Consider the following 57,671-nt stretch of genomic DNA (forward strand, 5'->3'; position numbering starts at 1 on the left):
GCCGCGAGGAGGTCGAGCGGGGGCAGGTGCTGGCCAAGCCGGGCAGCGTGACCCCGCACACCAAGTTCGAGGCCTCGGTGTACGTGCTGAAGCGGGAGGAGGGGGGCCGGCACACCGGGTTCTTCACCAACTACCGGCCGCAGTTCTACTTCCGCACCACCGACGTGACCGGGGTGGTCGAGCTGCCCAAGGGGGTGGAGATGGTGATGCCCGGCGACAACGTCACCTTCACCGTCGAGCTCATCAAGCCCATCGCCATGGAGGAGGGCCTGCGCTTCGCCATCCGCGAGGGCGGCCGCACCGTCGGCGCCGGCGTCGTCGCCAAGATCCTGGAGTAAACCCAGTGCTTGCGGGCGGGCCCAGCCAGTGGCGCGAAGTGTGGCGCTGGCTGGGCAAGCGCCCTGAGGAGAGGTCTTGCGGGCGCTCTTAGCCGCCCGCGGGCCAAAGAAGGTGAGAAAAGATGGCTAGCGATGTGAGGATCAAGCTCTTGCTCGAGTGCACCGAGTGCAAGCGCCGCAACTACGCGACCGAGAAGAACCGGCGCAACACCACGGGCAAGCTCGAGCTCAAGAAGTTCTGCCCCTGGTGCAACAAGCACCTGCCGCACAAAGAAGTCAAGGTCTGAGGGTTCGGGAGGTTCTCGTGGCAGAACGCACCGGTAACACCCCTCGCCGTCCTCTCCTGACGCGGATCGTCAACTACTTCCGTGAGGCCCGCGCGGAGCTGGCCCGGGTCACCTGGCCTACCCGCGAGGAGATCATCCAGTCGACCCAGGCCATCCTGCTCTTCGCGTTCTTCGCCATGGTCATCCTGGGCCTCTACGACCTGGTTTTCCGCTTCCTGACGGGGCTGATCAACCGATGAGCATCGAATGGTACGCGGTCCACACCTACGTGGGCTACGAGGACAAAGTCAAGCAGAACCTCGAGAAGCGGGTCAAGGCCCTGAACATGCAGGACAAGATCTTTCAGGTGCTGATCCCGGCGGAAGAGGTGGTGGAGCACCGCGAGGGCGGCAAGAAGGAGGTCGTTCGCCGCAAGCTCTACCCGGGCTATGTCTACGTACAGGTCGATCTCGGCGACGAGGCGGGGGAGGTCAACGAGGCCTACGAGGTGGTGCGCGGCACCCCCGGGGTCACCGGCTTCGTGGGCACCGCCACCCACCCGGTGCCGCTGAGCCCCGACGAGGTGCAGCACCTGCTCGAGGTCAGCGGGCTCGCCGGGAAGAAGGAAACCCCCAAGCCCCAGGTCTCCTTCAAGGAGGGCGAGGTGGTGCGCGTCATCAGCGGCCCCTTCGCCGACTTCACCGGCGTCGTCAGCGAGATCAACTCCGAGCGCAACAAGGTCAAGGTGTTGGTCTCGATCTTCGGGCGCGAGACCCCCGTGGAACTCGACTTCGCCCAGGTGGTCCGCTCCTGAGCGAGCGGTGCAGGTTTGGAGTCCAGCGTCGAGGGTGTTTCTTTAAGCCTCGGCCCTAGACAGCGCCCCCAGGGCGCCGGCGATAACACCTCGAAGTTCGAGGGAGCCAAAGGAGAAACAAATGAAGAAGGTACAAGCAATGGTCAAGCTCCAGCTTCCGGCTGGAAAAGCAACCCCCGCGCCGCCCGTGGGCCCCGCCCTGGGCCAGCACGGGGCCAACATCATGGAGTTCGTGAAGGCCTTCAACGCGGCCTCGGCCAACATGGGTGACGCCATCGTGCCGGTGGAGATCACCATCTACTCCGACCGCTCCTTCACCTTCATTACCAAGACCCCGCCCGCCTCCTACCTCATCCGCAAGGCCGCGGGGATCGAGAAGGGCAGCCAGAAGCCCGGCCGCGACAAGGCCGGCAAGATCACCTGGGAGCAGTGCCTGGCCATCGCCAAGCAGAAGCTGCCCGACATGAACGCCACCGACCTCGAGGCCGCCGCCCACCAGATCGCCGGTTCGGCCCGCAGCATGGGGCTGGAAGTCGTGGGGGTGCCCAATGCCTAAGCACGGTAAGCGCTACCGCGCGCTCCTCGAGAAGGTGGACTTCAACAAGATCTACACCATCGAGGAAGCCGCCGCCCTGATCCCCCAGATCAAGTCGGCCCGTTTCGATGAGACCGTCGAGGTGCACGTCAAGCTGGGCATCGACGCCAAGAAGTCCGACCAGAACGTGCGTTCGACTGTGGCGCTGCCCCATGGCACCGGCCGCACCGTGCGGGTGCTGGCCATCGCCAAGGGCGAAAAGATCACGGAGGCCCGCGAAGCCGGCGCCGACATCGCCGCGGGCGAGGAGATCATCCAGGAGATCCTCGACGGCCGCTCCGACTTCGACGCCGTGGTCGCCACCCCCGACGTGATGGGCGCGGTGGGCTCCAAGCTCGGCCGCGTGCTCGGCCCCAAGGGCCTGCTGCCCAACCCCAAGGCCGGCACCGTGGGCTTCAACATCGGCGACATGGTCAAGGCCATCAAGGCCGGCCGCATCGAGTTCCGCAACGACAAGACCGGCGTGGTCCACGGCCCGGTGGGCAAGGCCAGCTTCAGCCCCAGCCAGATCGCCGAGAACGTGCGGGCTTTCCTCAAGGCCGTCGAGGGCGTGAAGCCCGAAGGCGCCAAGGGCACCTACCTCCGCACCGTCTACATCACCACCACCATGGGGCCCAGCATCCGGGTCAACCCCAACAGCTAGGTTTCTCCAGGGTGACTTTGTCAGAAGTCACCCCGACCGAAGGGAGAATGAGGGCTCCGGCGTGAGTTTGTCAGAACGGCAGGGTGACAAACTCACGCCGGAGCTACTTAAAGCGGTTCCCGCGATAAAGCCCTCACGCCGAAGCTCCCCTTTACGGGGAGCTTTTTTGATGGGGGAGTTGTTGATAGCCGGACGCCACGTCGAACACGGCGAGTCAAGGTAATTTCCGGGTGATGAAGGGGGCGAGCCACCGGCTCGCCCCCACGAGCAGTCTTCAGCTTTCGCCTTCAGGGTTGGCTATCGGCTATTGGCTATCGGCATACCCCTAGCGCTCCAGACCGCACTGCGCCGGCCTGGGCAGCCCCTCGCGCCAGCCGCACCACTCGAGGTTGTGCGCGTTGCCCCGGAACTGCAGGGTGTCGATGGAGGTCAGCTCGAAGCGGAAGCGGCCCTGGGCCCCGGTGATGCTGGAATTCCAGGTCCCCTCGGCGACCATGCGGCCCGCCTCGTAGCGCACCGCGCCCGAAAGACTGCCCTCGCAGAAGCTGCCGCTGATGCGGTTCTCGACGTGCCTTAGCTGCATGGAGCAGTTGTCGCGCGCGGCGAAGTGGGTGGTCCACTCGCCCTGGTAGCCGCAGCCGTCGGGCAGGGGGCTGCCCTTGCGGGCGCCGCACCAGCGGCCGAGCTCGCCCGCCACGCCGTTGAAGCCCCGGCCGTCGGGGGTGAGGGTCCACTCGAAGCTGCGGCGGCTGGTGCCGGCGGTGTAGGTGCCGCGCAGGACGCCGGCCTCGAGCACGCCCTCGATGGTCCCCTTAGCCCCGTTTGCCACGTTGCGGTAGCTGCCCCGCACCCGCTCGCCCTCGCGCTCGAGCTCGATGCTGCCGAAGATGTTGTCGTACCAGGCCTCGCGGACGGGCGCGGGCCGCACCGTGACCTGGAGGCTCTGCTGGGCCTGGCCGCCCTCGCCCGCGGCCTGAAGCGTGTAGGTGGTGCTGGCCCTGGCGGTGACCACCCGGCTGCCCTGGGCCGGCAGGGGGTCGGGGCCGAGGGCCGGGATGCGCACGGTCCGGGCGTTGAGCACCTTCCAGCTCAGGGTGAGCTTCTGGCCCTGGGCGAGCTCGAGGGCCGAGGCCTGGAAGCGCTCGATCACCGGGGCGGGCTTGGCCCCCGCGGCGGGCGGGGCGGCGGCCTGCGGGGCGGCGGGGTTGCCGGCAGAGGGTGGCGGCGGGGCCGGGGGTGCGGCCACGGCGGGTTCGACCACCTCGACCCGCACCTTACGCACGGCCTCCTCGCCCGCGGCGTTGCGCGCCCGCAGGGTGAACTCGGTGGTCTGCTCGGGGGCGGCGAGCTGCTGCGAGCCGCTGGGGCCTACCGTGCCCACGCCGTCGAGCTCGACGGAGGCGGCGTTGGCGGTGCGCCAGAAGAAGGTGAGGGTCGCGCCGTCGCCCCGGGTCACGCGCAGGGGCTTGATGCTGAAGCCCTCGATGCGCGGGGCGGGAACCCGCACCGTGACCCTGAGGTTGCGCTCGACCCGCTGCTCGCGGTTGACGGCGACCAGCCGGTAGGTGAGGGTGGCGTCGGGCTTGTCCTGGTAGCTGCCGCTGGCCTTCACGGTGCCGAGGGGCTCGAGCGTGACGCTCTGGGCCCCGCGCACCTTCCATCGCAGCAGCACCGGCTGGCCCTGGTACAGCTCGCGCGGGGTGGCCTCGAAGGCCTCGATCACCGGCGGGTCGGCCGGGCGTTCGCGCACGGCCACGGCGAGGCGCTCCTGGCTGTTGCGCCAGCGCCCGTAGGCCACCAGCGTGAGGTCGGCGGGGGCCTGGAAGCCCTTCTCGAGGGCGTAGCGCTCGCCCTGAGGGTCGAGGCTGATCCCCAGCGGGCGCAGCTCGAGCCGTTTGGCGCCGCTGACCCGGTAGTGCAGCGTGACCGGCTGTCCAGCGTAGGGCTGGGCGGGCTCGAGGGCGAAGCGGGTGATGCTCGGGGGCCGCGTCCACCACCACCCCAGCAGGCCGAGCAGCACGAGCAGCGCCGGCACGGTCCACGCCGGCAGCATGCCCCGGTGGTTGAACTGGGCACCCTCGCTGAGCGGCTTGGCCTCGGCGCCCTCGGGCAACTCCAGCGCCTCGGTGCGCACCTGGAAGCTGTAGGGGCGCACGGCGCCGAAGAGCCGCAGCGGAGCCCGCACCCGCAGCGGGACCTCGACGCTCTGGCCGGGCTCGAGCCGGAACTGCGGGGCCAGCTCGGGCCGTTCGGGGCGCGGGGCCGCGGGCGGTTTACGGGCGTTGGGGTCGTGGCCGCTGAACTCCTCGAGCTGCTGCTTGTACCACTGCGCCCGCCGCAGGACGGGGCCCAGCGTGCGCTCCCACAGGCTGCGCAGGGCGTTTTCCAGCGGGCGCGTCGCCATGCGGAACCAGCGCAGCAGCAGGTTGCGTTGCCGCTCGTTGAGCTCGAGGGCCGGCGCGTCGCGGTCGTCGAAGCGGTAACCGAGCTGGTGCTGCTCGTCGCCGGCCAGGAGGCCGTAGCGGGCGGGCGCGTTGCCGGTGTTGACCAGCCGGACCCGGTACACAGCGGTGCGGCGGGCGGTGGCGACGGGGGGCTCGAGGCTCAGCCGGTGCTCGGCGAAGGGCAAGATCCTCCAACAGGCCGGGGCCGACCCCGCCTCGCGCGGGTTTTCTCGGGAGCGGGCCAGCACCTTGAGGCGGTACTCGCCCGCCCGGGCCTCGGGGCCGCGCGGCACCTGCACGGCGAGGGGCACGGTGGCCTGCTGCCCGGGGTTGAGCTGGACCTCGGGCCGTTCCAGCAGCCAGGCCTCGGGGACCCCCTCCACCTCCGGCCGGAAGTGGTCGACCAGGGTGCCCAGGTTGATCAGCTTGACCCGCAGGCGGGCCGGCTCGCCGGGGAGGAGGGTGAGCTCCTCGGCCTCGAGGCTCACCCCGATGCGCTGGCCGCCCGCCGACGTCGGGGGGTCGAGCCGCAGCCAGAAGGGGGCCAGGTACACCAGGCTGCGCCAGGGCCAGGGGCTGGGCGCCTGGGGCAGCAGTTGCCGGGGCGGGCCGCCGCCGTAGAGCCAGGTGCCGTTGGTGGAGCCTAAGTCGGTGACGTCGACGCGCTCGCCGTCCCAGTCCACCCGCAGGTGGTGGCGGGAAACCCGCTCGGACTCGAGCACCACGTCGTTGCCCTCCAACCGCCCGATCCGCAGGCCGCCGCGGCCGAGCTCGATCACGCGCAGGACCTGGCCCTGGGCGTCGCACAGGCTCAGGCGGGGGCTCGAGCTCGGGCCTTCGGGAGGGGTGACGCTGGGCGGGGTGACCTCGGCCGCCTCCGGGCTCAGGCGCAGGGTGGGGCGGGGCTGGGAGGGGACGCTGCGGTCGAGCAGCCCCTGCAGGGCGTCGCGCAGCTCGCCCATGTCGGTGAAGCGGTCGATGGGCTTCTTGGCCAAGGCCCGCAGGATGACGCGCTCGAGGGCCTCGGGCATCTGCGGCACGATCTGGCGGGGCGGGACCGGCTGGGCGTAGATGTGGCGGATGGCCGCGTCCCGCACGTCCTTGGCCTCGAAGGGCAGCAGCCCGGTGGCGACCTCGTAGAGCACCACCCCCAGCGCGTAGATGTCGCTGTGGACGGTGGGGGGTAGCCCCTGGAAGCGTTCGGGGGCCAGGTGGGTAGGGACGCCCTTGAAGTGCTCGAGGTCCTCCAGACCCCCGGGGCTCTCCAGCAACGCCATCCCGAAGTTGCCGACCTTGAGGGTGTAGTGCTCGAGCAGGCCCGTGCGCCACAGCAGCAGGTTGGCGGGCCGCACGTCGGCGTGGACGATCCCCCGCTTGTGGGCCTCCTCCAGCGCCGCCGCCGCGTCGCGCACGAGCTCGAGGCCCTGCTGCAGGGGAAGGCGCTCCCCCGCCTTGGCGTAGCGGTGCAGCAGCGTCTGCAGGCTGCCCTCCGGCGGGCGCTCGCTGGCGATGAACACGAAGTCCCCGCCCTCCCCGCAGTCGTAGGTCTCGACGACGTTGGGGTGCTTGAGCCCCAGCAGGGCCTGCCCGAGCTCCCGCAGGCGTTGTGCCTGCCGCGCCGTGCGCGGCATCAGCCGCACCAGCGCGGGGCGGCCGAGCTCGGTGTCCAGGGCCGCGAACGCTTTGCCCAGGTGGTCCTCGCCCAGCAAGTTTTGGAGCATGTACTTGCCGACGCGCTCCCCGACCCGACGGTCTGTTGTATTGCTTCCACTCTCCACGACCGAGCTCCTAGATTTCAGACCAACTCTAACACGTACCCGGCATGGGCGGGCTTATGGGTTTCGATCAGTTCGGTCAGCAACTCGGGGTCGAGCTCCCTGCCCGGGGGCACCTCGAGCCGAACCCGGAAGACGAAGGGTTGCTCCGGGAGCTCCTCGATGGATGGGCTGATCCCCGTGCACGTCTCGATCCAGCGGCTGAGCCCGTAGCGGGTGCCCCGCCACCGCAACAGGTCCATCCCCTCCGCCACCAGCCTGCGCCGCCGCTCCTCGGGCCAGCGTTCATCCAGCTCCAGCCCCAGCCAGCTCCCCAGCCAGTTCACCATCGAAGCCGGGGCGGTGCGGGGGTCGAAGTACATGGGCAGGTGGTCCAGGCGCCACTCGAGCGGCTCCCAGATCCCCTCGAAGATCTGCAGGAAGCGCCCCAGGAAGTCCCCGTCGTGAAAAATGACGGGGAGGTACTGCAGGTAGCGGGACGGGGCCACCGACGGCAGCGGCACGGGATAGGTCGGCCGGGCCGGGGCCGGGGGGCGCTCCTCCACCGCCACCTCGACTTCGGGGACGGGGGCCAGGCTCACGGGCTGTGCTTCGGGCTCGACCGCGGGGGCGGCGGCGGGGGAGTAGGTCAGCACGAAGGGGCCGATCTGCACCGGGATGCCGGGGATCAGCGGGAACTCCTGGTGCGCCACCAGCCGCACGCCCCCCACGTAGGTCCCGTTGGTCGAGCCGAGGTCGATGATCACCGGCCCCTGCGCCGTCAGCCGGAGCTCGGCGTGATGTCGGCTGACGGGAGGGATGGGAAGCACCAGCCCGTTGTCGGGCACCCGGCCGATGGTGAGGGAGTCGGCGGTGAGGTCCACCGTCTGGACGGTGGCCCCTTGAAGCTGGACGATGATTTGGCCTCTGGAGGTATCCATCTTCGCTCGAGCCGCAGTTTACCAACTCTAGAAAAAGTTAGCATTTTATCTTTCGTAATCGGTTCGCAAATACTAAGGCTCGGGCTCCTGCCTCACGTAGGTCTTGCCATCCCACCGGTAGACGGTCGCCAGGTCGCAAACCAGGTCGTGCACCCCTTGGCTCCTCGAGGCCAGCACGCCGATCCGCTTGCAGGCGCGATTGTCGTCGAAGGAGAGGCCGCTGGAGAACTGCACCCTCCAGGAAATGCGCCCCCACCTTGCCCAGAAGCTTCCGATAATCTGGTCGTCCGTGCCGTCGCCGTCGAGGTCGTACCGCAAACTTCGCTCCTCGGCGGCGGTGAGGTCCGAAAGCTCCTCGGACTTCATCTCGGCGAGGGCAAGAAGAGGTTTGAGCTCGCTTTTCTCCACCAGCACGGCGTTGCCGTCCTCGAGGACGTACCGCTCACGCACGTCGATAGGGTCATCGGTGTTGAACCCTTCGTTACGTACCTCGACCACGACGCTCCACCGGCCACGGTGCCGCTCGATCTTAGGTTCCTTGTAGGCATAGCCGAAAGGCTTGCTACGGCTGAAGCGTCCGTTCCCCCGGTGCGATACGAAGAAGTATTCATCCAGGCAGCAGTTCCCGCCGCACCCCCCGTTCATACGAATTAGCACGTCGCTGTACCCGTCCTCGTCGAAGTCCTTGGGGTAGAGGTCGTAGAAGCAGATTTCCTCCTTCTCGTCAATAACGACGTAAGCCCGATCCCCCGACCGTGCGACCAGCCGGTAGAACGGCGGGCCGGGCGTCTCGGTGTTGGGGTCTACCCGCTCATAGACCAGATCGTCCTTGGGCTTCGTTGGGTTGGGGGTTGTGTCCGGGGGGACTCCGAGGGAGCGCTCTGAAGCCTCGGGCAGTGGGGGAACAAGATTTCCTGACGAGGTATAGCTGACCCGATAGAGCCCGAGACCCGCCAGTCCTAACCCGATGACAGCAGCTACAGCCCAAACCCGCTTTGTAAGCCGCGACTTGCGAGCTTTATCTGGTTTGTCTTTACCCATAAAGGTCAAGCACCCTTCCTATTTGACATTTAAGGTCGCACAACCCTTACCTAACGAAGAGGTATTCATGGGCAGCGTGCCTCGAACACGCCATCTTTCCATAAGAGCTGGCACCTTACGGAAGTTCTTCCTACTCGAGTAGGTTCTACTTTAATGGTGTACCCCTTAGGGGAAGGTAGATCGGGCGGGCCGCCATTGGTCTGTTCCCTTTATTCCCTTTTGCCCTGCTCCTCGCCGTGTCCTTGTTGCGCCGGGCGCTCTTCTTTTCCGAAATGGGGTCAATAATTCACCTTCTCGTATAGCTCTAGGTATGGAACAACCTCGAGCGCCCCCCGATCCGGGGCGAGCATCTCGTCAGGTATCTCCTGAACCCGGCGGTAGGGGTACTTGGAACTGGGCACGATGGCGCAATACAGGACGTACGGCTTGGGCTTGCTCGAGCCCGCGGGGGTGATGCTCCCCTTAGCCATCACGTGGAGATCGGTTTTGCGGCTCAAGTAACCAAAGCACCCTGAGTTGAAGTCATCACCCATGTTGGGCGCATTTCGGTACTGTTTTCCAATCATCAGTGCTACGAGGTCAATTGCGAGTTGAACATCATAAAATCCTAACCCGTTATCTAGAAATCTTTCCTTGAACTGGATTTGAAAGCCGATGATTCTTCCATTCTTATCCCAGAGGATGCCAATAATGGTCTCTTGCCCATCACGCCTACGTGAGTACGGATCGATGGGATAAACTACGGTGTAGTCCGCCGTTGTCCCACCTATCAGGTCCAGTTTTCCACGGGAGACAAGCTTGCATGAGAATTTCTTGCAAAAGCTCGTGCCTTCAATAGTCGCCTTTGTGCCGTAGATCGGGCCTTCGGCGCTGACCGACAAACCCAGGCTTAGGAAAAGTATCAAGCCGAGCAATCCCAACCTTCGCATTAGCGATCACTACCCCTTACGCAACCAGCCGAGAACCTGCTCTTTACCCGAGGTGATCCGCCGCCGTCCAGGCGCCTCCTCGAGCGGGGATCTCTCCGTCTCATTCTTGAGCCGTAAGGGTGTCGCGGGGGCACGCCTCACCGGGCGGGGAACTTCTTGAGCTGTACCCGCTCGGTCCCGATGGGCTTGAAGGTGTTCAGGGGTGGGTGATCCGTTTTATCGACACAGGGCGCGGTGTAGCTCTTGAGGACCACGGCGTTTTTCTCGAAGGTTAGCACCTTCGAGACCACGCGGGCCGTCCGGATTTTCGGGTAGCTAGGGCACTCTGAGACGAGCACCTCGGGCAGCTCCGCGTACTTCACTTCAACCAACAAACCGAATAGCTTGCCCGAACCGCGGCTGTAGTTGACGATGTCCGCGTCCAGCCAGAACACCCCGCCCTCCTGGGTCAGCCTCACGCGCTCGTGCACCCGTAATATCTCGTCCCGGCCGTCCGCGTTGAGGTCCCCCACGTTGGCGATGTAGTGGCCTGCGGTCGTATAGTGAATGGCGCTAACCCCGACGGTCGCACCTGGCGGCGAGTCAACGAGATCAAAGTTACTGATCAAGATGGCTTTACTATAAGTCGCCTGATAGGGCGATACCTCATCACCGAAGGAGGGCTTGTCCTGGTTGTACAGCAGGATCTTCTCCTTGACCTTGGGCTGGGTGAAGGACCCTTCGATGTAACCGAGCAGCCATTCTGATGCCCTGGGGTAGTAGCCATCCCTCCTGAGTATCTCCTCGGCCGCGCGCTGCTCCTTGGAGCCGGACGGGGGCGGTATGAAGGGCCAGCTCCTGAAGTCGACCTGTGAGAGAATAAAGGGCTTGGTCATGCCCAAAAGGCCTGTTAAGCTGATGACCCAGAGAGCTAAAATTAGGGCTTTTCTCACTGACTGGCCTCTCCCTCGCGTTCAAGATCCTCTGGCGAGAAACGAACAAAACCATCCGGCGGGCCGCCCTTGGCCTTGTCCTCCAGTGCTTCGATGGTCTGTAACCCTCTCGCGTCCTTTTTACCACTCTTGTTCCAATCAATGACATTATTACTGGCTACTTTTCCGCCACCGATGTAGATTCCGACGTGCCCTCCTTCTTTTTGTTGACCGTTGCTCTCGGTGTAGAATGACCCTTTAAGCCAGAAGATAATGTCTCCAGGTTGAAGCTTAGAGGCGTCAAACTCATGCCAGTATGGCGAGGTTCTGAAAGCAAGGCCCGCGTCCTTAGCAGTTTCTCTGCGGTATGGCCTATATAGCTTAGCGTAGTCCGTCTTTTCCAGCACCTCCCTGACCCATTTTAGGCAGTGATACCCATGCTTCTCGGTGTCATCGCCGCTCAGGCTCTCTAGCGCCGCTTGGAGGATTTCGTGGTTGCCTACAGGCAGGAAGTATTGAAGTACGTGGTTGTTGTTGTGAATCTTCCTCACCGCTTCCGACTTCGAGATCGCTCCATCCTTATTGAGGTCCAAGCCCTGGTTTTCGGCATACTTGTCAGGATTTGCCACCTTTGTATATAGCGCCTCATCGTTGGGAGCGAAGGGGGCGATGATGCTTTTGTAGATTTGCGCGAGGTCAGCCCCTGGCGGAAGTTTGTGGGATTTGAAGTGCAAGACCACGTAGCGAATCTGCTCCTGAACCGACATGCGCATCAAATTGTCTCGGCTGAGCTTGCTTACCTGCCAGCCATACTTCTGGATGTCTGCCTTAATTTCCTTGCCTAGAGTGCGAGTAGATGCCCAGGTAGTCAGCCATTCGCGCATTCGCTGGATACTATCAGATGTGAATTGGATCAGCCCTACTGCACTGCCGCCGCCTAGATTGGGTTGGCTGGGTGAGAAGGAGTTCTTGCTTTCGAACGCTATACAGGCGGCCAGATCGTTGGGATTGACCCCTAGCTCACCGGCCGCCCATAGGATGGCCTCGGCCACCTCGGGGGTGAAGGTTTTGGGGATGCCTCTAGCCCCGATGTTTGCTTTCCATGCATCTACTATCCAACTCGAGGTCACTGAAGCCCGAGGCTGGGGGATACGGTTGGGTGCCCACACAGCCGTAAGTCGGTAGATGGTGTCCTTTCCCTCCTCATCCTTGCCCAGCCACTCCCCCTCGAGGGTCTTGGGCTTGCCCCCTGGGCTGAAGCTGAGACGCCCATTGCGGAATTGCCGGGTCTGTCCCTGGAACTTCCCCGTGTCGTATTTCGCGGTGAACTCCACCGTGCCGTCGGCCTCGAGCGTGCCGAAGAAGTGCCCATTCCCGCTGGGGGTGCTGAAGTTGCCCAGCAAGGTGCCGTCGGCCTTTTTGAACACTTCGCTGAAGTGGATGGTGACGTTGGCGTTCCCCGCGCTCAGCTTGCCCTCGAAACTGTGGCGCTCGCTCCAAGCCTTGCCGGCGGAGGCTTGTGGGGGTTGTGGGGCCTGTTGGCCTGGTTGTGGTTGGGGCGGTGGGGAAGGCTGGGGTTGGCGCGGTTGCGGGGCGGGTGGGGCGGTTTCTTCCTTCGGTTGCTGGGGCTGGGCTTGGGGTTGGGCCTGTGGGGCGGTCGTAGCCGTTCCTGCCGTTTCCTCTCCCTCTTGCCCCTGAGCCCAGCTTGGCAGGCTCCGGAAAGGCTCCATGGGGGTGAGGGGCTCGAGCCGCAGCCCCTCCAGCACCACGTCGTCGGTTTCCCCGTTCTCCTCGCTGTCCCGTTCGCCCCGCACCCGGCGGAACTCGCCGACGGAGAGGGTGTTGTCGGGGTTGTAGCGCCCGTGGAACTTGGCGGAGTTGGCGGTGCCCTCGAGGTGGAAACTGCCGTCTTGGAGCAACTTGCCCCTGAGCGGCCACTGCCGGGCCGTGCCCTGGCTTTGGGAGGTGCGTACCCAGTACAGGCCCCACAGCGTGCCGTCGGCCAGGCGGTAGAGGGTGAGGAAGAGTTCGAAGCCGCGGAGGGAGGCTTTGTAGGTGCGGGTCCAGGGTTCGCCGCCTTTCCTGGCCTGCTGGTGCCGGTTCTGCCAGTACGCCACCTCCCGCTCGGCTCGCCCCGGGTCTGGGGGACGGGCGGGGAGGGGGGCGGGTTCCGGGGCAGCATCGGGAATGGCGGTGGGTTCAGGCTTGATCTGGGCAAAAGGGAGAGAGTGCGCAGGTTCTTCCTCGAGCCACGACCGTGAAGACATGGAACCAGTATAATCACATGCCTGGATGTTTGCCAGGAAATAAGGGTTGGGTTTTATGTAAGGTGGGTGCTGCGTGAACGGGCTACAAGACCAGGGAATTCGACCACTGTCCGGCGGCATAGGGCTAAGGCTACTGGTAGCGCTCATCAAGGCTGAGGCCAGCCGGCCTTTCGGGGAACGCGACCTCGAGTCCCGGCTCCCCCCCTTGAGCCAAACGCTGGCGGAAGACACCGCCCTGGCCCGCCTTTGCGAGGCGCTGGGCCTGGGGGCTTTCGAGCGGAACGTCCTTCTGCTGTGCGCGGGGGCCGAGCTGGAGCCCGACTTCCTGCCGGCGTGTGCCCAGGCTTGTGGGCTGGCGGAGTCGCGCTACCCGAGTTTCGGCCTGGCCTTCGCGCTATTCGGGGATGGCATTGTCCACGCACAGGCGATGACGCCCTCGGCGCCCCTGCGGCACTGGGGGCTCATCGAGATCCATCTTCATAGCCCACCCGGGCGCACGTCTATTTCGAGTTTGGTATCGTGGTAATCGGATTCGCCTTGAGCGATGGCCCTTGGAGTGAAGTCAACAGCAAAAGACCAACCCGGCAAATCGCTGACGGCATAGTGCCGTGCGTACTACCATAGTCTTCCTGCCGGCCGAAGATGACTCTAAAGTTTCTGGGTACGGATTGCTCCAGAGCCGCGCGAAACTCGGCGAATGCTCGTACTTATCGCTTTTGAAACTGATGAACTGAAAGCAAAATGTTGCACCCCCTTGCTTGAAGTCTTCTTTGATGAACTCATCCAGAACACTGGGGCATTTAGTCTCTCTAAGTCTGACTTTTGTTTATAGGGTAGTGAGAACTTGATCGTAAAGTTCTCTAGGAATTTTTCCTACCATCAGGATACCTACCTTCTCTGCCCTGAAAAGACCAGCAAGGCTGATTATTAGAACCCCCAACCATAGCAAGCCCCTCATTGAGAACCCCTAAACCTAACCCTTAGGATTGCTTATGGATCGTAGCCCAGCGAAAAACTCACGACATCCCCCTCAAGGGTAATGCCCAACCTACTATAGGATTCTTGCTCGAGTACCCGAGGGCCAAAATCAATAAGCAGATACCATCCAGGATGGTTTACTAGGCGATAACTGCGTCCTATATAGCCGTAGTTTTCACGCCACCCGGTTTTGGGCGAAAACTCCCTGCGTAGCACGCGGTCTAGAGCTTTCTGAAGTTCCTGGAGGCGCTGGTACTTGTCCGGCTCACCAGAAATCAGCTGAAAACATAGAAAATCACCACCGTCCTCTCTGTTGCGCCTCACAGAGCTCTCCATTACCTCTGGGCACCTGATTTCCTTAAGGGTAACGACTTGCTGGAGGGATGTGATCAGATTATCGTAGAGTTGTTTTGGGCTGAGTGTCCCGTTCATTTTGTTGATGCCCCCTTGCACATAAGCAATGCCGACTGCTGTTAGCAGTAGGGTTGTTACTATTAGCGCGGGCCTCGTCATGGTCACCTTCATTGACCTGGATGCCATGAGTACCAAATTTGCTCAATACGCCGTTTGAGATCATCTTTGATTTCTCTTGATATAGCCATTTGTTCAATGCGGCTTCCTAACTTTAGTGCCTCCTGTAAACTTTTTGCCTGCCTCACCCACGCCTCTACTTGCCGGTAGGCTTTATCGTACTCCTCTACACTGAGCGCGGCGCTGCCCAGAATGTAGGCTGTCGCCTGCTTAGCGTTGTTCCTGGTTTCGCGAAAGATAACCCCCTCGCCGAAAAGTTCTCCTATTAGCTCGAGAGGTAAGGTCACGATATCGCCGGCAAAATCGCCAGCGGCCTCCCAACCTGAGATGGCCTTATACCTGCCGCTCTTTACCCCCTCTTTGAATCGCTCGATGTATTGCCCCGCCATTTGCCGTAGTTGCTCGGCTATGACACGCTCCGGGTCATTGTTCTCAACATCGGTACTGTATGTGTTTACGTACTGGACGGGGTTATCCCCGGTTAGCCCTTTGTTGGCAATGGCTTTTTGCTCAGGGGTGAAAGGCTTATCAGGTGAGGACTCGATGGCTGTTGAGAGGATGGGAGTGAGGTGGGTCTGGCCAGTAAAGGCCGTCATAAGAGCCCCAATGGTTAGCTCATCGGTAAGCTCTGTCCCAACGAGTTTTCGCCAAACTGCTTTAGCGGCTTCGTCTGCCAAATTATCTAAGAATGGACCAATGTCAAACTCGATGGTTCTAGGACCAAGCTTGACGTAAACAGGAGTCTTGGTTCGCTGATTTGGAAACTTAAACCGATGTACCTCGCCGGGAGTAAACGCTTGGCCTGCGTGGGGCACGAAGTCTAGATTCATCCGATAGTGATCCGAGGTGATTTGCTCACCCGGAGACTTGCCTTTGTTATACGCTTCGATCTTTGCCACCATCTCTTTAGGGATTCCCGGGGCCTGAAACGTAGCAACGTGACCTACGCTTTGCGGCCAAGTACATGCTGTCCACTGGGCCAGTGCTCCGCCTAGCGAGTGTCCGCAAAGCCAAACCTTGCCCTTTTGTTGAGCATAGTCCAGGTGAGTCCTGATGAGGTCTTTGTTCTCGTGGAATTGCCCATACCCTACGCCTCGAGGGTCAGCATCAGTAAACCAATCCATTTGGCCTTCCAGAACCTTGAACTCCCCGCCCTGTGTGCCTCGGAAAGCGACGACGGGATAAGGGTATTCGGGTTTACTAGGAAGGAATACTTGTAACTGCATGCCTAAGCGGCCATATGTGGTGCGCTGTGGCCTATATCCAAATTGCCGAACGACTTCATATTTGGGATTTTCCTGTGCTGAAGGTACGTAATCCTCATAAGCCAGTTTGGCCATTTGCTCCAGGAGTGCATCGTAAGTTAATTGAGGTGAAGGAATCCTAGCAAAAGGGCTAGGCTTTTCCTCGGCCAAACCTTCGCGATAGTCCGGCTTCATTGTGGGCGACTGCTTCTGAGCCGAGATAAGAGGTAGGGAGTACTCGTACTCTTGGCTGTCTTGGTTAGCTACTCCCTTCGCCAAGAATTCCGGATATCTGGAAGCAACCTCGTAATCAAGCGCCATCCTTACTCCTCCGGTACATGGAACTGCCTCATAGTAAGTATACTCTAAGGAGGGTTCTGGAAACTAAGCAAGAGTTTAGGAACCTTACGCCTACGGGAAGGTGATAAAGCTGGTAAGTAATTCAACTTCTGCTTCCTACATGTGCTTAAAAACGCGTCTTGACCTCATACGTCAGAAGCTATTACGCAGGGCCGAGAGGAGTATTGATTACTCGTGGGAGGTCTCACTCTCAGTCCAAGATCCTCTTGATATAGCTGATCGACTTCCGCAATTGGTTAAGCAATTCGCCTTGTCTGATTACGAGGCGGAGGTTCTGCTACTGTGCGCAGGGTTGGCAATCGAGCCGGATTTGACTGCCCTTTTAGCAGAGCTGACTGGTCAGCAATTGCCAACGTTTAGCCTCGCTTCTGCTTATCTCGGAGATCAGGCAGAGGACTATTTGTCCCTATGTCCCTCCGCGCCCCTGCGGCGCTGGGGGCTCATCGAGATCCATCCCCGCCCCGACCTCCCGCTCACCGCGCAGCCCATCCGCCTCTCGGAGCCGGTGTTGCACTTCCTGCTCGGGGTGCAGGGCGACAACCCCGCCGACCTCGACCCCGAGCTCGCGGGGACCTTCGCGCTCTCGGCCGCTCCCGCCCTCGTTCCCTCGCAGCAGGAGCAGGCCGACCGGATCTGCTCGGCGTGGGAGGGTGGGGCCGTTCCCGTGCAGCTTTTAGGCGACCCCCAGAGCGTGCGGGCGATCGCGGCCAGCGCCTGCTCCCGGCTGGGGTTGCGGGCGTTCGGGCTTCCGGCGGAGCGGCTGCTCGAGCGCGACCCCGAGGACCTGGCCCGGCGGCTGGGGCGGGAGGCGCGCCTGCGGGGGGCGGCGTGGCTGCTCGAGGCCGGCTACCGCCCCGAGCCCCCCGCGCAGGCCCGGCTCGGGGAACTGCTCGAGCGGCTGGTGGCGCTTGAGACGCCGGTGCTGCTCTCGGCGCGCGAACGCCTGGCGCTGCCGGGGGTGCGCTGGACCCTGGAGGTGGACAAACCCACCCCCTCCGAGCAGGCCGCGCTGTGGCGGGAATGGCTCGTGGGGGAGCTCAGCGTCCCGGAGAACGTTCTGAACGAAGCCCTGGAGCGGGTGGTGGCGCAGTTCGACCTCGAGACCGCCGCCATCGCGGAGGCGGCACAGCAGGCCTTGCTCGAGCTGCACTACCGCCTGCGGCAGGGGGCGCGGTTGCGGCCTGAAGACCTGCTGGGGGCCCTGTGGGCGGCGGCGCGGGGCCAGAGCCACGGCCGGCTGGACCGGGTGGCGGCGGTGCGGCGCATGGCGGCGCGGGCGCGGCGGGAGGACCTGGTGCTTCCCGGGGCGGTGCAGGCCACCTTGAGCGAGATCGCGGCCCACGTGCGCCACCGGCACCTGGTCTACGACCGCCAGGGCTTCCGTAGCGGTGAGCGGGGGCGCGGCGTGGCGGTGCTGTTCAGCGGCCCCAGCGGCACGGGCAAGACCACCGCAGCCGAGGCGCTGGCGCGGGAGCTGGACCTGGAGCTCTACCGCGTGGACCTCTCGCTCTTGGTGAGCAAGTACATCGGCGAGACGGAGAAAAACCTGCGGGAGGTCTTCGACGCGGCGGAAGACGGGGGAGCGGTGCTGCTGTTCGACGAGGCCGACGCCGTCTTCGGCAAGCGCTCGGACGTGCAGGACAGCCACGACCGCTACGCCAACCTCGAGGTGAGCTACCTGCTGCAGCGCATGGAGCAGTACCGCGGCCTCGCCATCCTCACCACCAACCTGGAGAGCTCCATTGACGAGGCCTTCGTGCGCCGCCTGCGCTTCATCGTGCGCTTCGAGCGGCCCAAGCCGCCCGAGCGGGCCGAGATCTGGCGGCGGGTCATCCCGGCCGAGTTCCACGCGGGCCTGGACTTCGAGCGCCTGAGCCTCCTCGAGCTCACCGGCGGGCACATCGCCAACGTGGCCCTGCACGCGGCCTTCAAGGCGGCCGCCGAGGGGAGGCCTTTGGGGATGCGCCACCTGCGGGAGGCGGCCAGCGAGGAGATGGCGAAGCTCAAGCGGTTGTGGCCGCGGGAGCTCGAGGACTGGGGCTGAGGTCCGGCTGGGCCCCCTACCCAACTATGGCCCCTTCAGGTCATGATAATTCCAATGAGGCGATCCGATTTCCTAACCCTAACCGCATCCCTGACACTGGTTCTGGCCGCTTGCTTCCCCGCCCAGGCCCCGGCTCCGGCCCCTCAGCCCCCGCAGCCCGCCCCGGCACCCGCCGCAGAGCCCAAAGCGCTGGGGGAGCCCAAGGTGGTGGGGCTGCGCCCTTTCGGCCTGCTGGCCGACAACCGCCCCAGCACGGTGGCCGGGCTCGCCACCCTCACCAACTACTCCAACGGGCAGAGCGTGCTCGAGATCTCCGTCGCCAACCTGCCCCCCGAGACCAGCCACGCCGCCAACCTCCGGCTGGGCACCTGCAGCAACCTCGGGCCAATCGCCGTGGCGCTGGGGTCGGTCTTCGCGGACGCTCGAGGGGCGGGCAAGAGCAGCACCCGCCTCCCCACGACGCAAATCCCGACCGAGCGGGTGACGGTGGTGGTCTACCAGCGCGACGTCACCGACCCCAAGGGCGTGGGGGGGGCCATCGCTTGTGGGGAGCTTTAGGGGGAGGGACAAGCGGTCAGCCATCAGCGGTCAGCCGTCAGCGGTCAGCCGTCAGCGGAAGGCCCGTGGCTCGTGGCGTGTGGGAGTATCCCCCCTGGCCCCCCTTGCTAAGGGGGGTAAAGAAGAGGCGTTCAGCTGCGTTCAGCTATCGGCTATCAGCTATCGGCGTTGGGCGTTCGGCGCTCAACGCGCGACGTCCAGCGACGTCAGCTACTCTGCGCTCGCTTGGTCTTGCGCGTGGGCTCGGCGTTCCAGGGGTCTTCGGGCCAGGGGTGCTTGCTGTAGCGGCCCCGCAACTCCTTGCGGACTTCGGGGTAGGTGGTGTTCCAGAAGCTGCGTAGGTCCTGGGTGACCTGGATGGGGCGCTGGGCGGGGGAGAGCAGGTGGAGCATCACGGGGGTGCGGCCCGCGTTGACTCGAGGGGTGTCGGCGAGGCCGAAGAGTTCCTGGAGCTTGACCGCCAGGACGGGGGGGCTGCCGTCGGGGGAGTAGGTGAGGCGCACCAGCGAGCCGCTGGGCACCTCGAGCCGCGTGGGGGCCAGCTCGTCGAGCCGGGCGGGCAGGGGCCAGGGCAGCAGGCCGGTGAGGATGGAGGCCAGGTCGAGCCGGGCGAAGTCCTCGCGGCGCGAGACCCGGCCCAGCCAGGGGGCCAGCCAGTGCTCGAGGGTTTGCAGCAGGTGCTCGTCCGAGACGTCGGGCCACTCCTCGCCGTTCCAGCGGCGCAGGCTGAGCACGCGGGCCTGCCACTGGCGCAGGTTTTCGGTCCAGGGCAACAGGCCCAGCCCTTCGGAGCGCACCACCTCTAGCAGGATTTCGGCCCGCCTGCCCTCGGGGATCTCCCGCAAGGGCTCGCTGCTCAGGGCCACCTCGCCGACGCGGCGCTCGCGGCGGGCGACCAGGGCTCCGGCCCGGTAGTCCCACTCCACCACCTCGAGCTCGCGGCCGAAGGGCTCGAGGTCTTTGGGGTGTACGGGGGCCGCCAGGAAAATGCGGCCCTCGTCGTTCCCGGCGTCGAGGTGGGCCACGCTGAGCCACGCGGAGCCTAGCAGGGGGTCGCCCTCCTCCAGCCGCACCCCCCGGCCCGCGGAGAGGCGGTAGCGGTGGGGGTCGCCCTCGCGCTGGCGGGCCAGGCGGTCGGGGTAGGCCAGGGCCAGCAGCAGCCCGACGGCGTGGGGGTCGGGGGGGGTGTCGTCGGCGGGGACGCCCAGCATCCGCCGCCACTGCTGGCTCAGGCGCTCGACGCGGGCGAGCAGGGCCGCCTCGGCGCGGTGGGGGCTCGAGGTCCTGCCCCGCCACTGCCGCAGGGCCTCGACCCGCAGGGTCAGGTCGGCCCCGGCGCCCTGGGGGAGGGGGTCGCGCTCCTCGAGCAGCGCGGCCACGTCGGCGGCGAGGGCCTCGAGGCCCAGGAGTTGCGACTCGAGCAGCAAGTGGGCCAGGCGGGGGTGGGTGGGCCACTCCAGCATCGCGCGGCCCCGCTCGGTGAGGCGGCCTTCCTCGAGTGCCCCCAGCGCCTCCAGCAGGGCGCGGGCCTGCCGCAGGGCGCCGGGCGGGGGCGGCGTGACCCAGCCCAGGCCCGGGGCCTCCTGCACGCCCCAACCGGCCAGCTCGAGCAGCAGCGGGGCGAGGTCGGCCTCGAGGATCTCCGGCTTGCGCTGGGGCTGCAGGGTGGCGTGGGTGGCCTCGCTCCACAGCCGGTAGGCGACGCCCGGCCCCAGCCGCCCGGCGCGCCCGGACCGCTGGTCGGCGGAGTCCTGGGTGACGCGCACGGTCTCGAGGCGGGTCAGGCCGCTCCTCGAGTCGAAGCGGGGGACCCTGGAGTAGCCCGAGTCCACCACCACCCGCACGCCCTCGATGGTCAGGCTGGTCTCGGCGATGGAGGTCGCCAGCACCACCTTGCGCCGCCCCGCGGGGTCGGGGAGCAGGGCCTGCTGCTGGGCCCCGGGCGAGAGGTCGCCGTAGAGCGGCAGTACCCGCGCCTCGGGGTGGCGCTCCTCCAGCAGGCGCTGGGTGCGGCTGATCTCCGCGACGCCGGGCAGGAAGGCCAGCACGTCGCCCTCGTGGGCGGCGAGCGCCCTCGAGACCGCCCCCGCCACCGTGCCGGAGAGCGGCCCCTGGGGATCGCGGGGGAGGTAGACGCGCTCGACGGGGTACTGCCGCCCCTGCGCCGTGACGACGGGGGCGAGGAGCAGGCGGCTCAGCCCCTCGCCGTCGAGCGTGGCCGACATCAGCAGCACGCGCAGGTCCTCGCGCAGCGCGGCCTGCACCTCGCGGGTGAGCACCAGGCCCAGGTCGGCCTGTAGCGAGCGCTCGTGGAACTCGTCGAAGATCACCAGCCCCACGCCCTCGAGGGTGGGGTCGCGCTGCAACTGGCGGGTGAGGATGCCCTCGGTGAGCACCTCGAGGCGCGTCCTGCCGCTCACCCGGCTCTCGAAGCGCACCCGGTAGCCCACCGTCTGGCCCGGCTCCTCGCCCAGCAGGGAGGCCATGCGCTGGGCCACGCTGCGGGCGGCCAGGCGGCGGGGCTCGAGCATGAGGATCTTCCGGCCCGCCAGCCAGGGCTCGGCCAGGAGCTCGAGCGGCGCCACCGTGCTCTTGCCCGCGCCGGGAGGGGCCTGCAGCAGGACGGTGGCGTGCCGGGCGAGGGCCTCGCGGAGGGCCGGGAGGGCCTGGTAGATGGGGAGGTCGGTCATTCAGGAAAAAGCGCCCTGGTAGATGTCGGCGAAGGTGAGGGTTCCCCCGGGGCAGGGGAGGGCGATGTCGGCGGCGCCGGTGAGGTCTTGCTGCTGCCAGCGGCCTTCCGTGTCGCGCCAGAAGTGCCGTACGGTCATCGTCTCGGTGTCTACGATCAGGTAGGTTTGCAGGCTGGGGATGCTCTGGTAAGCCAGCACCTTTTCGCGCAGGTCCACACTGCGGGTGCTGGGGGAAAGCACCTCGACCAGGACGCAAGGCTCGGTTTCGTAGTAGTCGTGGGGCACCGGCCTGCCGCACACCGCCATCACGTCGGGGTAATAGAACGCCTTTTCGAAGTCGGAGGTTTTCGGGCTGCCGATGAGCAGTTTCATCTCAGCCACGTGCACCCGGCAGGGTCGGCCCTCGGCCATCCGGCGCAGCGCTACGGCGATGTTAAGGGCGATCAGGGAGTGCCGCTGGCTGGCCCCCGCCATGGCGTACACCTGCCCCCCCACGTACTCGCGCTTGACGGGGCTTTGCGCTTCGGCCTCGAGGTATTCCTCGACCGAAAGAGGCTTGAGCACCGGCCTGACCATGGCTTCAGTCTAGCGCAGGGTGGGGAGGGAGTAGGGATCAGCGGTCAGCTTGTGGCTCGTGGCTCGTGGTGAAACCTCTCCCCGCTGGCAGGGAGGGGGTATCCCCCAGCCCCCCTTGCTAAGGGGGGAACAAGGCGTCTTGCGTTTTGCGTCTTGCGTACGACGTACCACCCGCGTTCAGCGTTCGGCGCTCGGCATTCAAACGTTATAACTGCTGCTGCTGGTTTTCCCGCCCCGCCCGGTCCAGTTGGTGTGGAAGAACTGGCCGCGCGGCTTGTCGGTGCGCTCGTAGGTGTGGGCGCCGAAGTAGTCGCGCTGGGCCTGGACCAAGTTGGTGGAGAGGGTGGCGCTGCGGTAGCCGTCGAAGTAGGCCAGCGCGCTGCTGAAGGCCGGGGTCCAGACCCCGTGCAGCACGGCGGTCGCCACCACCTGCCGCCAGGCCGCCTGCGAGCTCTTGATGATCCCCGCGAAGTAGTCGTCGAGCAGCAGGTTTTGCAAGTGGGGGTTCTTGTCGTAGGCCCCCTTGATGTTCTCGAGGAAGCGCGCGCGGATGATGCAGCCCTCGCGCCACATCAGGGCGATGGAGCCGTAGTCGAGCTCCCAGCCGAACTCCTCCGCGGCCATGCGCATGAGCTGGTAGCCCTGGGCGTAGGAGCAGATTTTGGAGGCGTAGAGCGCCTGCCGCACCTGCTCGACGAAGGCTTGCCGGTCGCCCTGGAACTCGGCCTTGGGCCCCTCGAAGATCCGGGAGGCGGCCACGCGCTCGTCCTTGAGGGCGCTCAGCAGCCGGGCGAACACCGCCTCGGCGATGGTGCTGCTGGGGCTGCCGATGTCGAGCGCGGTGACGCTGGTCCACTTGCCGGTGCCCTTCTGCCCGGCGGCGTCGAGGATCACGTCCACGAGGTCTTTGCCGGTCTGCTCGTCCTTTTTGGTGAGGATGTCGGCGGTGATCTCGATGAGGTAGCTGTCGAGCTCGCCTTTGTTCCACCGGGCGAAGATCTCGGCGATCTCGGCGTTGGAGAGGCCCAGCACCGAGCGCAGCAGGCTGTAGGCCTCGGCGATCATCTGCATGTCGCCGTACTCGATGCCGTTGTGCACCATCTTGACGAAGTGGCCTGCCCCGTCCTGCCCCACCCAGTCGCAGCAGGGGGAGCCATCCGCCACCTTGGCGGCGATGGCCTGGAAGATGGGCTTGACGTGCTCCCAGGCGGCGGGGTTGCCCCCCGGCATGATCGAGGGGCCGTGCAGGGCGCCCTCCTCCCCGCCCGAGACGCCGGTACCCACGAAGAGCAGGCCCCGCTCGGCCAGGTAGCGGGCGCGGCGGTTGGTGTCGGCGTAGTGGCTGTTGCCCCCGTCGATGACGATGTCGCCGGGCTCCAAGAGGGGCAGCAGTTGCTCGATGGTGGCATCCACGGCGCTGCCCGCCTTGATCATCAGCATGACCTTGCGCGGGCGCTCGAGCATCCCCACGAACTCCTCGAGCGAGTACGCCCCCAGGATGCTCTTCCCCGCGGCGCGGCCCTCGACGAACTCCCTCACCTTCTGGGTGGTGCGGTTGAACGCGGCCACGGTGAAGCCCTTGGACGCCATGTTGAGGATGAGGTTTTCCCCCATCACCGCCAGACCGATCACGCCGATGTCTGCTCGCATGTTCACTCCCACAGTTTGCTGAAGAGGGCTTCGAAGCGCCCCCTGGCTTCCCGGTACACAGGAGCCAGCGAAGGATTGGGTTGGAGGGGTGGGTTCGCGGGCGCAGGGATACCCCCCGCCGAACCCCCCGCTAGCATAGCAGCCCCGACCGCCGAGGCGTCGGCGGCGTCTACGGGAACCACTTCGGCCTGCAGGACGTCGGCCAGGATTTGCATCCACGGCGGCGAGGCGGTGATGGAGCCGGTGAGCTTGACCCGCTCCAGGCCGGGGCACAGGCTCTCCCAGAGCTGGGCCAGGCAGAAGGCCACGGCCTCGAGGCCCGCCCGCGCCAGGTGGGCCCGGGTGTGCCGCAAGCGCAAGCCGTGCACGGTGGCGCTGAGGTCGCTGCGCCAGTGCGGGCTGCGCTCGCCGCTGAGGTAGGGCAGCAGGGTCAGGCCTTCGGCGCCCGGCTCGACGGCTTCGGCGTCGGTGAAGAGGCGGGCGAAGCCGTCGCCGCGGGGGTATTCGCCGTAGAAGCGCGAGCGCAGCCACTCCAGCAGCAGACCCGCGTTGTTGACGGCCCCGCCCGCCAGCCAGCGCTGCCGGTCGAGGAAGTAGCACCAGGTGCGGGCTCCGGGCTCGAGCCGGGGCTGGGCCACGACCTGCCGCAGCGCCGCGCTGGTGCCCACGGTGATCACGGCCTCGCCCACGCCGGCCCCGGCCCCCAGGTTAGCCAAGCCGCCGTCGCTGCTCCCGGCGTAGACGGGCAGGCCCAGGGGGAGCCCCGTGGCTTCGGCCATCGCAGGGGAGAGGTGTCCGAGGCGTTCCGTGGCGTCCAGCACGGGCAGCAGACGCTCAGGGGGGAGCCCCAGCGCCCCCAGGATCTCCTCGTCCCAGGCGCCGGTGTGCAGGTTCAGCAGCCCCGTGGTCGAGGCCAGGCCCACGTCGGCGGCCCAGCGCCCCGTGAGGCGGAAGGCCACGTAGTCCTTGATGGCGACGAGGCTCGAGGCCCGCTCGAGCAGCGCGGGATGGGTTCGCCGGAGCCACGCCAGTTTGGCGGGGTAGTAGGGCGCTTGCAGCGGGCAGCCGGTGCGCCGGTAGGCCTCGAGGGGCGACAGCGGCAGATCGCCCAGCACGCTTCCCGGGCGGGTGTCGGCCCAGGTGAGGGCGGGGGCCAGGGGGGTTCCTGCCGCGTCCACGGCCAGCAGGCTGTGCATTGCCCCGCTGAAGGCCAGCCCAACGGGCTTCGTGTCGCCCAACTGCTCGCGGAGCTCCCGCAGCACGGCGACCGCCGCCGTAATGACCTCGTTCACGTCCTGCTCGGCCTGCCCGGGTTCCCCCTGCAACAGCGGGTAGGAGCGGCGGCTTTGGGCCAGCACCCTTCCTTCGCCCAGCGCCACCGCCTTGCAACGGGTGGTGCCCAGGTCCAGCCCGATCCCCACCTCCATGCCCCGAAGCTTACCCCGACCGTGCCCTAGCTGGCTTTGGGCCGCAGGGGCTGGGGCTATACTCGGGAAACCGTCCATTCCCAGGAGGATGCATGTCTTCGAAAGCCGATTACACCCCGGAAGAATGGGCCACCCTGGCCCGCGCCCCCTTCATGACCGGCCTCATCATCACCCTGGCCTCACCCAGCGGCATCACCGGCCTGCTCGGGGAGTCGATGGTGGTCACGCGCTCGATCATCAGCGCCAGCCAGAGCCACAGCACCGACCCCTTGCTGATGAGCCTGATCGAGGACATTAAGAACACCCGGGGCAAGATCGCCCAGCCCGCCGAGCGCCTCACCGTCGAGAACGCCCGCCCCACCGCCGAGGCCACCCTGCGCCAGGTCTCCGCCATCCTGGCCCAGAAGGCCACCCCCCAGGAGGCCGCCGCCTTCAAAGAGTGGCTCAGGGACATCGCCCATGACGCCGCCGAGGCCGCCAAGGAGGGCGGTTTCTTCGGCATCGGCGGGGTGCAGGTCAACGAGGCAGAGAAGGCAGCGCTGGCACGGGTGGCGGAGCTGCTGGCGTGAGGAGTGGCAGGCGATAGCCAAAACTGGTGGCTCATGGTTCGTCGAGGGTCGAGGGCTGAGAGCGTCTTGCGTTTTGCGTATTGCGTTCGGCATTCGACGTTAGGCGTTTTGCGTACGACGTACGACGTACGACCCGCCCCCGGCGCCCGGCTATCCGCTATCGACCATCGACCTAAAACGCTAAAGTAACCCAATGCGACTGACCATCGAAAAACTGGTTCCCGGCGGCATGGGACTCGCCCGCACGCCCGACGGGGTGGCACTGGTGCGGGGTGGCTTGCCGGGCGAGGTGGTGGAGGCTGAGCTCGAGCGCCGCAAGAACCACTGGGAGGGGGAGGTGAGCGAGGTGCTCGAACCCCACCCCCAGCGGGAGGAAGGCCCCTGGCCCCCTTCGGTGGACCTGCCGCTGGCCTACGAGGCACAGCTCCCTCTCAAGGCCGGCTTCGTGCAGGAGGCGTTGGAGCGCATCGCCAAGCTGGAGGGCGCGCTCGAGCCCATCCAGCCCTCGCCCCGGCCCCTGGGCTACCGGGCGGCGGCGCAGTACGCGGTGATGCCGGGCGGGGGGCTGGCCTACCGCTACCCGGGGACCCACAACCTGCTGCTGCTCGAGCGCGACCCCCTGCTGGCCCCGCCCCTGGCGCGGGCTTTCGAGCAGGTCAAGCCGCTGCAACTGGCTTGCCTCGAGGTCGCCCTGCGGGGCAGCCTGCGCGAGGGCAAGGTGCTGCTCGGGCTCATCGGGGGCGACCCCAAGCGCCTGCAGCCGGTGGCCCGCGACCTGCTGGGCTCGAGCTCGGACGTCGTGGGCGTGACCTGGGCCGAGGACCACCCGGCGGGGCGCTTCCGCGGGCGGGTGCAGGCTTTGGCGGGGGCGGGGACGCTGCTGGAGGACTTCGGCGGCGTGCTCGCCAGCGTCAGCGTGCAGGGCTTCGCCCAGGTGAACCCCGAGGCGGCGGGCCTGATGTACCTCGAGGCCGCCCGCATCGCGGGCGAGGGGCAGAAGGCCGTGGAGCTCTACGCGGGAAGCGGGGTGCTGGGGTTCCACCTGGCGGGGGGCTTCGGGGAAGTGGTGGCGGTGGAGATCAGCAAGGACGCGGTGAAGCGCGGTGAGGCCGACAAGGCCCGGCTGGGGGTCTCCAACCTGCGCTTCCACCGGGGCGACGCCAGCGAGCTCGCCAAGCTGGGGACCGCCGACCTCGTCGCCGTGGACCCGCCGCGGGCCGGGCTTTCGCCCCAGACCCTGCAGGCGCTGCTCCAGACCCGCCCCGCCCGCCTGCTCTACGTCTCCTGCGACCCCGCCACCTGGGCGCGGGACGTGGGGCGCCTGGCGCGGGAGGGCTATGAGCTCGAGTTCGTGCGCCCCTACGACTTCTACCCCTACACGCACCACGTCGAGGTGCTGAGCTTGCTGACCCTGGCCTGAGCGGCTATTCTTAGCGTTACCTTATGGAAATTGACGCCATTGTGACCCTGCGTTTGGAAGTGCCCGACGACACCGACCTCGACGACCTGGTGCTCGAGATCGACGAGGAAGGCCGCGTGCAGTTCGTCGCCGGGGGCGAGGTCGTGGCCGACGGCGCCTCCATCACCGATTACAGCCTCGACGACGTGGAAGAGGTCGGTGACGACGAAGACGACGACTACGACGAGGAAGACGAGGACGAGGAGGACGAAGACGAAGACGACGAGGACGAAGGGGCGCAGTAAGCCCTGGCCCCAGGGGGTTCGCGCTAGCCGGACGCAGCGCTCCTCCGCCCGGGCGTAGCCCTCCGGGTTGGCGTTTTGCCGCCGACCGGCCTCGAGCCCGCGGCTTTGTGAGGGGCACAGGCTCTCGAGGAGCAGTTCGCCGGGAGGGGCCTCGAGGGCCGCTTATCCGGATTTATCCCTAAGCTTACCGTTGCCGTTCTCGACCTGCGGCTCGAGCCGCTCCGCCTTCTTGGGCCTGGCCGCCACGTAGCGGGCCGCCGTCCACACCAGCACCACCGCGAACACCACCCGCAGCCAGAGTTCGGGGAGCTGGTTCGCCACGAGGCCCCCGGCGAAGGCCCCCACGATGATCCCGACCACCAGGCCCGGCACCACCTCCTGGGCCAGGTTGCCGTGGCGGTAGTGGGTGTACGAGCCCACCAGGGCCGAGGGGATCATGGCGAGCAGCGAGGTGCCCTGCGCGACGTGCTGCTCGAGGCCCGCCAGCAGCACCAAAATCGGCACGATCACGGTTCCCCCGCCCACGCCCAGCAGCCCCGAGGCGAAGCCTGCGAAGGCCCCGGCCACCGCCAGGGGGAGGATGCGCACGGCGCCCTCGAGCGGTTCGGCCACGTGGGGGATGTAGGGCTTGAGGATCAGAATTAGCGCGACCACGATCAAGTACCAGCCGAAAATTCGCTTGAGCCGCCACTCGGAGAGCTTGTTGGCGAAGAGGGCCCCGGCCCGGGCCGCGATCATCGCGGTGGGGATGATCAGCAGCGAGGCCACCCAGTCCACGGTGCCCTGGGTGGCGTAGGTGATGGCCCCGGTGATCCCGGTGAAGACCACCGCGACCAGGCTGGTGGCCGTGGCGCGGTGCTGGCTGAGCTTGAGGAAGCTCACCATCAAGGGCACCGCGATCACCCCCCCGCCCAGCCCCACCAGTCCCCCGAAAACGCCGGCCAAGGTTCCGATCCAGAGGCTCGAGAGGTTCACACCAGGGTTATACCACGGGATTTTGAATCTAAAACGCCGGCCCTATCTTTACGCAGTTCGCCGGGAGATTGGATTTTTACGGGTTTTTCACGCCTGAAGGTCTACAACATTCCTGCAAACCCGGGGAAGGGGATGCGACCTTAGGAGGAGATCATGAGAAAGAGCATCAAGGCAATCCTGGTGAGCGCGGCGCTCGGCCTGGCGGCGGTGGGGGCCTTCGTGGCCGCCTCCGACCACGACGACGGGGAGGCCGACACCAAGGCCAGGGCCCTCAACCTCACCGACCTCTACGTCTTCCGCGAGATCGACCAGAACCCCCGCGCCAAGGCCGACGACCTAATCTTCGTGATGAACACCAACCCCCGCTCGCTGGCGCGGCAGCAGTACTACTTCAGCACCAACGCCCGCTACGAGTTCCGCCTGACCCGCGTGCTGGGCAAGGACGACCCGGCGACCGGCCAGACCGACGCCTTCTTCCGCCTCGAGTTCGGCGCCCCCGACAAGAACGGCCAGCAGCCCATCACCCTCACCGCCAGCCGCGCCGGGGTGACCCGCACGGTCAAGGCCACCGCCGACGGCAAGCCCATCCTGACCACGCCCCTCACCGCCAGGCCCGTCGTCAACCAGGTGCCCCTCGACCGCGGCGGCGTCAGCGTGTTCGCCGGGCTGCGCGAGGACCCCTTCTTCTTCGACGTCGAGCAGTTCTTCCGGGTGCGGGCCGGGTTGGCCGGGCTGGGCCCCAGCGTGGGCTTCCGCAGCCCCGGCTACGACTTCACCGCCGGGTACAACGTCAACTCCATCGTGGTGCGCGCGCCCATGGAGTGGCTCACCGCCGGCTCCATCGCCAAGACCTTCGACGTGTGGGCCACCATCTCCATCCCCGACCCGGCCAAGCCCGGCGAGTGGAAGCAGGTCGAGCGCCTGGCCCGTCCCGCCGTCAACGAGGGCCTGCTGCTGACCAACGACTACCTCAACACCCTCAACGCCGTCGGCCCCGACTTCGAGGCGGCCGTGTTGAAGGGCGACAAGGCCGCGAGCGAGGCGGCGGCCCCCATCGTCGGCGAGGTCTCCACCGTGCTCAAGCTGCTGGGTAACTCGCCCGAGCGCGTGGGTGCCCTGCTCGGCGCCTTCCTGCCCGACGTCATGCGCATCGACACCACCGGGCCTTCGGGCTACGCCAACGACCTCAACAAGCGCGGCAGCCCGGTGCGGGGGCGCATGCTCAAGGACGACGTGATCGACATCACCCTGCAGGTGCTCTCCAACGGCGCGGTCAAGGGCGACAACGTCTCCTACGACGGCCCCAACGCCGGAGGCAGCAAGCACAAGCCCCTGCTGGGCGAGTTCCCCTACCTGGCCGACCCCAACTGAGCCCGGGGCACGGGGTGAGCGGGGATAACCTGCTCACCCCGGCCGGTTTTCAGCATCCTGAGGCAAAAGGAGAAGCCCGTGACCCTCGCTGACACCCTGCACAGATACCGCATAGCCGGATTCCTCGCCCTGGCGGGCCTGGTCGTGGGGCTGGGCCTGCTGGCTTGGCGGGAGGGACCAAGGCTGCCCGAGGCGTACCGCTACCGCTTCGGGGGCCTGCTCGAGGCCCGCTCCGAGACCCGCCGCAGCGCCTACCAGGCCGAGATCGCCTTTTACCAGGAGCGCCTGCGCCGCAACCCCGGCAGCGGCCTGGACCTGGCCGCGTTGGCCGGGGTCTACCTCAAGAAGGGGCGGGTCACGGGCCAGAGTTCGTGGTATCTGCTGGCGCAGCAGGCCGCCGAGCGCTCGCTCGAGGCCCTGCCCTTCTTCAACACCGGTGCCCTGCTGGTGCTGGCCGAGATCGCCGAGGCCCAGCACGACTTCGGCCGCGCTGCACGGATTGCCGGCCAGATCCTGAAGGAGGAGCGCAGCAACCCGGCGGCCCGCGCCCTCCTGGCCTCGGTGTACCTGGCGCAGGGGCGGCTCGAGCCCGCCGAGCACGTCGCCGAGGAACTCGTAGCCCAAAACCCCACGCCGGGCCACCTGGTCCAGCGGGCCCTGGTGCGGCTGGCCCGGGGCCAGGACGCCCAGGCCCTCGCCGACTTCCGGCAGGCCGTCGCGCTCGAGGAGCCCGACGACTTCTACGGCGCCGCCCGCACGCGCAGCTTGCTGGGGCGCTACCACCTGCGCCACGGGGAGGCGGGGCTGGCCCGGGGCTTGCTGGAGGAAGCCCTGCGCATCGCCCCGAACTACCCGCTGGCCCTGCTCTACCTGGCCGAGCTCGAGACCCGCCAGGGCCGCTACCGCGCCGCCGAAAAGCTCTACCAGCGGATTCTTCCCCAGGACCGGCAGACCTACCAGCTTTACGACCACGCCGCCTACACCGGCCTCGCGCGGCTGGCCCGCCTGCAGGGAAGCCCCAGGGAGGAAGCGGCCTGGGAACGGGCCGAGTCGGTGTTGCGCCGCGAGATCGGGCAGGGGGCTTTCGGGCACCGGCGCGAGCTGGCGCGGTTGCTGCTCGAGCGGGGCCGCCCCGCCGACCTCCCCGAGGCTTTGCGCCTCGCTCAGGCCGAGCTGAAGGTGCGGCAGGACAGCGAGACGCTCGAGGTGCTGGCCTGGGCGCTCGAGCGCGGCGGGCGTCTGGAGGAGGCCCAGAGGGTCATCGAGCGGGCGCTTGCCACCGGGCGGCGGGAGGCCAGCCTTTACCACCGGGCGGCCCGGATCGCGGGCGCCCTGGGCCAGCAGGAGCGGGCGGAGCGGTATGGCTCGAGCCTGCGGACGATAGACCCCGCCTTCGACCCCGTGCGGGCCGGGGTGGACGATCCCCTGTCGGGACAGCCTGCGGCTGTGCACCAGGCGGTGGACGATCCCCTGTCGGGACGGTCTGCGGCCGTGCACCAATGGCACGATCCCCTGTCGGGACGGCCTGCGGCTGTACACCAGGCGGGGGCCGGAGGTGTGGAGTGAGGGCTCTGCGCGTGCTGGCGTTGCTGATCGTGGGCCTGCTGGGCGGGGCCCAGGCCCACTGGGCCGACCTGGCCGCTGCCGAGATCGCGGTGGGGGAGAGCGAGGTGGAGGTGGTCCTGACCTTTCCGACGGGGTTGGTGGGGGAGATGGACACCGACCGCGACGGGCGGCTGTCGGCGGGCGAGGTCGAGCGCAACCGGGAAGCCCTGACCCGCTTTTTCGAGCGGAACATCACGCTGGAGTCGGCGGGGGAGCGGGGGCGGCTCGAGGTCGCCCCGGCCCAGGCGGCCCGGCCGCTCACCAACCTGAGCCCCAACGCCAAAACCCACAGCACCCTGCGCCTGACCTACCGCTGGGGACGGCCCGTCGAAGCCCTGAGGATCGAGTACGGCCTGTTCCTGCCGGGGGTTTCCACCTCGAGCTGCGTCGCCACCATCCTCCAGGGCGGCGAGGTGCAGGACGTGGTGTTCCGGCCCGACCACCGGGTTTTCCGGCTGGGAGGCGGGGCTGACGCGGCCCCGCAGACCTTCCAGAGCTTCCTCAAGCTGGGCCTCGAGCACATCCTCACCGGCTACGACCACCTGCTCTTCGTGCTGTCGTTGCTGATGCTGGGGGGCGGGCTGGCCTACTTGCTCAAGGTGGTCACGGCGTTCACGGCGGCGCACTCCATCACGCTCTCGCTGGCGGCGCTGGGGCTGGTGAGCCTGCCCCCCAGGCTCGTCGAGAGCGGCATCGCCCTCACCATCGCCTACGTGGCGGCCGAGAACCTCTTCCGCAAAGACCTCGGCGCCCTGACCCGCACCCGCTGGGCGCTGACCTTCGCCTTTGGGCTGGTCCACGGGCTGGGCTTCGCGGGGGTGCTCGAGGAGATCGGGCTGCCGCGGCAGAACCTGGCGCTCTCGCTGCTGGGCTTCAACCTGGGCGTCGAGCTGGGCCAGCTCGCGGTGGTGCTCCCGGCCTTCCTGCTGCTGCAGGCCCTGCGCCGCTGGCCCTGGGAGGTGGGGTTGCGCCGCACCGTCTCGGCGGGCGCGGTGGCGGCGGGCCTGGTGTGGTTCGTGCAGCGGGCCTTCCTAGGCGCCTGAGCCGCCGGGCCGCACCGTCTGGCCCACCAGCCGCACCTGCAACGCCCGCAGCAGGTCGGTCTTGCTGAGGATGCCCACCATGCGCCCGCCCTCCATCACCACCAGCCTCGAGAAGTCGCACTCGGCCATGCGCTTGAGCGCCTCGAGGGCGCTGGCCTCCGGGGCGATGGCCTCGAGCTTCCCCATGCGCTCGGTGACGGGGGCGGCGGGGTCGGCGCCCTGGAGGTCCTCGAGGCTGATGAGCCCCACCACCCGGCCCTCCTCGACCACCGGGTAGCCCATGTGGCGCTCGAGGAACATCCGCTGCAACAGCTCGCCCACGCTGAGGGTAGGGGGCACGCTCTGCACCTCCAGGGTCATCAGGTCGCGCACCCGCAAGCCCTCGAGGGCCTGGCTCAGCGAGGCCTGCTCGGTCTCGGTGCTCGCGGCCATGTACACGAACAGCGCGATCAGTACCAGGAAGAGGTTGAAGGCGTACAGCCCGAAGATGCCCATGCCGAAGGCGATCAGGCGGCTGACGCCCGCCGCGGTGCGGGTGGCCTCGAGGTAGGGCTGGCGCAGCGCCAGCAGCGAGCGCAGCACCCGCCCCCCGTCGAGCGGCAGCGCGGGCAGCAGGTTGAACAGGGCCAGGCTCAGGTTGACGAAGGCCAGGTAGCCCAGCAGGAACTGCCCGGCGACTATGTCGGGCACGAAGCCCCGCAGCACGGCGAAGACGCCCGCCAGGGCCAGACTGGTCAGCGGCCCCACGACGGCGATCACGGCCTCGGCCCCCCGGGCGCGCGGGATGTCGGCGAGCTGGGCCACCCCGCCCAGCAGCCACAGCGTGATCTCCCGCGTCTGCACGCCGAAGGCGCGGGCGGCCACAGCGTGCCCGAGCTCGTGGATGAGCACGCTGGCGAAGAGGCCCAGCGCCGCCAGCAGGCCCAGCAGGTAGGGCATGTAGCCCTGGAGCATCCCGGGCTCGGGGGTTATGCCCAGCAGCCGCAGGTAGGTGGGGAGCTGGAGGCCGATGAGGAAGGCGAAGAGGGGCAATACGATCAGAAAGCTGGTGTCCAGGGAAATCGGGATGCCAAGGAGCTTGAAGGGAAGCCGCATGGCGTTTCGGAACATGGCTCGAGTGTAGCGGGGCCCGGTAGGGGCAAAGGTTACGCAGGGCTCACCCTGCCGCGAGGGGCTGTGTAGAATTTTCCCCGTCTTCCGCTACAATGCGCTCGAGCCACCATGAACGAGCCCACCTGAACCACCCGGATCCGGCTTTCGGCAACCCCTGAAGGGAGCGGGGGTCCTGGCACATTCGGGAGGTCGGCGTGTGGTCTTTGCTGCGTGACGTGCGCATACGAACCGTCTGGATCGGTGAAACCGTCAACGAGCTCGGCACGGCCCTTTCCTTCTGGGCCTGGGCCTGGATCCTCTACGACCGCTACCCCGAAGCCCCCTGGGTGGCGGGCGCGGCGATCGCGCTGCGCTCGGCCTTCGGCTTCGCGGGGGACCTGATCTTCGGCCCCTACCTCGACCTCTGGGACCGGCGCCGGGTGCTCGTCGCCAGCAACGCGCTGCTGGCCGGGCTGACCGCTACGGTGCCTTTCCTGGTCGAGCCGGGCTGGGGCGTGTGGGCGGTGTTGGGGGTGCTGGGCCTGCAGGCGATGGTCGGGAGCCTCGAGGGGCCGGCCATGAGCGCCCTGCTCGCCGGGATGGCCCCGGCCGGGCAGTACCAGCGCGTCTACGCGCTCTTCAGCCTGACCCACACCCTGGGCAACCTGCTCGCGCCCGTGCTCGCGGGGGTGCTGATCGCCGCGCTGGGGCCGGTGCGGGTGCTCTGGCTCGACGCCGCGACCTTCGCCGTGGCAGCCGGGGCCTACGCGCTCGTGCGGCCCCCGGCCTCGCCGGGTGGCCGGGGGTCTGCGGGGTGGTGGCGGCAGTTCCGGGAGGGGCTGGGCTTCGTGCTGGGCCGCCGGCACCTGTGGCTGATGTTCCTGGTGGCAAGCCTCACCAACACGCTCGTCGAGGTCTACAACGCGGTGTTGCTGCCCCGGATCGCCGACCGCCTGCTCGAGGGCCTGCGCGTTCCGGCCTGGCTCTCCGCCGAACCCGGGGCCCTGGTTTCCGGGCTGCTCGACGCCCTGACGGTGGGGGTGGAACTCGCGGCCACGGTGTGGCTGGGCTCGAGGCTCCTCCCACCCCGCCGGGCTTGGAACGGCTTCGCGCTGGGCTGTGGCGCGGTCCTCCTGGGCATCGGGACGGTGAGCGCCGCCCCCGGCCTGGGGCTGGCGGCCCTGGCCGCGATGTTCCAGGGCTTGGGCTTCGCGCACATGGGCGTCCTAGGCAACAGCCTGGCGGCGGCCCTCACCCCGGACCCCCTGCGGGGGCGGGTAGCCAGCGTGCGCCTGCTGCTGGGCCGGGGGGTGCGCTCGCTCGGCTCGCTCCTGGCGGGGTGGGCCGTGGGCGCGGCGGGAGTCACCTCGATGGCGGCGCTGGCGTGCGCCGCGGGGTTGGGGTTCGTGGCCTGGGCCTGGGCCCGTGCCGTACGGGATCCGATGCCGGATTCGGGCTGACCGAATCCGGCGTGAAAAGCCGACCGTCGGGCCCTGGCGTTCGTGGCAGACGCGGTCAGAGCCAGGTCTCGAGCCAGCGCAGCCAGTTCTCCCCCAGCACCCCGGCCCGGGCCTCGGCAGGCACCAGCTCCCCGATCTTGGCGAGGTCGGCGGGCCGGTCGAGGCCCTGGGGGTTTTCGTTGAGGCCGAAGCCGCCGTCGAAGTCGGAGCCTATGCCCACCTTGTCCCAGCCGATGAGGCGGGCGGTGTGGTGCAGGTGCTTCCGCACGGTCTCGAGCCCCACCCGCTCCATGCCCCGGCTCCAGGTGTGGTCGAGGAAGAAGCTGAAGAGCACCGTACCCACCACGCCCCCCCGCTCCCCGATCGCCAGGATCATCGCGTCGGAGAGGTGGCGGTTGGCGAAGGGCGTGTCGGCGCCGCCCAGGAGGCTGCGGGGGTTGGCGTGGGTGGCGCAGACGGGGCCGCGGAAGACCTCGAGGCTCTCCCAGAAGGCCTGCTCGTCCATGTGGGCGAAGTCCAGGGCCAGCCCGGCCTCGTCCATGGCCTGCAGCAGCTCGACCCCTAGCTCGGTGAGGCCCCCGGGTTCGCGGGTGCCGCCGCAGTAGCGGGTGCGGTTCCAGGCCGGCCCGATCATCCGCACGCCCTCGGCCTTCCAGAAGGCCACCTCGCCGGGCTCGCGGATGCCCTCCCCGCCCTCGATCAGGACCACCATCCCGGGTACGCGGTCGGCGGGCCAGCGCTCCCGGTGGGCCTGGAGGTCGGCCGCGCCGCGGATGATCCGCACCAGCCCCGCATCCTCCCAGCGCTGATACACCTCGAGCTGCTCCCGCGCCGCCTCGTGGGCGGCCAGGGGGCCGGTGTATTTCTTGGGGTCTACCCACAGCGTGGCGAAGCACAACCCCACGCCGCCCTCGCGCAGGGCGGGGAGCGTCACCACGGGAATATCCTTGTTCGTATCGCGCCGGCGCAGCTCCTCGAGGGGCAGGGTCAGGTCGCGGCGGAGGTCGAGGGCGTTGTGGGCGAGGTCGAGGTGGGCGTCGACGATCATGGTTTAGAGGATAGCCGATGGTCGATAGCTGATAGCCGATAGCCAAACGCAAGACGCAAAACGCCAAACGCAAGACGCAAAACGCCTCGGCCCTCGGCCCTAATCCCTCGACGTCGGCGGGGAGGGGTTACTACGAGCCTTTGGCTGACGGCTGACCGCTGATCGCTTACCGCTCACCGCGTCCGCGTCGCCCCTGGCTCCGATACCTCCAGCCGCAGGGCGTCGGGGTGGTGCTGCACGACGCGGTCGAAGGCGGCGATTACGGCGGGGTCGAACTGGCTGCCGGCTTTGGAGCGGACTTCGGCCAGGGCCTGCTCGATGGTCCAGGCTTCCTTGTAGGGGCGGGGGGAGATGAGGGCGTCGAAGACGTCGCACGCGGCGAAGATGCGGGCGGCGAGGGGGATGTCGGGGCCCATCAGGCCGGAGGGGTAGCCGGTGCCGTCCCAGCGCTCGTGGTGGTGCAGGACCACCAGCCGGGCGGTCTCGGGGAGGAAGGGGAGGTTGCGGGTGAAGTGGTAGCCCAGCGTGGTGTGCGACTGCATGACCTGCCACTGCTCGCTGTCGAGCTCGGTGGGCTTGATGAGGATGCTGTCGGGCACGGCGAGTTTGCCCAGGTCGTGCAGGTAGGCCCCCCAGCGCAGGTCGCGCAGCTCGGTCGGGCTCAGCCCGAGTTCCTGGCCCATCAGCACGGCGAGGTGGGCTACGCGGTCGGTGTGGCCGGCGGTCTCGAGGTCGCGGGCCTCGAGCGCCACCCCGATGGCCCGCAGCGCGCCCTCGTAGGCGGCCTCGCGCTCCTCCCGCTCGCGGCGGGCGGCCAGGAGGGCGCTGACCTGGAGGGCGAAGCTGCTGGCGATCTGCAGCGAGGCCGCGCCGAAGGCGCTCTCGCTGGTGCTGTTCTCGAGGTTGATCAGGGCGTGGGCCTCCCCGCCGCGCACGATGGGCAGGCACAGGCCGGCCTTGAGGCGTGACAGGTTGCCCAGGTGGCGCAGGAGCTCGGGGACCTCTTCGCACCCGTGCAGGGCGTGCTCCATCTCCAGCAGCCGTGCAAGGCCGATGATCTGCGGCTCGCCCCGCCCCAGCGGCCCGCCGTACCAGAACTCCAGCGCCTCCCGCTCGACCTCGAGCCCGACCACCGAGGGGGTGTAGCCCTGCTGCGCCGCCAGCCGGTAGCGGCCGGAGGGCTCGAGCAGGAAGATGGTCCCGGCCTCGGCCCCGGGCACCAGCTTGACCGCCGAGTGCAGCAGATCCCGCCAGACGTTCTCGTCCGGGCCCACCGCCAGCGCCTTCACGGTCTGGAGGAGGGTATCGCTCTGCGTGAGCTGCTGCTCGAGGTGCCGGATGGCCTGGGCCCGCTCGAAGGCGGTGGCGGCCACGCTGGCGATGACCTCCATCAGCCGCACCTCGCGGTCGGTGAAGGTGCCGGGCAGGTCGCGGGCGCAGTGGATCACCCCCAGGGGCTGGCCGTCGGAGGTCATCAGCGGGGCGGTGATCTGGGTGTGGGGCCTGCTCCAGGCGGAGGCGGGGTCGTAGGTGCGGGGGTCCTCGAGCACGTTCTCCACCTGGATCAGGCGGCCCGAGTCCAGGCTGGCCCAGCTCAGCCCCCTGCCCCGGGGAACGCTCAGGCGCAGGAACTGCTCGAAGAGCCCGATGGCGGAGGTCGCCACCAGCGCGTCCTTCTCGGGGTCGTAGAGCATGATGTCGACGTGGGGCGAGCCGATGAGCCCCGCGATCTCCTGGTTGAGCACCTGGCTGATGCCCTCGGGGGTGGTGGCGCGCTGCAGCCGCTTGGTGAGGCTTTCGATGACCTCGAACTCGCGCAGGCGGGCCTCGAGCGCCGCCCGCTCGCGCTTGTTGGCCACCAGGGCCGCGATCTGCAGCGCGTAGTTGCGGGCGGCCCGGACGGACGACTCGTCGAGGGCCTGCTCGTCGCTGAAGTTGTCGAGGTTGATGAAGCCTTGCACCTCGCCCCCCAGCACCACCGGCAGGCACAGGCTGCAGCAGATCTCGCGCAGGCGCCCCCAGCGGTCGAAGAGTTCGGCGGCGGCCGGGTCCATGAGCCGTTCCTGGGCCTCGAGGGTGCGCAGCAGGAACTCCCGGGTGACGATGCGGGGCTCGCCGCCGAGCCAGGTCTCGGGTTGGGGGTACCAGTAGCGGTGGACGGGCCCTTCGACCCGCGCCCCGAGCAATTGGTTGTGGTAGCCCATCTGGGCCACGAGCTTGTAGGCCTCGCCCTCGCGGACGAAGATACTGCCGCCCTCGGCGCCCGGCACCATCTCGACCGCCCGGCGCAGCAGCTCGCTCCAGGCCTGGTCGCCCGAGCCCACCGCCAGCGAGGTGACGGTGTGCAGCAGGCCCTGGGTCTCGCGGAGCTGCCGCTCGAGGTGAGCCGCCTTGCGGCAGCGCTCGAGGGCGGTGGCGGCCACGTTGGCGATCAGGCCCAGCAGCCGCTCCTCGAAGGGGGTGTAGGGCAGGTCGCGGGCCGCCTGGAGCACGCCGAGGGGCTCCCCCTGGGCGTCGAGCATGGGGGCGGTGAGCTGGGCGTGGGGCTGGGAGGGGAGGCCCGGGTTGAAGTTGCGCGGGTCGCTGGGGGCGTCGTCCACCCGCAGCACCTGGCCCTGCTCGAGGCTGGCCCAGCTCAGCCCCAGGCCGCGGGGGACGCGCAGGTGGGCGTAGCGCTCGAACAGCCCCAGCCGGCCCGCGCTCTCCAGCCACTCGCCCTCGGGATGGTGCAGCAGCACGTGCACGTGCGGGGAGTTCAGGAGGTGCGCGAGCTCCTGCACCAGCAGAGCCACGATCTCCTGCTGGCGCCCGGCCCGGTTGAGGGTCTGGGTCAGCCCCTCGAGGGTCTCGAACTCGCGCAGGCGGGCCTCGAGCGCCGCCCGCTGGTTCTGCGCCGCGAGCAGGGCGGTGGCCTGGAGGGCGTAAAGCCGGATGGCCTCGAGCGACTCGGCGGTGAAGGCGTCCTCGCGCGAGCGGTTGTCGAGGTGGATGTAGGCGGCCACCTCGCTGCCGATGAGCAGCGGCAGGTAGAGGTTGGCCCGGATGCTCTGCATGCGCTCGTGGCGCAGGGCGTCCTTGGCCGCGCGGGTGTTGGGCTGCTCGAGCGCCGCCGCGACGCGCCGGGCGAGGTCGGCCCCGGCGGCAATGCGGGGCTCGCCGCGCCGCCAGGCCTCCTCGTCGCCGTACCAGGCGATGACGCTGGGCTCGCTGAACTCCAGCCCCAGCACCTCGGCGGGGTAGCCGTGCAGGGCGATCACGCGGTAGCGGTGGTTGCGCCGCACGATGATGGCCCCGCCCTCCGCCCCCGGGACCACCTCCACCGCCGAGCGCAGGAGGGAGGGCCAGAGTTCTTCCTCCCGGTGCCCGGCCAGCGCTTGCAGGGTTTCCAGAAGAGTGGTGTAAGCGCTGGCAACACTCATCGCTCCGAAGTATAAGCCCAGGCTTAGCCCGCACTCACCCAAAGTGCACACTCTCCGCGGGTGGTGAAGGGCTCAGGGTCTGATATTGTGGCTGCCGTGGAAGCCATCGTGCTGGCCGGAGGTCGGCCCGACGACCCGCTGGCCCGGCGTTTCGCCGTGCCCGGCAAGTGTTTCGTGCCCTTCAGGGGCCGCCCGCTGGTCGAGCACGTGCTCGAGCCCCTGGCCGCTTCGGGCCTCACCACGGTCGTGGTGGGCCCCGACCACCCCCTTCGCCCCGCGCCCCGGCTACGCTTGCCCGACCGGGGCGGCATGCTGGAAAACCTCGAGGCCGCGCTCGAGGTCGCCCGCTCGGATAAGGTGCTCGTCGCCACCGGCGACATGCCCTTCCTGAGCGCCGAAGCCATCCGCTACGTGCTGGGGCAGGCCCCCAAGGCCGGGCTGGTCTACTGCGTGGTGCGCAAGGAGGAGATCGAGCGCTCGTTCCCCGGCATGCGGCGCACCTACGCCCGGCTCAGGGAGGGAAGCTTCACCGGGGGCAACGTCATCCTCCTCGACAAGGCCCTCTTCACCTCGGCCCTGGGGCTCGCCCGCAAGGTGGTGGCCCAGCGCAAGAACCCGCTGGCCCTGGCCCAGATGATCGGCTGGGGCGTGCTCCTCAAGCTGCTGCTCGGCCGCCTCACCATCCCCGAGCTCGAGGCCCGCGTCTCGCGCATCCTGGGCATGCCCGCCCGCGCCCTGGTCGTGCCCTTCGCCGGCGTCGGCGTGGACATCGACAAGGAGGAAGACCTGGTGTGGCTCGAGCGGAGCGAAGCGTAGACGAGCCGGAACCCAAGCTGTCCGGCAGGGCGGCTCGAGCGGAGCGAAGCGTAGACGAGCCGGAACCCAAGCTGTCCGGCAGGGCGGCTCGAGCGGAGCGAAGCGTAGACGAGCCGGAACCCAAGCTGTCCGGCAGGGCGGCTCGAGCGGAGCGAAGCGTAGACGAGCCAGTACCTCTGAGGTCTAGTGAGATGGCTCGAGCGGAGCCCTGACCGCCGACCGGGTTTCTGAACTCTAGCTAGACCGGGGGAGGGGCAGGGTATCCTAGGGGGGACGACATGCGAACGGTTCGTGAGCTACGCCTTGCTGGTTTGATCGCTTATCTCGCCGCCCTCATCGCCGGGATCCTGGGTTCCGGCCTGGTCCACCTCGCCCTCGGACGACGGGGCGCCTTCGGCTGGGACGGCCTGAACTTCTTCGGCTTGCTCGAGGGGATCTCCTTTTTGCTGATCTTCACCATCTCGCTGTGGGTGTTCAAGCGGGCGGTGCGGGTCACCACCACCACCCTGCTCTCGGCGGGGCTCTTCGTGCCCACCTCGGCCAAGGCCCTCTCCAGGCCCATCCCCGTGCTCGACGGCCTGGGCACCGACTCGCTCGAGACCCAGCTCGCCGTCATCCGCGAGGGCGGGGTGCCCATCGGGGTCATCGGGCTCGAGGACTCCCTCGTGCCCTGGGAGGAAGCCCCCGTGGTGGGCAGCGACATCGCCGCCAACGACCTCTCGGTGATGTTCCGCAAGTACCCGGTGGTAATCGTGGCCGACGGCAACACTATCCACGGGGCCATCCGCCGCGAGGCCTACTTCAAGTACCTGGGTGCTTAGCCCAGCCGGACCACCCGCCCGGCCACCCGCCCGCTCAGGTAGCGGTCGTGGCTGGTGAAGAGCACGGTGCCGCCGAAGTCTTGCAGCATGCGCTCGAGCCCCTCCACGCTCTGGTAGTCGAGGTGGGTCGTGGGCTCGTCGAGGACGAGGAAGTTGGGGCGCTGGAGGATCAGCCGCACCAGCGCCACCTTGCGCTGCTGCCCCTCGCTCAGCGCGCCCAGCGGCCGGAAAAAGGCCTCGCCCGAGACTTTGAAGGCGCCCAGCAGCGTGCGGGCCTGGGGGTGCTGCTCGCGGGGGAAGAGCCGGTGCACCTCGAGCCCGGCGTCGAGCCCGCTGCCCTGCTGCGGCAGGTAGCCCAGCCGCACCCTCGAGCCCCACAGGATTTCTCCCTGTTGCACGGGCAGATGCCCCAGCAACAGGCCGATGAGCGTGGACTTGCCGCTGCCGTTTTCTCCGGCCAGGTGCACCTTCTCACCCCACTCCAGCCGCAGGTCCAGCCCCTCGAACAGCGCCCGCTCGCCCCAGCGGTGGGTGAGGCCCTTCACGTCCAGGCACCAGCCCTGGCGGGGTTCTACGGGGAGGAAGCGCACCTCGTAGAACTTCTCGATCCAGGGCCTGGCCTCCTCGAGCTCGGCGATGCGCTCGGCCACGCGCTCCTTGGCCTGTACCGCCCGGCCCTGTAGCTTGGCGGCCTTGGCCCCGATGTAGCCCTTGTCCTTCTTGCCCTCGTAGGGCCGGTACTTGTCGGCCTCGCGGTCGCGGCCCCACTGCTTGTAGGTGCGCTCGACCTCCCTCAGCTTGGCGATCTCGCGCTCGAGCTTCTCCTTCTTGCGCTCGGCCTCCAGCCGCTCGGCGGCCTTGGTGGCGGCGAAGGTCGAGTAGTTGCCGCCGTAGAGGCGCAACTGGCCGCGCTCGAGCTCGAGGACGTGGCTCGCCACCTGGTCTAAAAACCAGCGGTCGTGCGAGACCAATACCAGTGTCTCGGGCGTCTGGCGCAGGGCCCGCACTAAGCGCTCGCCGGCGCGGTCGTCGAGGTAGTTGGTGGGCTCGTCGAGGAGGTAGAGGTCGTAGCGCTGCACGAAGCCCGAGGCCAGCTTGAGCAGCCGGCGCTCCCCGCCGGAGAAGCCGCCCACGGGCCGGTCCAGGCCGCCGGGGTCGAAGCCGAAGTCCACGGCCACCCGCTCGACGGCCTCGAGCCGGGCATACCCCCCGGCCTCGAGGAAGCTCTGGCTCAGGTCGGCGTAGGCCAGCGGGTCGGGCAGCCCGGCGGCCTCCATCCGCCGCAGGCGCCGGAACTGCTCGAGCAGCTCCGGCTGCGCGGCCAGCAGGTACTCCCGGGCGCTCAGCTCGCCCTCGGCGCGGTCCTCCTGCTCGAGCACGAACACGCTGCCGTAGCGGCGCTCGAGGGTGCCGAAGTCGGGCTCGAGGCGGCCCTGGACGAGGCCCAGCAGCGTGCTCTTGCCCGCGCCGTTGTGGCCGAGCAGGCCCACTTTCTGTCCCTGCGCCAGCTCCCAGCCTGCCCCGGCGATCAGGTAGTCGGGCTGGCCGGGGTGGGCGAAGTGCAGGTTTTCCATCCGCAGCAATACGCTCACGCGGAACTCCTTGTTTTGGGGGCGGGTGGCGTACCGCGGACGGCGGGGGCTTTCAGCGGTCTGCGCCCGCCCCCCGCGATACGCCCCGCTCACGGCCTGCGCCGCACCCGCTCCTTGAGCTTGGCGTGGGCGAAGCGGTCCTGGGTCTTGGGCCCCTTGCCGTGCCCGGGGTCCCACTTGTGCCCGTGCTTCTGGGGGTGGGCCTCGAGCTTTTTGCCCAGGCCCGGCTCGCCGCGCTCGTCGGGGCGGGGCTCGAGGAGGCTGTGCGCCCCGGGGCGGTTCTGGCCTTGGTCGTCGGTTTGCGGGAATTCGAAGGGGTTGGGTTGTTTAGACATGGGCACTCCCGTGACCCGGCTCGAGCGGCCTTCACAGGCGCTAAACCCGTGGAGGGCGGCAACGTAATGCTCGAGCTTTCGAAGTTGGAAACCTCCTTTCCCCATGACTTTCGGGGAAGGGGTTTGAGGCTTTGGGGAATTGTTTGGGGAATCGAATGATCGGGGCTCCAACAATAACGAGCTAGCGCACGGCTCACCTCCCAAGCGAAACGGCAGCCCGAAGGCTGCCGATGCAGGTTTCGGGACGGGGGGAGAGATCAGGCCAGGTCGATCATAGGAGCCGCCGAAGCGACAAAGCAGTATACACCGGCCCGCTCCTTTGCGCTATAAAGGGGCGGTATGACCTCACCCCAACGCCTGCTCGAGCGCCTCGAGGCCATCGGACGCTCGCTGGAAGCCTCCGGCCACGCCCTCGCCCTCATCGGGCTGGGCTCGGTGGGGCTCGAGCGCGACCGCCTCGACGAGCACTCCGACCTCGACTTCTTCGCCGTCGTCGAGCCGGGCCACAAGGCCCGCTACCTCGACGACCTCTCCTGGCTCAGCGGCGTCGCGCCGGTGGCTTTCCACTTCCAAAACACCGCCGACGGCTACAAGCTGCTCTACGCCGACGGGGTGTTCTGCGAGTTCGCGGTCTTCGAGCCGCAGGAGCTCGAGCAGATCCCCTTCGCGGCGGGCCAGGTCGTCTGGAGGCGGGCGGGGGTGGACGCCTCCATCGCGACGCCGGCCAGCCGGGCCGCGGGCAGCGCCCGGCCGGGGGTGGAGTGGCAACTGGGAGAGGCCCTGACCAACCTCTACGTCGGCCTCAAGCGCTACCGGCGCGGCGAGAAGCTCTCCGCGATGCGCTTCGTACAGGGCTTCGCCCTCGACCGGGTGCTCGAGCTCGCCTCGGCGCTCGAGGCCGAGCAGCCCGCCCACCACGACCCCTTCAACAACGAGCGCCGCCTCGAGCAGCGCTTCCCGCGCTTCTCCGCCCGGCTGAGGGAGTTCGCCCAGGGCTACGACCGCACGCCCGAGTCGGCGCTGGCGCTGCTGGGCTTCCTCGAGCAGCACTTCGCGGTCAACGCGGCCATCGCCCGCGAGATCCGGGCACTGGCCGCGCTAGGGTAGGCCCGTGCCCTTCGCGATCGTCCCCTACGAGCCGCGCTTCCTGCCCGACCTCTACCGCGTCTGCCTGCTCACCGGCGACAGCGTGGCTTACTGCTTCAGCTAAGCCGAGCGAAGCCCTGATCGCCGAGATGCGCGGGGAGGAGGCGTGATCCTGTTCCTCGACCCCAGACGAGCCCCGAGCCCCACCGCGAGCTGCTCGAGCGGGCCGTCTTCGAGGCGGAGCAATGCGCCATTTCCACGCTCACCCTGGCCGGGGTGTTCGATGCCCTCCTGGGAGCGCGAAGGGGTTCGGTTTCTAACGTTCGATAAGCAACTGCGGGGCGTAGCCCGCTCGGTCGTGCGGCGGTACGGGGGCGGCTGAAGCGGTTCCGCTCGAGGGTATTGCGCTCGGGCGTCTGCGGCTCAGAATACCGGGTTCAAAAAGATGACCATCCGATCCAAAGACCTCCGGAGGCTATCTTTTTGAACCCTAGAGCACACCCCTTCCTGACGGTCGGCGAAGTAAGCGTATCCCTTCGGCCCTGTCAGTCCGCCGCCGGACGGCGCCGGACTGACCGAATCGGGTATAACCTGCTCTAACCTGAAGCTGGTTATACTCATTCCAGCTCACCTCGAATTGTTCCGCTCATCAGACTTGACAGTATTACGCTCAAGTATCATGATAAAACTACTGCGGTGGAGGGATCGGCATGAATTTGGAGAAGTGGACCGAACAAGCGCGCCAGGCGGTGGCCCAGAGCCAGGTGCTGGCCCGGGAGATGAGCCACTCGCAGATCGACGTGCCCCACCTGGCGGCGGTGCTGCTGCGCGACTCGGCGGGGCTGCCGGCGAAGATCGTGGGCAAGGCCGGGATGAGCCCGGACGTGGCCTACCGCATCGCCCAGACCGAGTTGGGCAAGCTGCCGCGCATCAGCGGGGCCGAGGCGGGGCAGTACCTCTCGGGGAAGCTCAACGGCATCCTCACGCGGGCCGAGGCCCTGGCGGCCGAGCTCAAGGACAGCTACGTGGCGGTGGACACGCTGCTGTTGGCGCTGGCCGAGACCGGCTTCGCGGGGCTCAACGCCGCCTCAGTTAAAGCGGCCATGCTCGAGGCCAGAGGAGGGAGGAAAGTGAACTCAGAACACGCCGAAGGGACCTACAACGCCCTCGAACAATACGGCATCGACCTCACCAAGCAGGCCGAGGAGGGCAAGCTCGACCCGGTGATCGGGCGCGACGAGGAGATCCGGCGCGCCATCCAGATCCTGCTGCGCCGCACCAAGAACAACCCCGTGCTCATCGGCGACCCCGGGGTGGGCAAGACCGCCATCGCCGAGGGGCTGGCCCAGCGCATCGTCAAGGGCGACGTGCCGGAGGGGCTCAAGGGCAAGCGCATCGTCAGCTTGCAGATGGGCTCGCTGCTGGCGGGGGCCAAGTACCGCGGCGAGTTCGAGGAGCGGCTCAAGGCCGTGATCCAGGAGGCGACCCAGAGCGCCGGGGAGATCATCCTGTTCATCGACGAGCTGCACACCATCGTGGGCGCGGGCAAGGCCGAGGGCGCGGTGGACGCGGGCAACATGCTCAAGCCGGCGCTGGCGCGGGGTGAGCTGCACATGATCGGCGCGACCACCCTCGACGAGTACCGCGAGATCGAGAAGGACGCCGCCCTCGAGCGCCGCTTCCAGCCGGTGTTCGTGGACGAGCCCAGCCTCGAGGAGACCGTGAGCATCCTGCGCGGCATCAAGGAGAAGTACGAGGTGCACCACGGCGTGCGCATCACCGACTCCGCGCTCATCGCCGCCGCGCAGCTCTCGCACCGCTACATCACCGACCGCCGCCTGCCCGACAAGGCCATCGACCTCGTGGACGAGGCCGCCGCCCGGCTGCGCATGGCGCTGGAGTCGAGCCCCGAGGCCCTCGACTCGCTCGACCGCAAGAAGCTGCAGCTCGAGATCGAGCGCGAGGCGCTGAAGAAGGAGACCGACCCCGAGTCGCGCATCCGCCTGGGTGACATCGAGCGCGAGATCGCCGAGCTCACGGAGGAGATCGGCAAGCAGCGCGCCGAGTGGGAGGCCGAGCGCGAGGTGATGAACCGGCTGCGTTCGGCCCAGCAGAAGCTCGACGAGGTGCGCACGCAGATCGAGCAGGCCGAGCGGGCCTACGACCTCAACAAGGCCGCCGAGCTGCGCTACGGCGAGCTGCCGCGGCTGGAGGCCGAGGTGCAGCAGCTCTCGCAGCAGATGCAAAGCGCGAAGTTCGCCCGCCCCGAGGTCTCGGAGGAGGACATCGCCGAGATCGTGGCCCGCTGGACCGGCATCCCGGTCTCCAAGCTGCTCGAGGGTGAGCGCGAGAAGCTGTTGCGGCTGGAGGACGAGCTGCACCAGCGGGTGGTGGGCCAGGACGAGGCCATCCGCGCGGTGGCCGACGCCATCCGCCGGGCCAGGGCCGGGCTCAGCGACCCCAAGCGCCCCATCGGCTCTTTTCTGTTCCTGGGACCAACCGGCGTGGGCAAGACCGAGCTCGCCAAGACGCTGGCGGCCACCCTCTTCGACTCCGAGGAGGCCATGGTGCGCATCGACATGACCGAGTACATGGAGAAGCACTCGGTCTCGAGGCTGGTGGGTGCCCCTCCCGGCTACGTAGGCTACGAGGAAGGCGGGCAGCTCACCGAGGCCATCCGCCGCCGCCCCTACGCCGTCATCCTCTTTGACGAGGTGGAGAAGGCCCACCCCGACGTGTTCAACATCCTCCTGCAGATCCTCGACGACGGGCGCCTCACCGACGGGCAGGGCCGCACCGTGGACTTCCGCAACACCGCCATCATCCTCACCTCCAACATCGGCTCCCCGCTGATCCTCGAGGGCATCCAGTCGGGCCTGAGCTACGAGGGCATCCGCGAGCGGGTGATGGGCGTGCTGCAGCAGAACTTCCGCCCCGAGTTCCTCAACCGCCTCGACGAGATCGTGGTCTTCCGGCCGCTCTTGCGCGAGCAGATCGCCCAGATCGTGGAGATCCAGCTCAGGAACCTGCGGGCCCGCCTGGCCGAGAAGCGCATCGGCCTCGAGCTCTCCCCCGAGGCCATGGCTTTCCTGGCCGAGCGCGGCTACGACCCCGTGTTCGGCGCCCGCCCGCTCAAGCGGGTGATCCAGCGCGAGCTCGAGACCCCGCTCTCGCGCAAGATCCTCTCCGGCGAGGTCGGCGACGGGGCCAACCTGTGGGTCGGCGTCGGCCCGCTGGGCCTGACCTTCGAGCCCAAGAAGGCCGTCCAGGCCTGAGCCCGGACCCACCCGGACCCCGCCCGCGCGGCGGGGTCTTTCCCGTGGTCTTGCTAAGCTTCGCCCGGATGAAGTATGGTGAACCTGGTCAAAAAAACCTGGCTGTGGAGGTTGTATGAGACGGCTGTGGATCGGCTTTTTCGGCGTGTTGCTGGCGGCGTGTTCCAATGCTCCCCAATCTTCGGAGGTCGGGGCCCAGGCCCTGCGGCCCGCGGGGAGCCCGGACGTGGCGATCTTCGTGGTCTCGGGGCGGTGCGGGGTGGGCACGTGCAGCGCGCCCGAGCAGAACTGGGACTACCTGGGCCCCCAGGGCACCGGGCAGGCCGTCGCCCAGGCCTTCCAGGCGCTGGGCTACAGCACGCAGGTCTACAGCTACTCGGCGCACCTGCGCAGCCACTACTCCAGCATCTCCCGCAAGACCGAGCCGGGTTTCCTCGAGCTCGAGGCGCAGTTCAAGGCGGTGCTGCAGAACTGGGTCAACGGCTTCTCCAACCCCACCCGCATCGTCCTGGTGGGCCACTCCCACGGCACCAACTGGACGCACAACCTCACCCGGATCTACAGCGCCGTGCGCTTCGCCTACGTCATCGACCTCGACGGCATCTGCTACTTGTGGGAGGACGACAACGCGCCCTACTTCCGCGACTACTACGCCCAAAACGGCAACCCCTGGGGCGTGGACATCTCCGACAGTTGCGACGCCATCCCCGTCAAGCGCTGGTACGGCACGAGCTACTACAACGCCAAGGACGTGGCCTTCGCCAACACCACCTACAACCTCGAGGTGCAGAGCAAGCGGGTTTTCCTGCGCCGCGAAGGCCAGCAGAACGGCGACGTCGAGCCCCAGGGCGAGACCAACTTCGCCTACGACTACACCGCCAACCGCCGCACCAACGGCAGCACCACCGGCATCTACACGTACGTGAGCTCGAGCGAGGGCCATAACCAGGTGGACGAGCCCGGCAGCCAGGCGGTGGCCTGGGTCAAGAGCCAGATCCAGCGGCTGGGCCTGCCCTGAACGGTTCCCACGAACAACCGCCGGGATCGGCGGGTGTTTACCCCGCACGGCCGGGGCGACCGTGCGGGGTGTTCGGGGGAGCCCTACTCCTCGAGGGTGCTCAGGTCGCCGGGGTCGCGCCCGAGCTCCTGGGCCTTGAGCAAGCGGCGCATGATCTTGCCCGAGCGGGTCTTGGGCAGCTTGTCCAGCACCACCACGGCGGCGGGGGTGGCGATGGGGCCGAGCTGGTGGCGCACGTGCTGGGTGATGTCGGCCTCGAGGCCCTCCCGCTTCTCCTGCCCGGCCCGCAGCACCACGAAGGCCTTGATGTTCTCGCCCTTGATGGGGTCGGGCACCCCGATCACGGCGGCCTCGGCCACGGCGGGGTGGGAGACCAGGGCGCTCTCCACGTCGGCGGTGCCGATGCGGTGCCCGGCCACGTTGAGCACGTCGTCGCTGCGGCCCAGCACCGTGAAGTAGCCCTCGGCGTCGCGGCTGGCGACGTCCCCGGCGGCGTAGAGCTTGCCGGGGAGCTCGAGCCAGTACTGCTCGTAGCGGGCGTGGTTGCCCCAGACGGTACGCATCATGTGAGGGAAGGGCCGCTTGAGCGCCAGCAGCCCGCCGGCGCCGGGGGGCACCTCCTGGCCCTCCACGTTGACCACCACGGCCTCGACGCCCGGCAGGGCCACCCCCACCGCGCCCGGCTTGGCCTCGAGCTGCAGCGGGGTGCCCAGCGTGGGGCCGCCGAGCTCGGTCTGCCACCAGTTGTCGGCCACGAAGCCGCGCCGCCCGCCCTCGGCCAGGTGCTCGTAGGCCCACAGCCAGGCCTCGGGGTTGAGCGGCTCGCCCGCCACCCCGATCAGGCGCAGCGAGGAGAGGTCGTGCTGCTGGGGCCACTGCGGGCCGTACTTCATGAACATCCGCACCGCGGTGGGCGCGGTGAACATCACGCCCACCCGCTCCTGCTCCACGACCTTCCAGACCGCGCCGGGGTCGGGGTAGTCGAGCTTGTCCTCGCGCAATACGGTGGTGAGCCCTTCCAGCAGCGGGGCGTAGAGCCCGTAGGCGTGCCCCACGATCCAGGAGAGGTCGGCGGTGGTCCAGAAGGTCTCGCCGTCCTTGAGGTCGTAGAGGGCGCGCAGGTGGTAGGTGGTGCCCGCCATGAAGCCGCCGTGGGTGTGGACGACCCCCTTGGGCTTGCCCGTCGAGCCGGAGGTGTAGAGGATGAAGAGGGGGTGCTCGGCCGCGACCGGCTCGGCGGGGGTGTCGGGGCGCTGGCGCTCGAGCAGCTCCCACAGCTCCAGCGGGTGCCGCTCCCCGCCCCGCGAGTGCCACAGCACCGGGAGGTCTAAGCCCTCGGTGGCGGCCTCCACCAGCGCCGCCAGGGGCAGGGCCCGCCCCGACTGGTACAGGCGGTCGGCGGCCACCAGCAGCCGGGCCTGGGTGCCTTGCAGGCGCTCGCGCAGGGCGCTGCTGCCCAGCCCGGCGGGGATGGCGGCGTGGATGGCGCCGATGCGGGCGCAGGCCAGCAGCGTGAGGGCGGCCTCGAGGCCGCTGGGCAGGTACACCGCCACCCGGTCGCCCGCCCCCACCCCCAGCCCTCTGAGCACCCCCGCCAGCCGGGCCACCCGGTCGAGCAGCTCGCGGTAGGTCAGGCGGTGCACCTGGGCGTCGCCGCCGTGGGCGATGAGGGCGAGTTGGTTGCGCCGCGGGCCCTGGGCGTGGCGGTCGAGGGCGTTGTAGGCGGCGTTGGTCTGGCCGCCGACGAACCAGCCGGCCTCACCCCGCACGCGGTCGAAGGGGCGGAACCAGTGGAAGCGCTCGGCCCACCCCCGCCAGAAGCCCTCGGGGTCGGCCAGGGAGCGGCGGTACTCCTCGGGGTAGTCCTGGAGGTTGGCGGCCTGCCGCAGGGGCTCAGGGGCCTCGAGCCGGTCGGCGTTGCGGCGGGAAGGGGGCTCGAGGGCCGGGCTGGGGCGGGCGGAATGGGTCGGCGTGGGGCTCTCGCCGGGCAGGTGCCCGGAGGCGGCGCGGGCCACCTCGCGCACCGCGTGCACCAGGCGGGTGAAGGCGTAGGGGAAGCGGCGGGAGGGCACCACCACGCCGAAAGCCCCGATCACCCGCCCCTCCGGGCCGAACACCGGCGCGGCCACCGCCGAGATGCCCTCGGCAAACTCCTCGAGCTCGACCGCGAAGCCCATCTGCCGCACCCGGTCGAGCTCGTCCTGCAGCGCCATCGGCTCGGTGAGGGTGTTGGGGGTGTAGGCCCGCAGTTGGTCCGGCGGCGCGGTGTCGAGGTGGGCCAGCACCGCCTTGCCCAGCGCCAGCGCGTGCAGCGCTTCGGTGCTGTCGCCCTCGAGCCCCGGCGGCTTGGGCTGCCCCTGCCGCCCCCGGCTCTGCAGGCGCAGCCGGCCCTCGCGGGTCAGGAGGGCGAGGTAGGTGCGCTCGCGGGTGCGCAGGTAGAGCTCCTCGAGCGCGTCGTGCAGGCGCTCGAGGGCGTTTCCCTCCCCCCGCCCCTGGCCGCTGACGGGGGAGAGGGCGTCCTGGCTGACGCGGTAGGTGGTGCCCACGCGCTCGGCGAAGCCCTCAGCCACCAGGCTCGCCAGCAGGGCGTAGGCGGTGGAGAGGCTCTTGCCCAGGAGGCGGGCCACCTGGGCGGCCTCGAGGCCCTCCGGGTGCGCGAGGAGGTAAGCCAGCACCCGCAGGGCGGCCTGTACGGTGGTGAGCTTGCGGCTTTGGGCCATCGGGGAAAACCTTCCTGCGCCTCGAGAAGCGGTTTGGGCCCATGATGGGCCCGCCCAGGGGGGCTGTCAAGAAATCCTCTCATTTGCACATGGCGCAAAACCCGGGGGTTCTTGACCGGGGAGCGGCCCCGGGCATACCCTGACCCCATCGCTTCAGGCCCTGCTGCTGTTTCCTGCCTTTGGAGGCCCTGCCATGACCGAAAAATTGGAAGCCGTGCTCAAGGAAGACCGGGTGTTCGAGCCCTCCGAATCCTTCCGCCGATCCGCCCGCCTGTCCGACCCCGCCCAGTACGAGGCGCTCTACCGCCAGAGCCTCGACGACCCCGAGGCCTTCTGGGGCCGCGTAGCCTCCGAGCTGCACTGGTTCGAGCCCTTCGTGCGGGTGCTGGAGTGGCAGGCCCCCGACGCCCGCTGGTTCGTGGGCGGCCGGACCAACCTCGCCTACAACGCCCTCGACCGCCACCTCGCCACCCGCCGCACCAAGGCCGCCATCGTCTTCGAGGGCGAGCCCGGCGACAGCCAGGTGCTCACCTACCACGACCTCCACCGCGAGGTCAGCAAGTTCGCCAACGTGCTCAAGGGGCTGGGGGTAAAGGCGGGCGACCGCGTGACCATCTACCTCCCCATGATCCCCGAGGCGGCCGTCGCCATGCTGGCCTGCGCCCGCATCGGCGCCATCCACTCGGTGGTCTTCGGCGGCTTCAGCGCCTCGGCCCTGGCCGACCGCATCAAGGACGCCCAAGCCAGCGTGCTCATCACCGCCGACGGCGGCTGGCGCCGCGGCAGCGTGGTCACGCTCAAGAACAACGCCGACGAGGCCCTGGCCGACGCCCCCAGCATCCAGAGCGTGGTGGTGGTGCGCCGCACCGGCCAGGACATCTCCATGCAGCCGGGCCGCGACCACTGGTACCACGAGCTGATGCAAAACGCCTCCGACATCTGCCCGGCCGAGCCCGTGGACGCCGAGCACCCCCTCTTCATCCTCTACACCTCCGGCTCGACGGGCAAACCCAAGGGGGTCATGCACACCACCGGGGGCTACCAGACCTACGTCTACCTCACCGCCCAGTACATCTTCGACCTGCAGGACCAGGACACCTACTTCTGCACCGCCGACGTGGGCTGGGTCACCGGCCACTCCTACGTGGTCTACGGCCCCCTGCTCAACGGGGCCACCACCGTGATGTACGAGGGCGCGCCCAACTGGCCCGACCCAGGCCGCATCTGGCAGATCATCGACAAGTACGGCGTGAGCATCCTCTACACCGCCCCCACCGCCATCCGCGCGTTCATGAAGGCGGGGGAGCAGTGGCCGCTGAAGTCCCGCCTCGAGAGCCTGCGGCTGCTGGGCACTGTGGGCGAACCCATCAACCCCGAGGCCTGGGTCTGGTACTACAACGTCATCGGCAAGGGGCGCTGCCCTGTCGTGGACACCTGGTGGCAGACCGAGACCGGGGGCATCATGATCACCACGCTGCCCGGCGTACACCCCATGAAGCCCGGCCACGCCGGCAAGCCCTTCTTCGGCGTGGAGCCCGCCATCGTGGACGCCTCGGGCCAGCCCGTCTCCAACCCCGACGAGGGCGGCCACCTCATCATCCGCCGCCCCTGGCCCTCGATGCTGCGCACGGTGTGGGGCGACCCCCAGCGCTACTTCAACCAGTACTGGAGCCAATACCCCGGCAACTACTTCACCGGCGACGGCGCGAGGCGCGACGCCGACGGCTACTACCTGATCATGGGCCGCGTGGACGACGTGCTCAACGTCTCGGGCCACCGCCTGGGCACCATGGAGGTCGAGAGCGCCCTGGTCTCCCACCCCGCCGTGGCCGAGAGCGCCGTGGTGGGCAAGCCCGACCCCATCAAGGGCGAGAGCATCGTGGCCTTCGTGACCCTCAAGGCCGGCCACGCCGGCTCCGACGCCCTCAAGGGCGAACTCAAGGCCCACGTCGCCAAGGTGATCGGCGCCATCGCCCGCCCCGACGAGATCCGTTTCACCGACGCCCTCCCCAAGACCCGCTCCGGCAAGATCATGCGCCGCCTGCTGCGCCAGATCGCCGCGGGCGAGACCGACATCAAGGGGGACACGAGCACGCTCGAGGACCGCGCCGTAGTCGAGAAGCTGAAGGCAGGGGAGTAGGGAAGAAGAGCCGTCAGCTATCAGCCGTCAGCCGTCAGCGAAAAGCAGGGCCCGTGGCTCGTAGTGAAAGAAACCCCTCTCCGCGTTCGGGGAGGGGCTATCCCCCCAACCCCCCTTGTTAAGGGGGGAAAAGAGAAGGCGTTTGGCATTTAGCTATCAGCTATCGACCATCGACATCTTCCCGCGTTAATCTCTCATTTACCCACCCCCGGTAATTTTCCAAGGCAATGGTCAGCAAAGGCGGGGAAGGGGCCTTCGGCCTGATTTTGGAACCGTTACCGTGCATGGGCGGTCGGGCGCCTGGCGTGGACGGTTTGGGCCACCTGGCGGAGGGGTTGCTCTATCTTGCCGGTGCTGCCGAGCGGCTGGTGCAGCAGGATGCTCACGCCCTGCGGGTGGCCCAGCTCACCTACCGGCTGGCCGAGCGGCTGGGGCTCCCCGTGCAGCAGCGAGCCCGGCTGGCCCAGGCGGCCCGCTTTCACGACCTGGGCAAGTGGCTCATCGCGCCCGAGATCCTCGACAAGCCGGGGCCCCTCGAGCCCTGGGAGTACGCCCTCGTCAAGACCCACACCTCCTTGGGGGCGGCCGTCCTCTCCCTGCGGGCCGGCCCCGACGCCGGGCTCGCCGTCGGCATCGCCCTTACCCACCACGAACGCTGGGACGGGGCGGGCTACCCGCGCGGGATCGGGGGCGAGGAGATCCCCCTCGAGGGCCGCATCGTCGCGGTGGCCGACGTCTTCGACGCGCTGCTCACCCCGCGCCCCTACAAGCCCGCCTGGACGCCGGGGCGGGCGCTCGAGGAGGTCGGGCGGCAGGCCGGGCGGCAATTCGACCCGGAGGTGGCGGCGGCGCTGCTGTGCCTGGCCGAGGAGGGGCGGCTCCCGCTGCTCGAGGCCCCCTCCGCCCCGGCAGAAGCACTCCCCCGCGGGTCCGTGGCGTAACGGCCCTCACTTTCGCCCGCCGCTATTGATAGCGTATTATCAGGTGTTATGGGCGCACTGGCGGTGCAGACCTTCGACCTGGGCGTGCGCTTCGGCGACTTTCAGGCGCTGTACGGGGTGAGCCTGGCGATCTCCCCCGGTTCCTTCGTGGCGATCGTGGGCCCCAACGGGGCGGGGAAGAGCACCCTGCTCAAGGTGCTGCTGGGCCTCGACCCCGGCAACCTGCGCGACGGGGAGGCCCGGCTGACGGGCAGGGCCGAGGTGTTCGGCCAGGCTCCCAGGGCGCTCCCGCCGGGCTGGGTGGGCTACGTGCCCCAGGTCAAGAGCTTCGACCGCAGCTTCCCGGCGCTGGCGCTCGAGGTCGTCGTCTCGGGGCTGCGCCGGGCCTGGCCCTTCCGCATCACCCCCCACGAGCGCGAGGTGGCGACGGCGGCGCTCGAGCAGGTCGGGGCCGCCCACCTGGCCGGGCGGCGGCTGGGGCGGCTGTCGGGCGGGGAGTTGCAGCGGGTCTACCTGGCCCGCAGCCTAGTGCGCCGGCCCAGGCTCCTCATGCTCGACGAGCCGGCCACCGGGGTGGACGCGGTGGGCGAGGCCGACCTTTACCGCCACCTCGAGGCCTACCAGCAGCAGAGTGGGGCCACCGTCCTGATGATCACCCACGACTGGGAGGCGGCCAGCCACCACGCCTCGCACGTGCTGCTGCTCAACCGCACCGTCATCGCCTACGACCTGCCCGCCGTGGCCCTGTGCCACGAGTGCCTGAGCCGGGCCTTCGGGCACGTGGGCCACGCCCACAGCGCCCCGGTGATCCGCTAGGAGGAGACGTGCTCGAGGCCCTGCAACTCCCCTTCATGCAACGCGCCCTGGTGGCGGGGGTCCTGGTCGGGGCCGTCGCGAGCTACCTCGGGGTGTTCATCGTGCAGCGGCGGCTCTCCTTCCTGGGCGACGGGCTGGCCCACGCGGCCTTCGCCGGGGTGGCGCTGGGCCTGCTGCTGGGCACCCAGCCGCTCTACGTCGCCGTCCCCTTCGCCGTGGCGGTGGCGCTGGCGATCACCTGGGTGCGCGAGCGCACCAACCTGGGCGAGGACACCACCATCGGGGTGTTCTTCGCGCTGTCGGTGGCGCTGGGCGTGCTGTTCATGTCCATGCGCCAGGGCTATAGCGCCGACGCGCTGTCGTACATCTTCGGCTCGATCCTCACCGTCACGGCGGCCGACCTGTGGGCCGTGGCGGCCCTGGCGGCGCTCCTGCTGGCCCTGCTGCCTTTGTGGAGCCGCTGGGCCTACGCCACCTTCGAGCGCGAGCTCGCCCTGGCCGACCGCCTGCCGGTACTGCGCCAGGACTACGCGCTCTCGGCGCTGGTCGCGGTGGTCACGGTGATGTCGGTGAAGGTGGTGGGCATCGTGTTGATCGCGGCCTTTTTGGTGATCCCGGCGGCGACCTCGAGGCTGCTGAGCCCCACCTTCGCCCGCATGACCCTGCTGGCGGTCGCCATCGGGGTGCTGTCCTCGCTGCTGGGCCTGTTTCTCTCCTACTCCCTCGACACCCCCAGCGGTGCTACCATCGTGCTCACCCAGACCGCGCTGTTCCTGCTGGCCCTGTCGTTGCGTGGCAGAAGTTGAGCCTGGCCCTCGGAGGGCTTCAAAGGTAAATCTCCCCATTGTCGGGTCGGATATACGGGATTAGACTCAGGCCATGTGGGTTTCCACCAAAGCACAGTACGGCCTGCGGGCCCTCGTCGAGATTGGGCTGCGGGCCCCTGCCGCGGTGCCGCTGAAGGACGTGGCCGAGGCCCAGGGGATCAGCCAGCACTACCTCGAGCAGATCGCCGCCCAGCTCCGCCGCAGCAACTTCATCCGCAGCGTGCGCGGGGCCAAGGGGGGCTACCGGCTCTCGCGCCCCATGGACAAGATCACCGCGCTGGAGGTGGTGGAGGCGCTGGAGGGCAGCCTGGCCCCCGTGACCTGCCTCGACGACCCCGAGTCCTGCTGGCAGACCGGGGCCTGCTCGACCGAGAGCCTGTGGAAGAAGGTGGACTTCGCCATGCGCGGCGTGCTGGGCAACACCACCCTCAAGGACCTGGTGGAAGAACGCAAGCTCATCGAGGCCCGCAAGCTCGTGCAGCTCGAGCCCGCCGCCTACATCCCCCCGCAGAACCCCGTGGTCTGATGATCTACCTCGACTACGCCGCCACCACCCCCCTGGACGGCGAGGTGAAGGCCGCGATGGAGCGGGCCTTCGCCGCCTGGGGCAACCCCAGCTCGGTCCACGCCTACGGGCGCGCGGCCAAGGCCCTGCTCGAGGAGTCCCACGAGCGCGTGGCCCGCGCCCTCGGCGCCCGCCCCCGCGAGATCGTCTTCACCTCCGGCGGCACCGAAGCCGACGCCCTGGCGGTCTACGGCGTCGCCCTGGCGAGGGGCCGGGGCCACCTCGTCACCAGCCAGATCGAGCACTCCGCCGTGCTCACCGCGATGAAGGGCCTCGAGCGCCTGGGCTACGAGGTCAGCTACCTCACCCCCGAGCCCCGCACCGGCATGGTCTACCCTGAACAGGTGGCCGAGGCCCTGCGCCCCGACACCCTGCTGGTGAGCCTGATGGCCGTCAACAACGAGCTCGGCACCGTCTACCCGCTCCGCGAGGTCGCGGAGGTCTGCAAGGCCCGGGGCGTGCTCTTCCACACCGACGCGGTGCAGGCCGCGGGAACCTTGCCGCTCGAGGTGAAAGAACTCGGCGCCGACCTGCTCTCGCTGGCCGCGCACAAGTTCTACGGCCCCAAGGGCGCGGGGGCGCTGTACGTGCGCAAGGGCCTCGAGCTGTTCCCCGTCGCGCCCGGCAAGCAGGAACAGGGCTTGCGCGGCGGCACCGAGAACCTGCCCGCCGTCTACGGCCTGGGGCTGGCGCTCGAGCGCGCCGTGGCCCTGCTGCCGCAGGAAACCCCCCGGCTGCTCGCCCTGCGGGAGCGGCTCGAGGCGGCCCTGCTTGCCCTCCCCGGCGTCGAGCTCAACGGCCACCCCACCGCCCGCAGCCCCAAGCACGTCAACGTCACCGCCCTGGGCGCCGACGGGGAAGGGCTGCTGCTCAACCTCGACCTGATGGGCGTGGCCGCCTCCTCGGGCTCGGCCTGCGCCTCGGGGAGCCTCGAGCCCTCCCACGTCCTCACCGCCATCGGGCGCAGCAAGGCCGAGGCCAAGGCTTCGGTGCGCTTCAGCCTGGGCCGCCACACCACCGAAGCCGAGGTAGACGAGGCCGCCCGGGTCTTCGCGCAGGCGGTGGAGCGCTCGAGGGTCGCGGTTTAGGGCGGCTTGGGCGACGCTGAACGCCGATAGCTGATAGCCGAACGCGCCGGGTCGTACGTCGTACGTCCTACGCCGTACGCAAAATGCGAAACGCAAAACGCCTCGGCCCGTGGCCCTAGAGCGGTTTGCCTATTGATTGACCGGTTGGAGGTTGCAAACCGCTTCCCCCCGGGGGTCCTCCGCCACGACGATACGCCATGAATGACGACCACCGCTCTAACGTAACGGTGCGGTGGCTAAATAACCCGCAAGAGGAATTTTTTCTTGATAACATCGGGAACGTGAAAGCGCCCACTTTTCTCTTAATGAGATCTTTGGGGAGTTTGCTCCTGCTGCTCCTCGGC

Annotated in this window: 46 protein-coding genes and 1 pseudogene (1 of these 47 running past the window's edge); 28 read left to right on the top strand and 19 right to left on the bottom strand. The window is 68.3% G+C overall.

Annotation, left to right across the window (positions count from 1 at the left end):
• From MEICH_RS24605 to rplA, 6 genes are all read left to right on the top strand, one after another.
• The coding region (locus tag MEICH_RS24605) for an EF-Tu C-terminal domain-related protein (protein ID WP_036218497.1) at nt 1-338 on the top strand (338 nt) is incomplete at its 5' end.
• Nucleotides 339-460: 122 nt separating this feature from the next.
• Entirely contained in the window at nt 461-625 is a 165-nt protein-coding gene (gene rpmG / locus MEICH_RS0110610) for a 50S ribosomal protein L33 (RefSeq protein WP_018467911.1), read from the top strand.
• Nucleotides 626-642: 17 nt separating this feature from the next.
• Complete coding sequence (gene secE, locus MEICH_RS0110615; protein ID WP_157202724.1) at nt 643-864, top strand: preprotein translocase subunit SecE; 222 nt, start codon at nt 643-645, stop codon at nt 862-864.
• Entirely contained in the window at nt 861-1,418 is a 558-nt protein-coding gene (nusG, locus tag MEICH_RS0110620) for a transcription termination/antitermination protein NusG (RefSeq protein WP_027892596.1), read from the top strand. Before secE ends, nusG begins: the two co-directional genes overlap by 4 nt.
• A 121-nt stretch (nt 1,419-1,539) precedes the next feature.
• Complete coding sequence (rplK, locus tag MEICH_RS0110625) at nt 1,540-1,974, top strand: 50S ribosomal protein L11 (protein ID WP_027892597.1); 435 nt, start codon at nt 1,540-1,542, stop codon at nt 1,972-1,974.
• Nucleotides 1,967-2,656, top strand: coding sequence for a 50S ribosomal protein L1 (rplA, locus tag MEICH_RS0110630; RefSeq protein WP_027892598.1), 690 nt, complete (start codon nt 1,967-1,969; stop codon nt 2,654-2,656). Before rplK ends, rplA begins: the two co-directional genes overlap by 8 nt.
• 325 nt (nt 2,657-2,981) lie before the next feature.
• On the opposite strand, the gene MEICH_RS27135 is transcribed toward rplA, so the two are convergent.
• From MEICH_RS27135 to MEICH_RS0110660, 6 genes are all read right to left on the bottom strand, one after another.
• Nucleotides 2,982-6,821, bottom strand: coding sequence for an FHA domain-containing serine/threonine-protein kinase (locus MEICH_RS27135; protein ID WP_027892599.1), 3,840 nt, complete (start codon nt 6,819-6,821; stop codon nt 2,982-2,984).
• A 74-nt stretch (nt 6,822-6,895) separates the two neighbouring features.
• On the bottom strand, nt 6,896-7,795 hold the full coding sequence (locus MEICH_RS0110640; RefSeq protein WP_027892600.1) for a phage tail protein: 900 nt from the start codon (nt 7,793-7,795) through the stop codon (nt 6,896-6,898).
• Between the two features lie 72 nt (nt 7,796-7,867).
• On the bottom strand, nt 7,868-8,836 hold the full coding sequence (locus tag MEICH_RS0110645; RefSeq protein WP_157202725.1) for a hypothetical protein: 969 nt from the start codon (nt 8,834-8,836) through the stop codon (nt 7,868-7,870).
• A 278-nt stretch (nt 8,837-9,114) separates the two neighbouring features.
• Nucleotides 9,115-9,750, bottom strand: coding sequence for a hypothetical protein (locus MEICH_RS28670; RefSeq protein WP_169730655.1), 636 nt, complete (start codon nt 9,748-9,750; stop codon nt 9,115-9,117).
• Between the two features lie 152 nt (nt 9,751-9,902).
• Nucleotides 9,903-10,697: a hypothetical protein gene (locus MEICH_RS0110655; protein WP_027892603.1), complete on the bottom strand. Its 795-nt coding sequence runs from the start codon at nt 10,695-10,697 to the stop codon at nt 9,903-9,905.
• Entirely contained in the window at nt 10,694-12,943 is a 2,250-nt protein-coding gene (locus MEICH_RS0110660) for a hypothetical protein (RefSeq protein ID WP_027892604.1), read from the bottom strand. Before MEICH_RS0110660 ends, MEICH_RS0110655 begins: the two co-directional genes overlap by 4 nt.
• A gap of 73 nt (nt 12,944-13,016) precedes the next feature.
• On the opposite strand from MEICH_RS0110660, the gene MEICH_RS30705 reads away from it, so the two are divergent.
• On the top strand, nt 13,017-13,469 hold the full coding sequence (locus MEICH_RS30705; protein WP_027892605.1) for a hypothetical protein: 453 nt from the start codon (nt 13,017-13,019) through the stop codon (nt 13,467-13,469).
• Nucleotides 13,470-13,933: 464 nt separating this feature from the next.
• Here MEICH_RS30705 and MEICH_RS28675 read toward each other — a convergent pair whose 3' ends face one another.
• Together MEICH_RS28675 and MEICH_RS28680 are read right to left on the bottom strand one after the other, a co-directional pair.
• A complete protein-coding gene (locus MEICH_RS28675) occupies nt 13,934-14,446 on the bottom strand; it encodes a hypothetical protein (RefSeq protein ID WP_157202727.1) in 513 nt (170 codons plus the stop codon).
• Nucleotides 14,443-16,017 carry a Tle-like phospholipase domain-containing protein gene (locus tag MEICH_RS28680; RefSeq protein ID WP_157202728.1) on the bottom strand — a complete coding sequence of 525 codons (1,575 nt, stop codon included), beginning with the start codon at nt 16,015-16,017 and terminating at the stop codon, nt 14,443-14,445. Before MEICH_RS28680 ends, MEICH_RS28675 begins: the two co-directional genes overlap by 4 nt.
• A 139-nt stretch (nt 16,018-16,156) precedes the next feature.
• Between MEICH_RS28680 and MEICH_RS0110675 the strand changes: the two genes are divergently transcribed.
• Nucleotides 16,157-18,100 (top strand): ATP-binding protein, encoded by a 1,944-nt coding sequence (locus tag MEICH_RS0110675; RefSeq protein WP_036218498.1) that lies wholly within the window; start codon nt 16,157-16,159, stop codon nt 18,098-18,100.
• Nucleotides 18,101-18,307: 207 nt separating this feature from the next.
• Entirely contained in the window at nt 18,308-18,658 is a 351-nt protein-coding gene (locus MEICH_RS0110680; RefSeq protein WP_027892608.1) for a hypothetical protein, read from the top strand.
• A gap of 206 nt (nt 18,659-18,864) precedes the next feature.
• Here MEICH_RS0110680 and hrpB read toward each other — a convergent pair whose 3' ends face one another.
• The 4 genes from hrpB to MEICH_RS24615 form a co-directional block, all read right to left on the bottom strand.
• Nucleotides 18,865-21,348: an ATP-dependent helicase HrpB gene (hrpB, locus tag MEICH_RS0110685; protein WP_027892609.1), complete on the bottom strand. Its 2,484-nt coding sequence runs from the start codon at nt 21,346-21,348 to the stop codon at nt 18,865-18,867.
• On the bottom strand, nt 21,349-21,924 hold the full coding sequence (locus MEICH_RS0110690) for a Uma2 family endonuclease (RefSeq protein WP_027892610.1): 576 nt from the start codon (nt 21,922-21,924) through the stop codon (nt 21,349-21,351).
• Nucleotides 21,925-22,122: 198 nt separating this feature from the next.
• Nucleotides 22,123-23,574, bottom strand: a complete 1,452-nt coding sequence (gene gnd / locus MEICH_RS0110695) for a decarboxylating NADP(+)-dependent phosphogluconate dehydrogenase (RefSeq protein WP_036219167.1) — start codon at nt 23,572-23,574, stop codon at nt 22,123-22,125.
• Between the two features lie 2 nt (nt 23,575-23,576).
• Complete coding sequence (locus MEICH_RS24615) at nt 23,577-25,001, bottom strand: gluconokinase (protein ID WP_051304096.1); 1,425 nt, start codon at nt 24,999-25,001, stop codon at nt 23,577-23,579.
• A 92-nt stretch (nt 25,002-25,093) separates the two neighbouring features.
• On the opposite strand from MEICH_RS24615, the gene MEICH_RS0110705 reads away from it, so the two are divergent.
• The 3 genes from MEICH_RS0110705 to MEICH_RS24620 all read left to right on the top strand — a co-directional run bounded on the left by MEICH_RS0110705 (nt 25,094) and on the right by MEICH_RS24620 (nt 27,274).
• Nucleotides 25,094-25,570: a hypothetical protein gene (locus MEICH_RS0110705; protein WP_027892612.1), complete on the top strand. Its 477-nt coding sequence runs from the start codon at nt 25,094-25,096 to the stop codon at nt 25,568-25,570.
• A gap of 193 nt (nt 25,571-25,763) precedes the next feature.
• A complete protein-coding gene (locus tag MEICH_RS0110710; protein ID WP_027892613.1) occupies nt 25,764-26,990 on the top strand; it encodes a class I SAM-dependent RNA methyltransferase in 1,227 nt (408 codons plus the stop codon).
• Between the two features lie 23 nt (nt 26,991-27,013).
• The gene (locus MEICH_RS24620) at nt 27,014-27,274 is read left to right on the top strand and encodes a hypothetical protein (protein ID WP_051304097.1); all 261 of its coding nucleotides are present in this window, start codon (nt 27,014-27,016) and stop codon (nt 27,272-27,274) included.
• Nucleotides 27,275-27,436: 162 nt separating this feature from the next.
• On the opposite strand, the gene MEICH_RS24625 is transcribed toward MEICH_RS24620, so the two are convergent.
• A complete protein-coding gene (locus MEICH_RS24625; protein WP_051304098.1) occupies nt 27,437-28,249 on the bottom strand; it encodes a sulfite exporter TauE/SafE family protein in 813 nt (270 codons plus the stop codon).
• 153 nt (nt 28,250-28,402) lie between these two features.
• Here MEICH_RS24625 and MEICH_RS0110725 point away from each other — a divergent pair, with 153 nt between their 5' ends.
• The 3 genes from MEICH_RS0110725 (at nt 28,403) to MEICH_RS27140 (ending at nt 32,268) form a co-directional block, all read left to right on the top strand.
• On the top strand, nt 28,403-29,620 hold the full coding sequence (locus MEICH_RS0110725; RefSeq protein WP_027892614.1) for a DUF4331 domain-containing protein: 1,218 nt from the start codon (nt 28,403-28,405) through the stop codon (nt 29,618-29,620).
• 78 nt (nt 29,621-29,698) lie between these two features.
• Nucleotides 29,699-31,186 carry a tetratricopeptide repeat protein gene (locus MEICH_RS24630; RefSeq protein WP_051304099.1) on the top strand — a complete coding sequence of 496 codons (1,488 nt, stop codon included), beginning with the start codon at nt 29,699-29,701 and terminating at the stop codon, nt 31,184-31,186.
• Complete coding sequence (locus tag MEICH_RS27140; protein ID WP_051304100.1) at nt 31,183-32,268, top strand: HupE/UreJ family protein; 1,086 nt, start codon at nt 31,183-31,185, stop codon at nt 32,266-32,268. The genes MEICH_RS24630 and MEICH_RS27140 overlap by 4 nt, the downstream gene beginning before the upstream one ends.
• On the opposite strand, the gene MEICH_RS0110740 is transcribed toward MEICH_RS27140, so the two are convergent.
• Nucleotides 32,257-33,378, bottom strand: a complete 1,122-nt coding sequence (locus tag MEICH_RS0110740; RefSeq protein WP_027892615.1) for a CBS domain-containing protein — start codon at nt 33,376-33,378, stop codon at nt 32,257-32,259. The genes MEICH_RS27140 and MEICH_RS0110740 overlap by 12 nt on opposite strands.
• 197 nt (nt 33,379-33,575) lie before the next feature.
• On the opposite strand from MEICH_RS0110740, the gene MEICH_RS0110745 reads away from it, so the two are divergent.
• A complete protein-coding gene (locus tag MEICH_RS0110745) occupies nt 33,576-34,820 on the top strand; it encodes an MFS transporter (RefSeq protein ID WP_169730656.1) in 1,245 nt (414 codons plus the stop codon).
• Between the two features lie 55 nt (nt 34,821-34,875).
• Here the strand turns inward: MEICH_RS0110745 and MEICH_RS0110750 are convergent, their stop codons facing one another.
• Together MEICH_RS0110750 and MEICH_RS27145 are read right to left on the bottom strand one after the other, a co-directional pair.
• Nucleotides 34,876-35,868 carry a dipeptidase gene (locus MEICH_RS0110750; RefSeq protein ID WP_027892617.1) on the bottom strand — a complete coding sequence of 331 codons (993 nt, stop codon included), beginning with the start codon at nt 35,866-35,868 and terminating at the stop codon, nt 34,876-34,878.
• Between the two features lie 173 nt (nt 35,869-36,041).
• Nucleotides 36,042-39,287: a GAF domain-containing protein gene (locus MEICH_RS27145; RefSeq protein WP_051304101.1), complete on the bottom strand. Its 3,246-nt coding sequence runs from the start codon at nt 39,285-39,287 to the stop codon at nt 36,042-36,044.
• A 96-nt stretch (nt 39,288-39,383) separates the two neighbouring features.
• Here MEICH_RS27145 and mobA point away from each other — a divergent pair, with 96 nt between their 5' ends.
• Together mobA and MEICH_RS0110765 are read left to right on the top strand one after the other, a co-directional pair.
• Entirely contained in the window at nt 39,384-40,103 is a 720-nt protein-coding gene (gene mobA / locus MEICH_RS0110760; protein ID WP_027892618.1) for a molybdenum cofactor guanylyltransferase, read from the top strand.
• A gap of 278 nt (nt 40,104-40,381) precedes the next feature.
• On the top strand, nt 40,382-40,924 hold the full coding sequence (locus tag MEICH_RS0110765; RefSeq protein WP_027892619.1) for a hypothetical protein: 543 nt from the start codon (nt 40,382-40,384) through the stop codon (nt 40,922-40,924).
• Here MEICH_RS0110765 and MEICH_RS0110770 read toward each other — a convergent pair.
• Nucleotides 40,921-42,516, bottom strand: a complete 1,596-nt coding sequence (locus MEICH_RS0110770; protein ID WP_157202732.1) for an ABC-F family ATP-binding cassette domain-containing protein — start codon at nt 42,514-42,516, stop codon at nt 40,921-40,923. The two genes, MEICH_RS0110765 and MEICH_RS0110770, sit on opposite strands and share 4 nt — an antisense overlap.
• An 89-nt stretch (nt 42,517-42,605) precedes the next feature.
• The gene (locus MEICH_RS0110775; RefSeq protein ID WP_027892621.1) at nt 42,606-42,851 is read right to left on the bottom strand and encodes a hypothetical protein; all 246 of its coding nucleotides are present in this window, start codon (nt 42,849-42,851) and stop codon (nt 42,606-42,608) included.
• Between the two features lie 339 nt (nt 42,852-43,190).
• On the opposite strand from MEICH_RS0110775, the gene MEICH_RS0110780 reads away from it, so the two are divergent.
• The 3 genes from MEICH_RS0110780 to MEICH_RS24645 all read left to right on the top strand — a co-directional run bounded on the left by MEICH_RS0110780 (nt 43,191) and on the right by MEICH_RS24645 (nt 48,230).
• Nucleotides 43,191-43,958: a hypothetical protein gene (locus MEICH_RS0110780; RefSeq protein WP_027892622.1), complete on the top strand. Its 768-nt coding sequence runs from the start codon at nt 43,191-43,193 to the stop codon at nt 43,956-43,958.
• Between the two features lie 689 nt (nt 43,959-44,647).
• Nucleotides 44,648-47,212, top strand: a complete 2,565-nt coding sequence (gene clpB / locus MEICH_RS0110790; protein WP_027892623.1) for an ATP-dependent chaperone ClpB — start codon at nt 44,648-44,650, stop codon at nt 47,210-47,212.
• A gap of 115 nt (nt 47,213-47,327) precedes the next feature.
• Nucleotides 47,328-48,230: a hypothetical protein gene (locus tag MEICH_RS24645; RefSeq protein WP_051304102.1), complete on the top strand. Its 903-nt coding sequence runs from the start codon at nt 47,328-47,330 to the stop codon at nt 48,228-48,230.
• A gap of 83 nt (nt 48,231-48,313) precedes the next feature.
• On the opposite strand, the gene MEICH_RS0110800 is transcribed toward MEICH_RS24645, so the two are convergent.
• Nucleotides 48,314-50,950: an acetate--CoA ligase gene (locus MEICH_RS0110800; protein ID WP_027892624.1), complete on the bottom strand. Its 2,637-nt coding sequence runs from the start codon at nt 50,948-50,950 to the stop codon at nt 48,314-48,316.
• Between the two features lie 193 nt (nt 50,951-51,143).
• Between MEICH_RS0110800 and acs the strand changes: the two genes are divergently transcribed.
• The 7 genes and pseudogenes from acs to MEICH_RS0110835 form a co-directional block, all read left to right on the top strand.
• Nucleotides 51,144-53,090: an acetate--CoA ligase gene (acs, locus tag MEICH_RS0110805; RefSeq protein ID WP_027892625.1), complete on the top strand. Its 1,947-nt coding sequence runs from the start codon at nt 51,144-51,146 to the stop codon at nt 53,088-53,090.
• Nucleotides 53,091-53,395: 305 nt separating this feature from the next.
• The gene (locus MEICH_RS24650) at nt 53,396-54,031 is read left to right on the top strand and encodes an HD-GYP domain-containing protein (RefSeq protein ID WP_169730657.1); all 636 of its coding nucleotides are present in this window, start codon (nt 53,396-53,398) and stop codon (nt 54,029-54,031) included.
• 120 nt (nt 54,032-54,151) lie between these two features.
• Nucleotides 54,152-54,847 (top strand): annotated as a pseudogene (locus MEICH_RS0110815) (metal ABC transporter ATP-binding protein); the annotation flags it as partial.
• A gap of 8 nt (nt 54,848-54,855) precedes the next feature.
• The gene (locus tag MEICH_RS0110820) at nt 54,856-55,653 is read left to right on the top strand and encodes a metal ABC transporter permease (RefSeq protein ID WP_027892627.1); all 798 of its coding nucleotides are present in this window, start codon (nt 54,856-54,858) and stop codon (nt 55,651-55,653) included.
• 73 nt (nt 55,654-55,726) lie between these two features.
• Nucleotides 55,727-56,200, top strand: a complete 474-nt coding sequence (locus tag MEICH_RS0110825) for an RrF2 family transcriptional regulator (protein ID WP_027892628.1) — start codon at nt 55,727-55,729, stop codon at nt 56,198-56,200.
• Complete coding sequence (locus MEICH_RS0110830) at nt 56,200-57,327, top strand: cysteine desulfurase family protein (RefSeq protein ID WP_027892629.1); 1,128 nt, start codon at nt 56,200-56,202, stop codon at nt 57,325-57,327. Before MEICH_RS0110825 ends, MEICH_RS0110830 begins: the two co-directional genes overlap by 1 nt.
• A gap of 323 nt (nt 57,328-57,650) precedes the next feature.
• On the top strand, nt 57,651-57,671 hold the 5' end (the start) of the coding sequence (locus tag MEICH_RS0110835) for an outer membrane protein assembly factor BamB family protein (RefSeq protein ID WP_169730658.1). The gene runs 2,535 nt beyond the window's last position; the window shows 21 of its 2,556 coding nt (coding positions 1-21); its start codon is at nt 57,651-57,653; its stop codon lies off the right edge, out of view.

It is taken from the genome of Calidithermus chliarophilus DSM 9957, assembly GCF_000430045.1.
Classification (GTDB): Bacteria; Deinococcota; Deinococci; order Deinococcales; family Thermaceae; genus Calidithermus; species Calidithermus chliarophilus.

Excerpts from the sequence above, each read along its gene's own strand:
- MEICH_RS0110750 (WP_027892617.1), bottom strand. The coding sequence starts at position 35,868 with ATGATCGTCGACGCCCACCTCGACCTCGCCCACAACGCCCTCGACCTC.
- MEICH_RS0110705 (WP_027892612.1), top strand. The coding sequence starts at position 25,094 with ATGTCTTCGAAAGCCGATTACACCCCGGAAGAATGGGCCACCCTGGCC.
- nusG (WP_027892596.1), top strand. The coding sequence starts at position 861 with ATGAGCATCGAATGGTACGCGGTCCACACCTACGTGGGCTACGAGGAC.
- MEICH_RS0110780 (WP_027892622.1), top strand. The coding sequence starts at position 43,191 with ATGACCTCACCCCAACGCCTGCTCGAGCGCCTCGAGGCCATCGGACGC.
- MEICH_RS0110765 (WP_027892619.1), top strand. The coding sequence starts at position 40,382 with ATGCGAACGGTTCGTGAGCTACGCCTTGCTGGTTTGATCGCTTATCTC.
- rplA (WP_027892598.1), top strand. The coding sequence starts at position 1,967 with ATGCCTAAGCACGGTAAGCGCTACCGCGCGCTCCTCGAGAAGGTGGAC.
- MEICH_RS0110775 (WP_027892621.1), bottom strand. The coding sequence starts at position 42,851 with ATGTCTAAACAACCCAACCCCTTCGAATTCCCGCAAACCGACGACCAA.
- hrpB (WP_027892609.1), bottom strand. The coding sequence starts at position 21,348 with ATGACCGACCTCCCCATCTACCAGGCCCTCCCGGCCCTCCGCGAGGCC.
- MEICH_RS24645 (WP_051304102.1), top strand. The coding sequence starts at position 47,328 with ATGAGACGGCTGTGGATCGGCTTTTTCGGCGTGTTGCTGGCGGCGTGT.
- MEICH_RS0110800 (WP_027892624.1), bottom strand. The coding sequence starts at position 50,950 with ATGGCCCAAAGCCGCAAGCTCACCACCGTACAGGCCGCCCTGCGGGTG.
- MEICH_RS0110645 (WP_157202725.1), bottom strand. The coding sequence starts at position 8,836 with ATGGGTAAAGACAAACCAGATAAAGCTCGCAAGTCGCGGCTTACAAAG.
- MEICH_RS0110690 (WP_027892610.1), bottom strand. The coding sequence starts at position 21,924 with ATGGTCAGGCCGGTGCTCAAGCCTCTTTCGGTCGAGGAATACCTCGAG.
- MEICH_RS0110740 (WP_027892615.1), bottom strand. The coding sequence starts at position 33,378 with ATGTTCCGAAACGCCATGCGGCTTCCCTTCAAGCTCCTTGGCATCCCG.
- MEICH_RS0110830 (WP_027892629.1), top strand. The coding sequence starts at position 56,200 with ATGATCTACCTCGACTACGCCGCCACCACCCCCCTGGACGGCGAGGTG.
- MEICH_RS27135 (WP_027892599.1), bottom strand. The coding sequence starts at position 6,821 with ATGCTCCAAAACTTGCTGGGCGAGGACCACCTGGGCAAAGCGTTCGCG.
- MEICH_RS0110675 (WP_036218498.1), top strand. The coding sequence starts at position 16,157 with ATGTGCTTAAAAACGCGTCTTGACCTCATACGTCAGAAGCTATTACGC.
- rplK (WP_027892597.1), top strand. The coding sequence starts at position 1,540 with ATGAAGAAGGTACAAGCAATGGTCAAGCTCCAGCTTCCGGCTGGAAAA.
- rpmG (WP_018467911.1), top strand. The coding sequence starts at position 461 with ATGGCTAGCGATGTGAGGATCAAGCTCTTGCTCGAGTGCACCGAGTGC.
- MEICH_RS24620 (WP_051304097.1), top strand. The coding sequence starts at position 27,014 with ATGGAAATTGACGCCATTGTGACCCTGCGTTTGGAAGTGCCCGACGAC.
- MEICH_RS27145 (WP_051304101.1), bottom strand. The coding sequence starts at position 39,287 with ATGAGTGTTGCCAGCGCTTACACCACTCTTCTGGAAACCCTGCAAGCG.
- MEICH_RS0110660 (WP_027892604.1), bottom strand. The coding sequence starts at position 12,943 with ATGTCTTCACGGTCGTGGCTCGAGGAAGAACCTGCGCACTCTCTCCCT.
- MEICH_RS28675 (WP_157202727.1), bottom strand. The coding sequence starts at position 14,446 with ATGAAGGTGACCATGACGAGGCCCGCGCTAATAGTAACAACCCTACTG.
- MEICH_RS0110710 (WP_027892613.1), top strand. The coding sequence starts at position 25,764 with ATGCGACTGACCATCGAAAAACTGGTTCCCGGCGGCATGGGACTCGCC.
- MEICH_RS0110725 (WP_027892614.1), top strand. The coding sequence starts at position 28,403 with ATGAGAAAGAGCATCAAGGCAATCCTGGTGAGCGCGGCGCTCGGCCTG.
- clpB (WP_027892623.1), top strand. The coding sequence starts at position 44,648 with ATGAATTTGGAGAAGTGGACCGAACAAGCGCGCCAGGCGGTGGCCCAG.
- MEICH_RS0110640 (WP_027892600.1), bottom strand. The coding sequence starts at position 7,795 with ATGGATACCTCCAGAGGCCAAATCATCGTCCAGCTTCAAGGGGCCACC.
- MEICH_RS24615 (WP_051304096.1), bottom strand. The coding sequence starts at position 25,001 with ATGGAGGTGGGGATCGGGCTGGACCTGGGCACCACCCGTTGCAAGGCG.
- gnd (WP_036219167.1), bottom strand. The coding sequence starts at position 23,574 with ATGCGAGCAGACATCGGCGTGATCGGTCTGGCGGTGATGGGGGAAAAC.
- acs (WP_027892625.1), top strand. The coding sequence starts at position 51,144 with ATGACCGAAAAATTGGAAGCCGTGCTCAAGGAAGACCGGGTGTTCGAG.
- MEICH_RS28680 (WP_157202728.1), bottom strand. The coding sequence starts at position 16,017 with ATGGCGCTTGATTACGAGGTTGCTTCCAGATATCCGGAATTCTTGGCG.
- MEICH_RS0110825 (WP_027892628.1), top strand. The coding sequence starts at position 55,727 with ATGTGGGTTTCCACCAAAGCACAGTACGGCCTGCGGGCCCTCGTCGAG.